The 55,083-nt window shown below is 74.3% G+C and carries 55 protein-coding genes and 1 other RNA gene (1 of these 56 only partly in view); 21 read left to right on the top strand and 35 right to left on the bottom strand.

Annotated features, from left to right (window positions below; genetic code table 11):
• Positions 1 to 151 carry the beginning of a peptidoglycan-binding protein gene (locus ACFZB9_RS02245; protein WP_391442998.1) on the bottom strand. 863 nt of this gene lie to the left of the window's left edge, so the window shows 151 of its 1,014 coding nt (coding positions 1-151); the start codon lies at positions 149 to 151; its stop codon lies off the left edge, out of view.
• Positions 152 to 344: 193 nt separating this feature from the next.
• Between ACFZB9_RS02245 and ACFZB9_RS02240 the strand changes: the two genes are divergently transcribed.
• The gene (locus ACFZB9_RS02240; protein ID WP_391442997.1) at positions 345 to 2,408 is read left to right on the top strand and encodes an MFS transporter; all 2,064 of its coding nucleotides are present in this window, start codon (positions 345 to 347) and stop codon (positions 2,406 to 2,408) included.
• A 180-nt stretch (positions 2,409 to 2,588) separates the two neighbouring features.
• Here the strand turns inward: ACFZB9_RS02240 and ACFZB9_RS02235 are convergent, their stop codons facing one another.
• From ACFZB9_RS02235 to ACFZB9_RS02210, 6 genes are all read right to left on the bottom strand, one after another.
• On the bottom strand, positions 2,589 to 2,741 hold the full coding sequence (locus ACFZB9_RS02235) for a hypothetical protein (RefSeq protein WP_391442996.1): 153 nt from the start codon (positions 2,739 to 2,741) through the stop codon (positions 2,589 to 2,591).
• Between the two features lie 36 nt (positions 2,742 to 2,777).
• Positions 2,778 to 3,308 (bottom strand): glycine-rich domain-containing protein, encoded by a 531-nt coding sequence (locus tag ACFZB9_RS02230; RefSeq protein ID WP_391442995.1) that lies wholly within the window; start codon positions 3,306 to 3,308, stop codon positions 2,778 to 2,780.
• Positions 3,309 to 3,426: 118 nt separating this feature from the next.
• A complete protein-coding gene (locus ACFZB9_RS02225) occupies positions 3,427 to 3,558 on the bottom strand; it encodes a hypothetical protein (protein WP_391442993.1) in 132 nt (43 codons plus the stop codon).
• 19 nt (positions 3,559 to 3,577) lie between these two features.
• Positions 3,578 to 3,748 (bottom strand): hypothetical protein, encoded by a 171-nt coding sequence (locus ACFZB9_RS02220; protein WP_391442992.1) that lies wholly within the window; start codon positions 3,746 to 3,748, stop codon positions 3,578 to 3,580.
• A 188-nt stretch (positions 3,749 to 3,936) separates the two neighbouring features.
• Positions 3,937 to 5,151, bottom strand: a complete 1,215-nt coding sequence (locus ACFZB9_RS02215; RefSeq protein ID WP_391442991.1) for a helix-turn-helix domain-containing protein — start codon at positions 5,149 to 5,151, stop codon at positions 3,937 to 3,939.
• Positions 5,152 to 5,255: 104 nt separating this feature from the next.
• On the bottom strand, positions 5,256 to 5,591 hold the full coding sequence (locus ACFZB9_RS02210; protein WP_391442989.1) for a recombinase family protein: 336 nt from the start codon (positions 5,589 to 5,591) through the stop codon (positions 5,256 to 5,258).
• Positions 5,592 to 5,642: 51 nt separating this feature from the next.
• On the opposite strand from ACFZB9_RS02210, the gene ACFZB9_RS02205 reads away from it, so the two are divergent.
• Entirely contained in the window at positions 5,643 to 5,969 is a 327-nt protein-coding gene (locus ACFZB9_RS02205) for an antibiotic biosynthesis monooxygenase family protein (RefSeq protein WP_391442987.1), read from the top strand.
• A gap of 11 nt (positions 5,970 to 5,980) precedes the next feature.
• Here ACFZB9_RS02205 and ACFZB9_RS02200 read toward each other — a convergent pair whose 3' ends face one another.
• From ACFZB9_RS02200 to ACFZB9_RS02175, 6 genes are read right to left on the bottom strand one after another with little or no spacing between them, the layout of a single operon-like run.
• The gene (locus tag ACFZB9_RS02200) at positions 5,981 to 7,204 is read right to left on the bottom strand and encodes a sensor histidine kinase (protein ID WP_391442985.1); all 1,224 of its coding nucleotides are present in this window, start codon (positions 7,202 to 7,204) and stop codon (positions 5,981 to 5,983) included.
• Between the two features lie 34 nt (positions 7,205 to 7,238).
• Entirely contained in the window at positions 7,239 to 8,087 is an 849-nt protein-coding gene (locus ACFZB9_RS02195) for an ECF transporter S component (RefSeq protein ID WP_391442984.1), read from the bottom strand.
• On the bottom strand, positions 8,084 to 9,733 hold the full coding sequence (locus tag ACFZB9_RS02190) for an ABC transporter ATP-binding protein (RefSeq protein ID WP_391442982.1): 1,650 nt from the start codon (positions 9,731 to 9,733) through the stop codon (positions 8,084 to 8,086). The genes ACFZB9_RS02195 and ACFZB9_RS02190 overlap by 4 nt, the downstream gene beginning before the upstream one ends.
• Positions 9,730 to 10,866: a CbiQ family ECF transporter T component gene (locus ACFZB9_RS02185; RefSeq protein WP_391442981.1), complete on the bottom strand. Its 1,137-nt coding sequence runs from the start codon at positions 10,864 to 10,866 to the stop codon at positions 9,730 to 9,732. Before ACFZB9_RS02185 ends, ACFZB9_RS02190 begins: the two co-directional genes overlap by 4 nt.
• Before the next feature lie 5 nt (positions 10,867 to 10,871).
• Entirely contained in the window at positions 10,872 to 11,555 is a 684-nt protein-coding gene (locus tag ACFZB9_RS02180; RefSeq protein WP_391442979.1) for an SCO2322 family protein, read from the bottom strand.
• Positions 11,552 to 12,820 carry a prenyltransferase/squalene oxidase repeat-containing protein gene (locus ACFZB9_RS02175; RefSeq protein ID WP_391442977.1) on the bottom strand — a complete coding sequence of 423 codons (1,269 nt, stop codon included), beginning with the start codon at positions 12,818 to 12,820 and terminating at the stop codon, positions 11,552 to 11,554. Before ACFZB9_RS02175 ends, ACFZB9_RS02180 begins: the two co-directional genes overlap by 4 nt.
• Positions 12,821 to 13,111: 291 nt before the next feature.
• Here ACFZB9_RS02175 and ACFZB9_RS02170 point away from each other — a divergent pair, with 291 nt between their 5' ends.
• The 3 genes from ACFZB9_RS02170 (at position 13,112) to ACFZB9_RS02160 (ending at position 16,330) form a co-directional block, all read left to right on the top strand.
• The gene (locus tag ACFZB9_RS02170) at positions 13,112 to 14,443 is read left to right on the top strand and encodes a glycosyltransferase family 4 protein (protein ID WP_391442975.1); all 1,332 of its coding nucleotides are present in this window, start codon (positions 13,112 to 13,114) and stop codon (positions 14,441 to 14,443) included.
• 76 nt (positions 14,444 to 14,519) lie between these two features.
• On the top strand, positions 14,520 to 15,254 hold the full coding sequence (locus ACFZB9_RS02165) for a class I SAM-dependent methyltransferase (protein WP_391442973.1): 735 nt from the start codon (positions 14,520 to 14,522) through the stop codon (positions 15,252 to 15,254).
• Positions 15,251 to 16,330, top strand: coding sequence for a prenyltransferase/squalene oxidase repeat-containing protein (locus ACFZB9_RS02160; protein WP_391442971.1), 1,080 nt, complete (start codon positions 15,251 to 15,253; stop codon positions 16,328 to 16,330). The genes ACFZB9_RS02165 and ACFZB9_RS02160 overlap by 4 nt, the downstream gene beginning before the upstream one ends.
• 74 nt (positions 16,331 to 16,404) lie before the next feature.
• On the opposite strand, the gene ACFZB9_RS02155 is transcribed toward ACFZB9_RS02160, so the two are convergent.
• The 7 genes from ACFZB9_RS02155 to ACFZB9_RS02125 form a co-directional block, all read right to left on the bottom strand.
• Positions 16,405 to 17,481, bottom strand: coding sequence for a hypothetical protein (locus ACFZB9_RS02155; RefSeq protein WP_391442969.1), 1,077 nt, complete (start codon positions 17,479 to 17,481; stop codon positions 16,405 to 16,407).
• Between the two features lie 156 nt (positions 17,482 to 17,637).
• A complete protein-coding gene (locus tag ACFZB9_RS02150; RefSeq protein WP_391442968.1) occupies positions 17,638 to 18,582 on the bottom strand; it encodes an N-acetylmuramoyl-L-alanine amidase in 945 nt (314 codons plus the stop codon).
• Between the two features lie 6 nt (positions 18,583 to 18,588).
• On the bottom strand, positions 18,589 to 20,037 hold the full coding sequence (locus ACFZB9_RS02145; RefSeq protein ID WP_391442966.1) for a hypothetical protein: 1,449 nt from the start codon (positions 20,035 to 20,037) through the stop codon (positions 18,589 to 18,591).
• A 319-nt stretch (positions 20,038 to 20,356) separates the two neighbouring features.
• Complete coding sequence (locus tag ACFZB9_RS02140; protein WP_391442964.1) at positions 20,357 to 21,010, bottom strand: class I SAM-dependent methyltransferase; 654 nt, start codon at positions 21,008 to 21,010, stop codon at positions 20,357 to 20,359.
• Positions 21,011 to 21,233: 223 nt separating this feature from the next.
• A complete protein-coding gene (locus ACFZB9_RS02135; protein ID WP_391442962.1) occupies positions 21,234 to 21,389 on the bottom strand; it encodes a hypothetical protein in 156 nt (51 codons plus the stop codon).
• 333 nt (positions 21,390 to 21,722) lie between these two features.
• Complete coding sequence (locus tag ACFZB9_RS02130; RefSeq protein WP_391442961.1) at positions 21,723 to 23,819, bottom strand: alpha/beta fold hydrolase; 2,097 nt, start codon at positions 23,817 to 23,819, stop codon at positions 21,723 to 21,725.
• Complete coding sequence (locus ACFZB9_RS02125) at positions 23,816 to 26,200, bottom strand: lanthionine synthetase LanC family protein (RefSeq protein WP_391442960.1); 2,385 nt, start codon at positions 26,198 to 26,200, stop codon at positions 23,816 to 23,818. The genes ACFZB9_RS02130 and ACFZB9_RS02125 overlap by 4 nt, the downstream gene beginning before the upstream one ends.
• Positions 26,201 to 26,577: 377 nt before the next feature.
• Here ACFZB9_RS02125 and ACFZB9_RS02120 point away from each other — a divergent pair, with 377 nt between their 5' ends.
• From ACFZB9_RS02120 to ACFZB9_RS02110, 3 genes are all read left to right on the top strand, one after another.
• Positions 26,578 to 27,429: a Nif3-like dinuclear metal center hexameric protein gene (locus tag ACFZB9_RS02120; RefSeq protein ID WP_391442958.1), complete on the top strand. Its 852-nt coding sequence runs from the start codon at positions 26,578 to 26,580 to the stop codon at positions 27,427 to 27,429.
• A gap of 73 nt (positions 27,430 to 27,502) precedes the next feature.
• On the top strand, positions 27,503 to 28,246 hold the full coding sequence (locus tag ACFZB9_RS02115; protein WP_391442957.1) for a zinc ribbon domain-containing protein: 744 nt from the start codon (positions 27,503 to 27,505) through the stop codon (positions 28,244 to 28,246).
• Between the two features lie 4 nt (positions 28,247 to 28,250).
• Positions 28,251 to 29,411 carry a bifunctional RNase H/acid phosphatase gene (locus ACFZB9_RS02110; RefSeq protein WP_391442955.1) on the top strand — a complete coding sequence of 387 codons (1,161 nt, stop codon included), beginning with the start codon at positions 28,251 to 28,253 and terminating at the stop codon, positions 29,409 to 29,411.
• A gap of 60 nt (positions 29,412 to 29,471) precedes the next feature.
• On the opposite strand, the gene yaaA is transcribed toward ACFZB9_RS02110, so the two are convergent.
• Positions 29,472 to 30,263, bottom strand: a complete 792-nt coding sequence (yaaA, locus tag ACFZB9_RS02105) for a peroxide stress protein YaaA (protein WP_391442953.1) — start codon at positions 30,261 to 30,263, stop codon at positions 29,472 to 29,474.
• 100 nt (positions 30,264 to 30,363) lie between these two features.
• On the opposite strand from yaaA, the gene ACFZB9_RS02100 reads away from it, so the two are divergent.
• The 4 genes from ACFZB9_RS02100 (at position 30,364) to ACFZB9_RS02085 (ending at position 33,906) form a co-directional block, all read left to right on the top strand.
• Positions 30,364 to 30,840 (top strand): SRPBCC family protein, encoded by a 477-nt coding sequence (locus ACFZB9_RS02100; protein ID WP_391442952.1) that lies wholly within the window; start codon positions 30,364 to 30,366, stop codon positions 30,838 to 30,840.
• A gap of 77 nt (positions 30,841 to 30,917) precedes the next feature.
• Entirely contained in the window at positions 30,918 to 32,417 is a 1,500-nt protein-coding gene (locus tag ACFZB9_RS02095) for a DHA2 family efflux MFS transporter permease subunit (protein WP_391443317.1), read from the top strand.
• A 13-nt stretch (positions 32,418 to 32,430) separates the two neighbouring features.
• Positions 32,431 to 32,836, top strand: an RNA gene (rnpB, locus tag ACFZB9_RS02090) — RNase P RNA component class A.
• A 233-nt stretch (positions 32,837 to 33,069) separates the two neighbouring features.
• A complete protein-coding gene (locus ACFZB9_RS02085; RefSeq protein WP_391442951.1) occupies positions 33,070 to 33,906 on the top strand; it encodes a GH25 family lysozyme in 837 nt (278 codons plus the stop codon).
• 151 nt (positions 33,907 to 34,057) lie between these two features.
• On the opposite strand, the gene ACFZB9_RS02080 is transcribed toward ACFZB9_RS02085, so the two are convergent.
• The 5 genes from ACFZB9_RS02080 to ACFZB9_RS02060 form a co-directional block, all read right to left on the bottom strand.
• Positions 34,058 to 35,509 (bottom strand): hypothetical protein, encoded by a 1,452-nt coding sequence (locus ACFZB9_RS02080; protein ID WP_391442949.1) that lies wholly within the window; start codon positions 35,507 to 35,509, stop codon positions 34,058 to 34,060.
• A complete protein-coding gene (locus ACFZB9_RS02075; protein WP_391442948.1) occupies positions 35,509 to 35,931 on the bottom strand; it encodes a hypothetical protein in 423 nt (140 codons plus the stop codon). The genes ACFZB9_RS02080 and ACFZB9_RS02075 overlap by 1 nt, the downstream gene beginning before the upstream one ends.
• Before the next feature lie 135 nt (positions 35,932 to 36,066).
• Positions 36,067 to 37,095, bottom strand: a complete 1,029-nt coding sequence (locus tag ACFZB9_RS02070) for an NAD(P)-dependent oxidoreductase (protein WP_391442947.1) — start codon at positions 37,093 to 37,095, stop codon at positions 36,067 to 36,069.
• Positions 37,096 to 37,149: 54 nt separating this feature from the next.
• A complete protein-coding gene (locus ACFZB9_RS02065; RefSeq protein ID WP_391442946.1) occupies positions 37,150 to 37,680 on the bottom strand; it encodes a hypothetical protein in 531 nt (176 codons plus the stop codon).
• On the bottom strand, positions 37,677 to 37,883 hold the full coding sequence (locus ACFZB9_RS02060) for a hypothetical protein (RefSeq protein WP_391442945.1): 207 nt from the start codon (positions 37,881 to 37,883) through the stop codon (positions 37,677 to 37,679). Before ACFZB9_RS02060 ends, ACFZB9_RS02065 begins: the two co-directional genes overlap by 4 nt.
• Positions 37,884 to 38,081: 198 nt before the next feature.
• Here ACFZB9_RS02060 and ACFZB9_RS02055 point away from each other — a divergent pair, with 198 nt between their 5' ends.
• Positions 38,082 to 38,204 (top strand): hypothetical protein, encoded by a 123-nt coding sequence (locus tag ACFZB9_RS02055; protein ID WP_391442944.1) that lies wholly within the window; start codon positions 38,082 to 38,084, stop codon positions 38,202 to 38,204.
• A gap of 119 nt (positions 38,205 to 38,323) precedes the next feature.
• Positions 38,324 to 38,857, top strand: coding sequence for a DUF3761 domain-containing protein (locus ACFZB9_RS02050; RefSeq protein WP_391442943.1), 534 nt, complete (start codon positions 38,324 to 38,326; stop codon positions 38,855 to 38,857).
• Positions 38,858 to 38,949: 92 nt separating this feature from the next.
• On the opposite strand, the gene hemC is transcribed toward ACFZB9_RS02050, so the two are convergent.
• Entirely contained in the window at positions 38,950 to 39,894 is a 945-nt protein-coding gene (gene hemC, locus ACFZB9_RS02045; protein ID WP_391442942.1) for a hydroxymethylbilane synthase, read from the bottom strand.
• Positions 39,895 to 40,068: 174 nt separating this feature from the next.
• On the opposite strand from hemC, the gene ACFZB9_RS02040 reads away from it, so the two are divergent.
• The gene (locus tag ACFZB9_RS02040) at positions 40,069 to 41,541 is read left to right on the top strand and encodes a DUF2079 domain-containing protein (RefSeq protein WP_391442941.1); all 1,473 of its coding nucleotides are present in this window, start codon (positions 40,069 to 40,071) and stop codon (positions 41,539 to 41,541) included.
• Positions 41,542 to 41,602: 61 nt separating this feature from the next.
• Here ACFZB9_RS02040 and ACFZB9_RS02035 read toward each other — a convergent pair whose 3' ends face one another.
• Positions 41,603 to 42,019: an ACT domain-containing protein gene (locus ACFZB9_RS02035; RefSeq protein WP_391442940.1), complete on the bottom strand. Its 417-nt coding sequence runs from the start codon at positions 42,017 to 42,019 to the stop codon at positions 41,603 to 41,605.
• A gap of 200 nt (positions 42,020 to 42,219) precedes the next feature.
• Here ACFZB9_RS02035 and ACFZB9_RS02030 point away from each other — a divergent pair, with 200 nt between their 5' ends.
• Entirely contained in the window at positions 42,220 to 42,864 is a 645-nt protein-coding gene (locus ACFZB9_RS02030; RefSeq protein WP_391443316.1) for a PadR family transcriptional regulator, read from the top strand.
• A 24-nt stretch (positions 42,865 to 42,888) separates the two neighbouring features.
• On the opposite strand, the gene ACFZB9_RS02025 is transcribed toward ACFZB9_RS02030, so the two are convergent.
• A complete protein-coding gene (locus tag ACFZB9_RS02025; RefSeq protein ID WP_391442938.1) occupies positions 42,889 to 43,191 on the bottom strand; it encodes a hypothetical protein in 303 nt (100 codons plus the stop codon).
• A gap of 270 nt (positions 43,192 to 43,461) precedes the next feature.
• On the opposite strand from ACFZB9_RS02025, the gene ACFZB9_RS02020 reads away from it, so the two are divergent.
• A complete protein-coding gene (locus ACFZB9_RS02020; RefSeq protein ID WP_391442937.1) occupies positions 43,462 to 44,169 on the top strand; it encodes a bifunctional DNA primase/polymerase in 708 nt (235 codons plus the stop codon).
• 32 nt (positions 44,170 to 44,201) lie between these two features.
• Here the strand turns inward: ACFZB9_RS02020 and map are convergent, their stop codons facing one another.
• Entirely contained in the window at positions 44,202 to 45,050 is an 849-nt protein-coding gene (gene map / locus ACFZB9_RS02015; RefSeq protein ID WP_391442935.1) for a type I methionyl aminopeptidase, read from the bottom strand.
• A gap of 153 nt (positions 45,051 to 45,203) precedes the next feature.
• Here map and ACFZB9_RS02010 point away from each other — a divergent pair, with 153 nt between their 5' ends.
• The gene (locus tag ACFZB9_RS02010) at positions 45,204 to 45,428 is read left to right on the top strand and encodes a hypothetical protein (protein ID WP_391443315.1); all 225 of its coding nucleotides are present in this window, start codon (positions 45,204 to 45,206) and stop codon (positions 45,426 to 45,428) included.
• A 7-nt stretch (positions 45,429 to 45,435) separates the two neighbouring features.
• On the opposite strand, the gene ACFZB9_RS02005 is transcribed toward ACFZB9_RS02010, so the two are convergent.
• Both ACFZB9_RS02005 and ACFZB9_RS02000 read right to left on the bottom strand, forming a co-directional pair.
• Positions 45,436 to 46,758: an MFS transporter gene (locus ACFZB9_RS02005; RefSeq protein ID WP_391442934.1), complete on the bottom strand. Its 1,323-nt coding sequence runs from the start codon at positions 46,756 to 46,758 to the stop codon at positions 45,436 to 45,438.
• A 91-nt stretch (positions 46,759 to 46,849) separates the two neighbouring features.
• Positions 46,850 to 47,449, bottom strand: coding sequence for a hypothetical protein (locus ACFZB9_RS02000; RefSeq protein ID WP_391442932.1), 600 nt, complete (start codon positions 47,447 to 47,449; stop codon positions 46,850 to 46,852).
• A 45-nt stretch (positions 47,450 to 47,494) separates the two neighbouring features.
• Between ACFZB9_RS02000 and npdG the strand changes: the two genes are divergently transcribed.
• A complete protein-coding gene (gene npdG / locus ACFZB9_RS01995; protein WP_391442931.1) occupies positions 47,495 to 48,232 on the top strand; it encodes an NADPH-dependent F420 reductase in 738 nt (245 codons plus the stop codon).
• A gap of 111 nt (positions 48,233 to 48,343) precedes the next feature.
• Positions 48,344 to 48,523, top strand: coding sequence for a hypothetical protein (locus ACFZB9_RS01990; protein WP_327069475.1), 180 nt, complete (start codon positions 48,344 to 48,346; stop codon positions 48,521 to 48,523).
• Between the two features lie 59 nt (positions 48,524 to 48,582).
• On the opposite strand, the gene ACFZB9_RS01985 is transcribed toward ACFZB9_RS01990, so the two are convergent.
• A complete protein-coding gene (locus ACFZB9_RS01985; protein ID WP_391442929.1) occupies positions 48,583 to 49,392 on the bottom strand; it encodes a site-2 protease family protein in 810 nt (269 codons plus the stop codon).
• Positions 49,393 to 49,625: 233 nt separating this feature from the next.
• On the opposite strand from ACFZB9_RS01985, the gene ACFZB9_RS01980 reads away from it, so the two are divergent.
• Complete coding sequence (locus tag ACFZB9_RS01980) at positions 49,626 to 53,036, top strand: BTAD domain-containing putative transcriptional regulator (protein ID WP_391442927.1); 3,411 nt, start codon at positions 49,626 to 49,628, stop codon at positions 53,034 to 53,036.
• A 19-nt stretch (positions 53,037 to 53,055) separates the two neighbouring features.
• On the opposite strand, the gene ACFZB9_RS01975 is transcribed toward ACFZB9_RS01980, so the two are convergent.
• Together ACFZB9_RS01975 and ACFZB9_RS01970 are read right to left on the bottom strand one after the other, a co-directional pair.
• Complete coding sequence (locus ACFZB9_RS01975) at positions 53,056 to 53,880, bottom strand: ABC transporter permease (protein ID WP_391442926.1); 825 nt, start codon at positions 53,878 to 53,880, stop codon at positions 53,056 to 53,058.
• Entirely contained in the window at positions 53,877 to 54,836 is a 960-nt protein-coding gene (locus ACFZB9_RS01970) for an ATP-binding cassette domain-containing protein (RefSeq protein WP_391443314.1), read from the bottom strand. The genes ACFZB9_RS01975 and ACFZB9_RS01970 overlap by 4 nt, the downstream gene beginning before the upstream one ends.
• Between the last annotated feature and the right edge of the window lie 247 nt (positions 54,837 to 55,083).

Genomic DNA, 55,083 nt, shown 5'->3' with positions numbered 1-55,083 from the left:
TCACCGCGACCGGCGGGACGTACGGGCGGACCAGCGGCGGGCCCTCCAACTGCGGCAGCACCGCGGTCTCGGTGACGTCGGGGTACTGGGTGGCGTCCGGATACCGGCCGTCAGCGTCCGGGCCGGGGCCGTAAGGGGCGAATCCCGGCATGGCCCGGTCCTCCTGGAGCGTCGACGGCGTGGATTGCGCCCGATTATGCAGGACCCGCCTCGCGCCCAACAGGGGCGCCCGGCTTACGAATGGCGCAATCGGTCCCGGTAAAACGGGGCAAATCTGACACGATGAAGGCGAGAAGTCGGACGGATCATCATATAAGTGGCAATTAGGACCCAGGAGGACCGCCATGGCGGCACCGGCCACCGAGCCCGAACCGCTGATCTCGCAGGACGCGCCCGTCCACAACCTCTGGGTCCCCATCAGCGCCCTGCTGCTGGCCCTGCTGCTCGCCGCCCTCGACCAGACCATCGTCTCCACCGCACTGCCCACCATCGTCAGCGACCTGGGCGGCCTGGAACACCTCTCCTGGGTGGTCACCGCCTATCTGCTGGCCTCCACCGCCGCCACCCCGCTCTGGGGCAAGCTCGGCGACATGTACGGCCGGAAGCGGTTCTTCCAGGCCTCCATCGTCATCTTCCTGATCGGCTCGGCGCTGTGCGGCGTGGCCCAGAACATGGGCGAGCTGATCGCCTTCCGCGCGCTGCAGGGCCTGGGCGGCGGCGGTCTGATCGTGCTGACCCAGGCGATCGTCGGCGACCTGGTGCCGCCGCGCGACCGGGGCAAGTACCAGGGCCTGTTCGGCGCGGTCTTCGGAGCCACCAGCGTGCTCGGCCCGCTGCTCGGCGGTTTCTTCGTCGACCAGCTCTCCTGGCGCTGGGTCTTCTACATCAACCTGCCGATCGGTGTGGTCGCGCTGGCGGTGATCGCGGCCGTGCTGCACAGCGTGGAGGCCAAGCGGCAGCACCGGATCGACTACCTCGGCATCGTGCTGATCGCCTCGGTCGCCACCTGCCTGGTGCTGATGACCTCGCTCGGCGGGGTGAGCTACCCGTGGGGCTCCTGGCAGATCATCGGCCTGGGCGTGCTCGGGGTGGTGCTGCTGGCCGCCTTCGTCCAGGTGGAGCGCGCCGCCCCCGAGGCCGTGCTGCCGCCCCGGCTCTTCGCCTCGCGCACCTTCAGCCTGGTCGCGGTGATCTCCTTCGTGGTCGGCTTCGCCATGTTCGGGGCGCTCACCTACCTGCCGACCTTCCTGCAGGTGGTGCAGGGCGTCTCGCCCACCATGTCGGGCGTGCACATGCTGCCGATGGTGCTCGGCATGCTGGTCACCTCGATCGGCTCGGGGCAGTACGTCGCCCGGACCGGGCACTACCGGATCTTCCCGATCGCCGGCACGGCGGTGGTGACGGTGGGTCTGATCCTGCTCTCGCGGCTCACCGAATCCAGCTCGACCACCGTGATGAGCCTGTACTTCCTGGTCTTCGGCCTGGGGCTCGGCCTGGTGCTCCAGGTGCTGGTGCTGATCGTGCAGAACTCCGTCGGCTACCAGGACCTGGGCGCGGCCACCGCCGCCGCGACCTTCTTCCGCTCGATCGGCGCCTCCTTCGGCGTCTCGATCTTCGGCACCATCTTCACCACCCAGCTGACCCACAAGCTCACCGACGCGCTGCGCGGGGTGCACCTGCCGGCCGGTTTCGCGCTGAGCTCGATCACCGCCGACCCGCACGTGATCAAGTCCCTGCCGGCGGCCGTCGCACACAGCGTGCTGCACGCCTACGCCAGCTCCATCGCCGAGGTCTTCCTCTACGCCGCGCCGGTGGCGTTCGTCGCCTTCCTCTTCTCGCTCTTCATCCGGGAGGAGCCGCTGCGCGCCTCGGTCACCGCGCCCGACCTCGGCGAGTCGATCGGGATGAACCCGGTGGAGCGCTCCTCGGTGGACGAGATCGCCCGCGCGCTGACCGTGCTGAACACCCGCGAGGCCGGCCGCGACCTGTACCAGCGGATCACCGAGCGGGCGGGCCTGGACCTGCGGCCGGCGTCCAGCTGGCTGCTGCTCCAGATGCACCATCAGGGCTCGGTGGAGCCGGCCGAGCTGGCGGAGCGGCGGATCCTGCCGCCCGGCGTGGTGGAGGCGGCCGCGCGCGAGGTCGAGGGCCGGGGCCTGGCTCTGCGCAACGGGCTGCCGCTGCGGCTGACCGAGGCGGGCGAGGAGGCCGCGCTCAAGCTGGTGGCCGCCCGCCGTACCCAGCTGGCCGAACTGCTCGGCGACTGGGACGAGAAGCAGTTCGCCGACCTGGCCGAGTTGCTCACCCGGCTGAGCAACTCACTCTGCGGCGACCAGCGCGACCGCCCGGACCGCGCCGACCGCACGACGGGCGAGCACGTCCCCCACAGCGAGGGGCGGTCGTTCTGAGCGGGCCGCGGGGGTGCGACGATGGGGACATGTCTGTCGTGAAGATCAATGAGTGTGTCAAGCCACTCACATAGTCGGTCTGATGCGGTGGCGTGAGACCACGCCCGTGTGCCACGGGAAATGGCACACGGACGGGGCCAAGCCCGCACCAGGAGCCTCTGCTACGGCTCAGGGCGGGGATCACACGTCGGACGGCCTCATGATGAATCCCCGGACCGCCCGTACCGGAACGGTGTCCGGGGCCAGACCGAGCACGGGCACGTCCGTGTCGTCATCCTGCTGCCGGAACGCGGCAACCAACTCCGCGTACTCGGGATTGATCCACTCATCCATGGCTACTCCCTCGGTTGGTGGCAGCAGGCTACGGTGTCAGGCCGCCTGCGAGGGCTTGTTGCAGGGCGGTTGCGGGGTCGGCATGGGCCGGATCGCGCATTCCTTCGAGTGCTGGCAGTTCGCCGCGACGGTGAAGGTGCGGTCATCGGGACCCACCCACAGTTCCCTGTCCGACTCGAATCCGGCCGCGCGGATCAGCTCCTGCGACCGGTCGAGAATCGTCGGGTCGTAGAACGTGGGGTCGTAGCCCGGGGTGTGGTGCACGAAGCCGCCGAACCGCTCGCACAACTCGGCGTACGTGGCGGTGTGCAGGATGAGGGCGTGCCAGCCCTCGTCCACCACCCGGGACGGGGCCATGGCCTGGTCCCGGAAGATGGCCGCAGCCACCGTGAACTTGATGCCCTCACAGGCGATCCGGGTGGCGACCTCCTTCGTCATTCCCGGGTTGTTGTCCGCGATGGTGGAGACCACGCCGTCGAAGTGGCGCGGCTCCAGGAGCGTTCGCGGGTCACTCGTGACCTGCGGGTCCGGCATGGGGCCGGGCGGGCGGTCGGTGGGAACGGTCATACTGGCTTCTCCTCACGCTGAGGCGAACCGGCCGACTGTTGACGGTCGGGACGTTCGGTGTTGCGGACCCGCTCCGGTCGCTGAGCTCTGCCAAGACAACGGCGATCGGGGCGGGGGTCTAATGGGGCCAGCGCTGGCTCTCCCGGTTGAGCTGCCGGACTGCCTCCCGCAGGCGCTCGGTAGTTCCCGACTCGGCGGGCTCCAGGCGGGCCGTCTCGCGCTCGTCCTGGTCCTGGTCGTGGGTGGGCACGGCCGGCTCAATGGGGGACCTACGCGGCATCCTGCGCCTCCCGCAGCGCCCGAGCCCGGCCCAGCATCAGCCCGATCTCCTCAGGGGTCATGTGGTCGCCGTCGGGGCACTGCGCGCTGCCACACCGGCAGAACGGCCAGTCGGGCGGAGTACCCCGCCTGGAGACCAGCCAGGTGGCGATCTGTGGCACGTAGTCGTCCAGGGGACGCCAACCCCTGGGCGGGAGCACCTGTTTCCGACGCTCAGCCTTGTACTCCTCGTACGTCTGAGTTGTCCGTCCGCTTCCCGTCACTGGCGTGACTCCTCTCCGTGTCGACACGAAGAGGTTCCCGTCACGGGGGTGCTACCGACAGGGATGGAACGTCCTACTTGTGCGCGCTAATCGGTGACGCCCAGAAGACGCGCCAGCTTCCGCAAACCTGGTGGCCTCGCCGAGCCCGCCCACAGATCGGAAACGATCGCCACAGCCAGCGTATGGTGACGCATCCATCCGGGTGCCTCGCGCTGGAGTCGTTCAAGGGTGGCCACAGCGCCTGTTGCGTCGCCCATGTCGGTGTATGCCCGCGCCACGTCCAGAAGGAGCCACGTACGCCATGATGGCGGCGTATCGGCGCTCAGCCGAAGGCCTCGGGCAAGGGTGAGGGCTTCCTCCGGCCGGCCGTGCTGGACGGCCAGCCGCACGCGCTCGATCCGAACGGATGACCGGCTGAACACACTCACCATCCGGCCGTCGGCAGCGACAGGCAGGCGGGCCAGCCGAGCCGTCGCCTTCTCGGCGGTCATCATCATGTCTGCGGCACCCGTGTAGTCCCCGCTGCGTGCTGTGCTGGTCGCCGCTGACATCACCAGGCCACCCCAGACCCGCAACCCCTCGGCGTCGGTCACGTGCTCTCGCTCCACCCCGTCCGCAGCGCGCACCGCCAAGGCTTCCGCGTCGTCCAACCGGTTCTGGCGCTGGTAGGCCCAGGCCACTGAGTTGCAGATCATCGCGGGCAACAGCGGGTCCTCGGACGAGTCTGCGGCAGCTATGGCACGCTCCAGGCTGGACAGCCCCAGGTCAGTCTTGCCCAGCCGGATGGCCAGGTGCCCGCCAAGTTGCAGCGCCTTGCCCAGGGCGTGCTGCCCGGCCAGTCGGTCACGACCCTTCCCGACGGCAGCCGTCAGTCGGGCATCCGCGATGATCCCGGGCAGTAGCGTCATGACCCTGCCGAAGTCGGCAGCGTGGTACAGCGTCCACGCATCGGCGATCTCAGCACGGAGCAACGGCAGCGACAGTGTGTCGGCCCCGTCAGCAACTGGTGGTGGAGCGAACAGCGGCGGCATGATCGCCCGGCGTACCGCCACCAGCTCCGGCGGCTCGGCGTCACCCGTGGACGGCACGGCCGGAGGGTCACCCAAAAGCGAAGTGACCTCTACGCCAAGCCCTTTGGCGAGTGCGTGCAGCGTCGGAAGTCGGGCGGAATGTTTCCGCTTCTGCTCCAACTTCCTTACCACGTCGGCAGATACACCAGACTTCTCCGCCAGGGCTTCCTGTGTCAGGCCAGCCAGGCGGCGCAGTCGTGCCAGTCGATCCCCAAGGTGCTCGCTCACCATGGTGCAGACAGTACGCCCGGTGTGGGTTGCCGGGGAGCGGTTCATGCGGCCTGAGCTGCCAAGCACTATGCAGGGCCTGTTGGTACCCCCGCTGCCCGTACCCCCTACCCCGAATTTCGCGGCGGCGTGCGCGCGCATGGGGCCAGGGTCCCGAACGTCCGTGCGCCCAGAGATGGACCCACCCCCCGGCGCCCCACTGACCAGCAAAAAAACGGCACCACACCTAGCGTGCGTGCGGCGAGCTGGGGCCGGGTCTCGTCGAAGCCGGGGCGGTTCACGTTGGGATCCCAGCCGGACTTGCCGATGTCCTCGAAGTGGCCGGAGTTCTCCCACCCCTTCGCGGTGATCAGCGCCTCGGTCTTGGTGCGCTGCGCTGCCGGTGAAGCCTGCGAGTCGTCTTCGCGCTTCTTGGACTGTCGTATGTAGGAGACTGCTCGCACGTGGTCAAGGTTAGGTGCCCAGGTCGGGCCCCTTTTGATGAGAGGTGTCATGTGCCCAGCGTGGTAAAGATCAATGTGCTGACCGTTCCCGCCGAGCAGCGGGAGGTGCTGGAGCAGCGGTTCGCCTCGCGGGCCGGGGCCGTCGAGGGGCAGGACGGCTTCGAGTGGTTCGAGCTGCTGCGGCCGATGGAGGGGACCGACCAGTACCTCGTCTACACCCGCTGGGCCACCGAGGAGGCGTTCCAGGCGTGGATGACCGGGCCGATGCAGGCCGCGCACCGGCCGGCCGGCAGTGAGGGGGCGCAGCGCCCGGCGGCCTCCGGCTCCACGCTGTGGTCCTTCGAGGTCGTGCAGTCGGCGGGCCCCAAGCAGGCCTGAGGGCGGGCCGGTCAGGCGGGCGGTGCTAGGGGGAGCGTGAAGAGCACCTCGTAGCCGCCCGCCGGCCGGGGCCCGGCGGTCAGCCGGCCGCCGTAGAGCTGGACCCGTTCGCGCATGCCGATCAGGCCGTGGCCGCCGGACACCGTGGCGACCGGTACCGCGCCCGGGCCGCCGGTGCCGCCGTCGTCGGCGGCCCGGGCGGTCAGTGTGTGGGTGTCGAAGTGCAGCTCGATCTCGGCGCGGGCGGTGGGGCCCGCGTGCTTGAGGGTGTTGGTGAGCGACTCCTGGAGCACCCGGAAGGCGGCCAGGTCCAGGCCCGGGGGCAGCTCGCGCCGCCGGCCGGTGACGGTCAGTTCGATCCCCAGGCCCGCGACGCGCAGCCGTTCCACCAGCTCGGGCAGCTGGGCCAGCCCGGGAGCGGGCAGGTAGGCACCGGGTTCGTCGCCGGGGGATCCGCCGTCGGGGGCGACGCGCAGCAGCGCGAGCAGGCCGCGCATCTCGTCCAGGGCCAGCCGGGCCGTCCCGGCGATGGTGTCCAGGGCGCCGCTGGCGGTGGGGGGATCGGCGGTGAAGACGTAGCGGGCCAGCCCGGCCTGCAGGGCGACCACCGAGAGGTGGTGCGCCAGCACGTCGTGCAGCTCGCGGGCGATCCGCACCCGCTCCTCGGTGACCGCGTGCTGCGCGCGGGCGGCCTGCTCCGCGTTCAGCTGGGCGGTCAGCCGGGCGAGTTGGGCGTTGCGCAGGCCCAGGTTGCGCATCCCCTCGGCGAAGTACCAGACGATGCCGACGCCCACCGCCGTCTGGCCGACGGCGAACAGCACCGAGACCCCGACCTCCAGCGCGTTCCAGCACCACAGCCCGGCGGTCAGCGCGACCGCCGCCTTGGTGGCCCGGCGCTCGGGGCGGCTGATCACCGTGTAGAAGGCGAACAGCGGGGCCCAGAGGTTCTCCGAGGACTCGTTCCCGGCGGCCGTGTAGACGGCCAGGGCCGCGCCGGAGACCAGCAGGGTCGTCCACGGCCGGCGGCGGCGCAGCGCCAGCGGGAGGTTGACCGCCAGGGTCAGCAGGATCGCCGAGGTGCCGAACAGCGGGTAGTGGTCCTGGACGTGCAGCTGGTGCCGGGTCTGCAGGGCGAACGCCAGGGTGAGGCCGCCCATGACGAACGCGAGGGCGGTGTCCACCGTCCCGGGGTGCCGGCGGAGCAGCTCCCACCCCCGTGCCATGCCGCTGTGCATTGCGGCAGCCTAGGGCGGCCGGGCCGGATCTTCGTCATCCCTGCGCGGTATCCCGGGCTGCCACCGGGGACGGAGCGGGCGCCTCGAAGCGCACCGGGGCGTCGAAGGCGGCCCGTCGGGTGGCGCGGCGCAGGGCGCGCAGCACCGGGGTGCCGACGGTCAGGCACAGGGTGGCGGTCAGTGCGGCGCGCGGCAGGTCCCAGCCCATCGAGGTGGTCAGGCAGTAGACCGCGAACTTGGGGAGGTTGGTGGTCAGCGGGGCGCCGGGGACGAAGGCGATCGAGCTGCCCAGGCCGCCGATGTAGGGCCAGCCCTGCAGGTTCATCACGGTGCCGTAGAGCACGGCCGCCACGGCGCCGTAGCCGGCCAGCAGCACCAGCTCGCCGCGCCCGCGCAGGGTGGCCGGGCCGGGGAGCAGTCCCGCGCCCAGGCAGACCCAGCCCATGCTGAGCATCTGGAACGGCAGCCAGGGGCCGACCCCGCCGGTGAGCAGGGCGGAGGCCAGCATGGTGACCGCACCCAGCACGAAGCCGCTGCCCGGGCCGAGTACCCGCCCGGCCAGCACCATCAGGAAGAACATCGGTTCCAGGCCCGCCGTGCCCGCGCCCAGCGGGCGCAGCGCGGCGCCGACGGCGGCGAGCACGCCGAGCAGCGCCACGGTCTTGGGGTCCAGCCCGTGCTCGGAGAGCTGGGCGACCAGGACGGCCAGCAGCAGCGGCAGCAGGAGCGCGAACAGCCAGGGCGCATCCGCGGCGTGGCCCACCAGGGTGGAGGACGGCGCAGCCAGCAGTGGCCAGCCGAAGGCGGCCAGGCCCACCAGCGAGGTGAGGGCGAGCACGGCGACCGAGCGCGGGCCGAGCGGGACGGGACGGGCGAGGTTCACCGGTCGGCCACCCGCTGCGGCTCGTCGGGGGTCTCCTGCAGTGCGGCGGCCACCTGGCGGACCGTCAGCCACGGCTCGGGGGCCAGCACCTTGGCGACCTGGGGCGCGTAGACGGGGGAGGCCAGCACCACCTCGGCTGCCGGGCCGTCGGCGACCAGTTCGCCGTCGGCCAGCACCAGGGTGCGGTGGGCGAGTTCGGCCGCCAGCTCGACGTCGTGGGTGGCCAGCAGGATGGCGTGGCCGTCGGCGGCGAGCGCGCCGAGGATCGTCACCAGGCGGGCCTTGGCCGCGTAGTCCAGGCCCCGGGTGGGCTCGTCGAGCAGCAGCAGGGCGGGGCGGGCGGTGAGCACCACGGCCAGCGCCAGGGTCAGCCGCTGGCCCTCGGAGAGGTCGCGCGGGTGGGTGTCGTCGGCCAGGCCCGGCAGCAGGCGCTCCAGCAGTGCGCGGCAGCTGCCGGGCGCGGTGTCGGCGTCCTGGTCGGCGGCGGCGCACTCGGCGGCCACGGTGGCGGTGTAGAGCAGGTCGCGCGGGTCCTGCGGGACCAGGCCGACCTGGCGGACCAGCTCCTTGGGGCGCGTCCGGTGCGGGGTGAGCGGGCCGATCCGGACCGTGCCGCCGGTGGGGGCGTGCAGGCCGGCGAGTGCGCCGAGCAGGGTGGACTTGCCCGCGCCGTTGCGGCCCATGAGGGCGGTGATCTCGGCGCGGCGCAGGGTCAGCGAGACCTCGCGCAGGGCGGGCACCGGGCCGCGCCGCACGGTCAGCCGGGCGGTCTCGGCGACCGCGGTGGCCGCCGGCCGCTCGGCCGTGCGCTCGGCCACCGGCGGCCGCACCTCGGCCAGGCGGGCGCGCAGCGGGGCGGCCCGGCGGCGGGCGTCGCGCACCGAGAGCGGCAGCGGGGACCAGCCGGCCAGCCGGCCCAGGCCCACCACCGGCGGGTAGACGGGGGAGTGGGTGAGGATCTCGGCCGGTTCGCCGAGCACCGCGGGGCGATCGCCGCCCGGCAGCAGCAGCACCTGGTCCGCGTACTGGACCACCCGCTCCAGGCGGTGCTCGGCCATCAGCACCGTGGTCCCGAGGTCGTGCACCAGCCGCTGCACCACCGCCAGCACCTCCTCGGCCGCCCCGGGGTCGAGCGCGGAGGTCGGCTCGTCCAGCACCAGCACCCGGGGATGCACCGTCAGCACCGAGCCGATCGCCACCCGCTGGCGCTGGCCGCCGGAGAGGGTGGCGAGCGGGCGGCCGCGCAGCTCGGCCAGGCCCAGCAGGTCGAGCGTCTCCTCCACCCGGCGCCGCATCACGGCCGGGGCCAGGCCCAGCGACTCCATGCCGTAGGCGAGTTCGTCCTCGACCGTGTCGGTGACGAAGTGCGCGCCCGGGTCCTGGCCCACGGTGCCGACCAGGTCGGCCAGTTCGCGCGGCCGGTGGTCGCGGGTGTCGCGGCCCGCCACGGTCACCCGGCCGTGCAGCACGCCGCCGGTGAAGTGCGGGACCAGCCCGTTGACGGTGCCGAGCAGGGTGGACTTGCCGGCCCCCGAGGGACCGACCAGCAGGCAGAGTTCACCCTCGGGCACGGTCAGGTCGAGGCCGGCCAGGGCGGGCGCGGCGGCGTCCGGGTAGTGCACCGAGACCTGTTCGAAGGTGATCACGGGCGGTCGGCCTTCCGGGAGTCGGTGCTGGCGGGGCGTGCGGGTGTCAGCGGGGGCGGGGCGGGCGCGGCGACAGCGGGCAGCAGGCCGAGCAGTACGGCCAGCGCTGCCGCCAGCGGGAGTTCGGGCACGGTGGGTGGCACCACCGTGGGGGCGAAGGGCGCCGGGGTGCGGGTGGCCAGCCAGATCATGATCGCCGCCACCGCCACCCCGGAGCCGGCGACCAGCCACTCCGGCAGCCCCCACCGGTCGGGGCGGTAGCGGGTCCGTACGGTGCGCCGCCCGCCCAGCGCCAGACCGGCCGCGCTCGCGGCCACCGCGGCCAGCAGCACCGGCAGCGCCCAGCCGGCGTCGCCGCCGGCGAGCAGCCCGTAGGCCGCCGCGCACAGGCCGAGCAGGCCGAGCAGGGTGAGCGCGGCGGTGGCCCGGGCCAGTGCGCGCGGCACCGGCGCGGTGCGGCCGAAGCCGCGGCTGTCCATCGCGGCGGCCAGCGCCACCGAGCGCTCCAGCGCGCTCTCCAGCACCGGCAGTCCGACGCTGAGCACGGAGCGCAGACCGCGGTCCGGACGGCCGCGCAGCCGCCGGGCGGCCCGCAGCCGCTGGACGTCGGCCACCAGGTTCGGCGCGAAGGACATCGCCACCACCACGGCCACGCCCACCTCGTAGAGCGCGCCGGGCAGCAGTCGCAGCAGCCGGGCGGGGGAGGCGAGCGCGTTCGCCGCGCCCACGCAGATCAGCAGGGTGGCCAGCCGCAGCCCGTCGTAGAGCGTGGCGAGCAGGCCCTCCAGGGTCACCTGGCCGCCGATCCGCACGCCCTGCGCCCAGCCGGGCAGCGGGAGCTGCGGGAGCGTCAGCAGCACGTGGGTGCCGGGGACCGGCGAGCCGAGCAGGACGGTGAAGCCCAGCCGCAGCACCAGGACCGCCAGCCCCAGCCGCAGGAAGGTGCCGTAGGAGCGGGCCCACGGCGCCTCGGTGCGGCGCACCGCGACCACGTAGCCGGCGACGGCGACGATCAGGAGCAGCAGCAGCGGGTTGGTGGTCCGGGAGGCGGCGGTGGCCAGGCCCAGCGCCCACAGCCACCAGGCGGCGGGGTGCAGCGGGCGCGGGGCGCGGCGCAGTGCGGTGACGGCCATCGGGGTCAGCTCCGGCGCCGGCGCCGGACCTGCCAGACGGCGCCCGCACCGAGCAGCACGATCAGCGCGCCGCCGGCGGCCAGGCCGAGGTTCGGGCCGCTGCTCCTGGCGGCACCGGTGGCCCCACTGCTCGTGGTGCCGGTGCCGGAGACCGCCTCGCCGCAGCCGGCGCCGGGGTAGCCGGCGATGGCGCAGAGCATGCCGTTGGTGTCGTAGCGCAGCGGTGGCGCGAGTGCGGCCAGCACCTCGGCCGAGCTGGCCTGCGGCCGCACCTGGGCGCAGCCGGTACGGGCCGCCGGTGGCACGGAGCCTGACGGTGCGTCAGTGCGGGTGCCGAAGTCCAGCACCACACCGACCCGCTTGAGGCCCGGCTGGGCCGGGGTGCCGGCGCAGAGCGCGGCGAAGGCCGCGGCGGACCCGCCGGTGGGGCGGGCGGCGTCCTGGCCGCCGTCGGGGCTCAGCGCGAAGCGCCAGCCGTCGACCGAGCCGTCGGCGGGGACGTAGGTGGCCGGGCCCTGCTGCTGGTAGGTCCAGCTGCCGTCGCCGCCGCGCCAGAACGACCAGTACCGGTAGCCGGCCGCCTCGGCCGGGCCGGCCAGCGCGGTGAGCGTGCCGAGTGCGGCCACCAGCGTCAGCAGCACCAGCAGGGCGGCGCGGTGGCCCGCGCCGCTTCGCCGGGCCGGGGTCACTGGCCGCGCTTGCGGCTCAGGCTGATCGCCAGGCCACCGCCGACACCGATCAGCACGCCCACGCCCAGCAGCCAGGGCGAGAAGCCGCTCTTCTTCTTGCTCTCCTTGGCGGCGCTCTGCACCGCGGGCCCGGTGTCGGTGAGCTGCTTGACCAGGTCGGTGCCGCCGAAGTCGTGCGGGTCGCGGCCGGCGGCCTGGGCGGCCAGGATCAGCGCCGCGGTGGCGCCGGCGTCCGGGCCCGCCTGGCCCTTGGTCCAGCTGCCCCCGTTGGCGGCCAGCCAGTCCACGGCCCCGGCGGCCTGCTGCGGGTGGCCGGACCGGACCAGGCTCAGCACCGCCCAGCTGGTGCCGCTGTAGTCGGGGCTCGGCGCGGCGGCACCCGGCGTGCTGAGCGTCAGGTGCTGCCCGCCCGCGGTCAGCGTCGTGGCGAGGTAGCTCGCGGCGCTCTCGGCCGAGGCGGCGCCGCCCGTGGCGTCGGTGCCGCTCGCGCAGTCCGGCGCCTTGGGGGCCGGGCCGGTCGGGCTGCCGGCGGCCACCGGCAGCCAGCCGCCGGCGATCGCCAGCGCGGCCTGCGCGGTGGCCAGCGCGTTGGCGCTCGCCGGCTGCCCGGCGGCGGGGGCCTGGAAGGCGAGGGCGCCGCGCTGCTCGGCGGGCGCGGCGCAGCCCAGCTGCAGGGCGCCGAGCGCGGTCAGGCCGGTCTTTCCGTCCTTGGCCACCTGGGTCGGGTCGGCGCCGGCGGCACGCAGCGCGCTGACGGCGAGGCCGGTGGAGTCGGCGTCACCCGGGTTGCCGGGGTTGTAGGACCAGCTGCCGTCGCTGTTCTGGTTCGTCTTCAGCCACTGCACGCCCTTGTCCACCGTCGCCTGGTGGCCGCCGAGCGCGGCCAGCGCCTGCATGGCCAGCGCGGTGGCGTTGCTGTCCTCGGTGGCGGCCACGCACGCGGCCTTGGTGTCCGCGCGGAACGAGGGCCAGCCGCCGTCCGCGCACTGCTGGCCGGTCAGCCAGTCCACGGCCTCGGCGCCGGGCGTCACCTTCGCGCTGTTCAGCGCGGTCAGCGCCATCGCCTGGCGCCACACGCCGTCGTAGGTCGGGTCGCTCTTGCCGTACAGCGCGGCCGGCGGGGTCACCGGCGAGGGCGAGGCGGCCGCGGCCGGGGCGGCGGGGCTGGGCGAGGAACTGGCGTCGGCCAGCGCGGGCCCGGCGGTCAGGCCCGCCAGCAGGGTGGCGGTCAGGACGGCGGCGCCGGTACGGGCGGGCGTGAACATGGTGCGGCGGGGGCCTTTCGCTGGACGGCGGGTGGTCCGCGGTCCCCGCCGACGGCTCGGGTCAGCGCCGGTTGCGGCCACCGACCACTTTAACCGGACCCCCCGTGGGCACTTCCGGCCGTCGCCGGACCGTCCGTGTGCCAAGGAACCCCCAAGGCGGGGCCAAGGAACCGCCGGGGAGCCTTGGGAAAAGGGAGCGTGGCGTGAATCACCTTCCCCGCCCGGGATGCCGAAGCTACGGGCCGGTATCTTCGAGGTCTCGCACTGTTCACATGTTCAAGGGGCCGATCCATGACGGGGCAGCCACCCTCCACGGCCGACCAGCGGCCGCTGCGGATCGCGCTGCTCTCCTACCGCGGTGACCCGTTCTGCGGCGGCCAGGGCGTCTACGTCCGCCACCTGTCCCGGGAGCTCGCCCGGCTCGGCCACCACGTCGACGTGATCGGCGCCCAGCCCTTCCCGGTGCTCGACGAGGTCGAGGGGCCCGGCTCGGTGCGCCTGGTCGAGCTGCCCAGCCTGGACCTCTACCGCGCCGACGACCCGTTCCGCACCCCCGCGGCCGCCGAACTGCGCGGCCCGGTGGACCTGCTGGAGGTCGCCACCATGTGGACCGGCGGCTTCCCCGAGCCGCTCACCTTCTCGCTGCGGGCCCGCCGGTACCTGGCCGCTCACCGCGGCCGCTACGACGTGGTGCACGACAACCAGACCCTCGGCTACGGCCTGCTGGGCCTGGCCCGGCACGGCTTCCCGCTGGTCACCACGATCCACCACCCGGTCACCGAGGACCGCCGCCTGGAGCTGACCGCGGCCGCCACCCGGCTGCGCCGGCTCTCGCTGCGCCGCTGGTACGCCTTCACCCGGATGCAGCGCCGGGTCGCCGCCCGCCTCGACCACATCATCACCGTCTCCGGCAGCTCCAAGGCCGGGATCGTCGAGCAGCTGGGCGCCGCCCCGCGCGCCGTCTCGGTGGTGCCGATCGGCGCGGACACCGGGCTCTGGTCGCCCTGCGAGGAGGTCGCGGTGGTGCCGGGGCGGATCGTGACCACCTCCAGTGCGGACGTGCCGCTCAAGGGCCTGGTGTACCTGGTCGAGGCGCTCGCCAAGGTCCGCACCGAGCGGGAGGCCCACCTGGTGGTGGTCTGCAAGAAGCAGGGCGAGGGCCCGGTGGCCGACGCGGTGCGCCGGTTCGGCCTGGAGGAGCACATCGAGTTCCGCACCGGCCTGAGCGACGAGGAGATGGTCGACCTCTACCGCTCGGCCGAGGTGGCCTGCGTCCCCTCGCTCTACGAGGGCTTCTCGCTGCCGGCGGCCGAGGCGATGGCCACCGGCACGCCGCTGGTGGCCACCACCGGTGGGGCGATCCCCGAGGTGGCCGGCCCCGACGGGGAGAGCTGCCTGGCTGTGCCGCCGGGCGACGCGGGCGCGCTGGCGGGCGCGCTGGGCCGGCTGCTGGACGATCCCGGGCTGCGCGCCCGGCTCGGCGCGGCGGGCCGCGAGCGGGTGCTGGCCCGCTTCACCTGGGAGCGCGCCGCCGAACTCACCGCCGAGCGCTACCGTGCGGCCATCGCCACCGGCGTCGGGCAGCGGGCCCGCTCGGGCGCGGGCTGGCGCTACGTCGTCTGACGGTCCGTGGCCCGCGGGTGCGAGGCCTGAAAGTGCGTTACCCGACCCTCCGTGTACCGAATGGGAGCTCCACACCGTGCTGACCGTCGATTTCTCGCGCTTCCCACTCGCCCCCGGTGATCGGGTGCTCGACCTGGGCTGCGGCGGCGGCCGGCACGCGTTCGAGTGCTACCGCCGCGGCGCCAACGTGGTCGCGCTGGACCAGAACGCCGAGGAGATCGCCGAGGTCAAGCGCTGGTTCGACGCGATGGATGCGGCCGGGGAGGCGCCCGCGGGGGCGAGCGCGGTGGCCATGGAGGGCAACGCGCTGGCGCTGCCGTTCGAGGACGAGTCCTTCGACAAGATCATCATTTCCGAGGTGATGGAGCACATCCCCGACGACAAGGGCGTGCTCAACGAGATGTTCCGGGTGCTCAAGCCCGGCGGGCTGCTCGCGGTGACCGTGCCGCGCTGGCTGCCGGAGAAGATCTGCTGGGCGCTCTCCGACGAGTACCACGAGGTCGAGGGCGGCCACATCCGGATCTACCGCGGCGACGAGCTGCTCGACCGGATCCGTGAGGCCGGTCTCACCCCGTACGGCACCCACCACGCCCACGCGCTGCACGCGCCCTACTGGTGGATCAAGTGCGCGGTCGGCGTCAACAACGACAAGGCGCTGCCGGTCAAGGCCTACCACCAGCTGCTGGTCTGGGACATCGTCGGCACCCCGGTGATCAGCAAGCTCACCAAGGCCGCCGAGGCCGCGCTCAACCCGGTGATCGGCAAGAGCTTCGTCGCCTACGCCAGCAAGCCCAACCGGGCCGGCGCGTGACGGCCCACGAGGGGGTGGCCACCCCCGGGCCGCTGCTGCTGCCCGGTGTGCTGGACGGGCCGCAGGCGGCCGCCACGGTGCGCAGCATCCTGGCCGAGCAGCGGCCCGACGGCGCCATCCCCTGGTTCACCGGCGGGCACCTCGACCCCTGGGACCACACCGAGGCCGCGATGGCGCTGGACGCGGCCGGCGAGCACGCCGCCGCCGAACGCGCCTACCGCTGGCTGGCGCGCTGCCAGAACCCGGACGGCTCCTGGTACGCGGGCTACTTCGAGCACGGCGCGGACGGCGTCAGCAACCGCGCCGTGGAGACCAACTTCTGCGCCTACGTGGCGGTCGGGGTCTGGCACCACCACCTGACCTGCGGCGACGACGCCTTCCTGGACCGGATGTGGCCGGTGGTCCGCCGCGCCCTGGACTTCACCGTCGGCGCCCAGCTGCCCGGCGGCCCGATCGCCTGGCGGCTGGCCGAGGACGGCACCCCCGCCGACGAGGCGCTGCTCACCGGCTCGGCCAGCATCCTGCACGCGCTGCGCTGCGGGCTCGCCATCGCCGACTACCGCCAGGAGCCGCAGCCGGACTGGGAGTTGGCCACCGGCCGGCTCCAGCACGCGGTGGCCGCGCACCCCGAGCGGTTCCTGGACAAGGACCGCTACTCGATGGACTGGTACTACCCGGTCCTGGGCAGTGCGCTGCGCGGGCCCGCCGCGCTGCGCCGCATCGAGGCCGACTGGGACCGCTTCGTGGTGCCCGGGCTCGGGGTGCGCTGTGTCAGCGACCGGCCCTGGGTGACCGGCGGCGAGAGCGCCGAACTCGCGCTCGCGCTCTGGGCGGTGGGCGATGCCGAGCGGGCGGTCGAGATCCTGCGCTGGATCCAGCACCTGCGCCACGAGGACGGCTCCTACTGGACCGGCTACGTCTTCGAGGACGACGCCATCTGGCCCGAGGAGCGCACCACCTGGACGGCCGGCGCCCTGCTGCTCGCCGTCGCGGCGCTGCGCGGTGACCCGGCGACGGTGGCCGTCTTCGGAGCCGACCGGCTGCCGAACGGGCTGGCGGTCCAGGGCTGCTGCTGAGCCGCGCGGTGTGCGTGCAACGCGAAGGGCCGACGGGAGGCCTCCCGTCGGCCCTTCGCGTTCGTGTCGCGGGTTCAGCCGCGCTGGATGCCCGAGACGTCGGCCAGCACGCCCTGGGTGCCGTCCTGGAGCTGGGCGACGAGCGCGGTGCCGCGCTGATCCACCGCCAGGTACCAGGTGCCGGGCAGCAGTTCGCCGACCGGTGCACCGGCCGGGCCGTCCTTCTGGGTGAGCCGGCGCGGCTCCGGCACGGCGAACCAGAACGGCGCGAACTCGGCGGCGGGGGCCGGGGCCTGCTGGGCGGCCGGGGCGGGCTCGGCGGCGGCCGGAGCGGGCTGTGCGACCGCCGCGGCGGCGGGGGCCTGGGCGGCGGTCTGGGCGAAGGCGGCGTCCTGCGGCTGCCCCTGCGCGGCGGCACCGGGCACCGGCTGGGCGCCGAGGCCGGCGGCCGGCTGGCCGTAGCCGAACTCCTGGCCGGGCTGGCCGACGCTCGGCTGAACGACGCCCGGCTGACCGGTGGCGGGCTGGCCCAGGCCCTGCTGGCCCGCGTCCGGGGCCGGGAAGCCGTAGCCGCCCGGCTGCTGCGGCTGGCCGCCGAACTGCTGGCCGCCGAAGCTCTGGCCGGGCACCTGCTGGCCCGCGCCCGGGGCCGGGAACCCGTAGCCACCGGGCTGCTGGTAGCCCTGCCCGGCGCCCGGGTAGCCGCCCACCGGCTGCTGGTAGCCCTGCGGAACGGCGGGCTTGTCGGTCAGCAGCGGGGCCTGCAGCGCGGGCACCAGCGGTCCGGCAGCGGCGGCGCCGGCCAGCACGAGCACCGCGAGGACGCCGAGGTAGGCGCCCCAGGAGTGGTCCGAGCCGGCACCCAGCGACCACAGCGCCGTCCACAGCGCGACGACCGAGAACGAGACGCCCCACTGGTCCAGGCGCAGGCCCAGGATCTGCCGGTTCTTGGCGGCCTCGCCCTGGAAGCGCTGCAGCAGCACCAGCGCGGCGGCCGCGATGCCCAGCAGGTAGACCGAGGGCAGGATCGGGAACAGGTTGCTGGTCCAGACGCTGGTCGACAGGTCGCTCCCGCAGCCGCCCAGCCGCTGCAGCTCCGGCGAGCAGTCGACCGAGATGTAGGGGAGGAACGACGAAATGAGCAGGAGCACGGCCGCACCTGCGACGGCGGCATCTCCCCTGGTGAGAGCGCGCAGATTCACTGATCGGTCCCCTCGCTGGTGTGGCCTTACGGCGTGACGGGGAGTGATTCTAGTCAACCGTGCCCAGCCCCGCGGGACTGGGCTTGCGGGCGTGGCCCGGTCGGGTCAGCCCGAGGGCGCGAGGAACCGGGTGAAACCGTCGGCCAGGCCCTGGGCCGCACGCTGGCGCCACTGGGGATCCGTCATCTTCTCGGCGTCGCCGGCGTTGCGCATGTTGCCGCACTCGATGAAGACCTTGGGGACGGTCGACAGGTTGAGGCCGCCGAGGTCGCTGCGGGTGTCCAGGCCCTGGTCGGCGACGTAGTCGGCGTACGGCTCGCCGGTGGCGGCGTGGAAGCTGTCGCGGATCGCCAGGCCGAGCTGGTGGGAGGGGTCGACGATGGCGCTGTTGTCGGCCTTTCCGGCCACCACCTTGGCGGGCATGATCACGTGGAAGCCGCTGCCGGAGGCCGGGCCGCCGTCGCCGTGCACGGAGATCGCGGCATCCGCGTGCGCGTTGTTGCCGATCGCCGCGCGCTCGTCCACGCAGGGGCCGAAGGGGCGGTCGCCGTCCTGGGTGAGCAGCACGGTGGCGCCCAGGCCCTGCAGCAGGTCGCGCAGCCGGTGGACCACGTCGAGGGTGTACTGGGCCTCGGTGTAACCCGCGTCGGTCTCGGTGCCGGTGGTGTCGCACTCCTTGTGGCCGTTGCCCACGTCCACCTGGCGGTTGATCTCGGTGGTGTGGTTCACGTTGCCCGGGTTGTGGCCGGGGTCGAGCACGATGGTCCGGCCGGCCAGCGGCTTTCCGGTGCTGGAGGCGGGGGCGGAAGCGGAGATGGACGGGCTCGGGCCGGTGCCGGGGCTCGCGGAGGGCGTGGTCGCGGTGCCGGTGGGCACGCTGGTGGACGCACCCGCGGTACTGGACGCGCTGGGCGGCGGCGCACCGGCCGCGAGCGCCGCGCCGGCGCCGGCCCTGGCGGAGGTGCCGCAGCCGGCCAGCGCGAGCAGGGTGAGCAGGCCGAGCGGCGCGGCCAGCAGACGGGTCATGGTGGTGCGGGTGGTGCGCTTCACGGGGTGTCAGATCCTGTCCCAGGTGGGGGCGGTCAGGCCGTAGGTGCCGGCCAGCGCGCTCCATTTCGTCACAAAGTCCTTCTTGGCCTGCGTGGCCTGGGGGTTCAGCTGGTCGGCGCGCTGCTTGTCGGGGGTGTCCGGGGCGGTGTTGCCGCCGCCACAGCCCTGGGCGCCGACCGTCTTGGCCCAGGCCGCGTAGGCGCGGTCGATGTCGCCGGACTCCTGCCAGGCCGTCTTCAGGCTGGCGACCGCGTCCGCGCCGCCGGGGACGTCGGCCATGTTGAGCTTGGCCAGCGCGGCGACGAGCTGGTCGCGCTGCTGGGCACCGGTGTTCAGGGTCTGCGCCGCGCTGTCGATGTCGGACTTGGCCGGGCAGCTGCCGACCAGGGCCACCGCGCTGCTGATCGGGGCCCGGGCCGACTCGCCCTGGGTCAGCAGTGCGTCCAGTGCCTGCGCCTCGGCCTGCGCGTTCGGCGACACCGAGGAGCCGGCGCTGGCACTCGCGCTCGCACTCGCGGAGGAGCCGGCACTGGCCGCGCCTGACGGGGCGCCAGTGGCCGTGCCGCCCGGGGCCGGTGAGCCTGTCGGGGCGGTGGCGACGGGTGGGGCGGCCTTCGCGGTGGGGCCGGTGGAGCCGGAGTTCTGCAGCGCCAGCACGGTGCCGCCGCCGATCGCCAGCAGGAGCACCAGGCCGGCGCCGACCAGCAGCGGGCCGCGGCGGCGCGGGCGCCCGTCCGGGTCGGGTCCGGCGGGCTCCAACTCCTCGTAGCGGCCGGGCAGGTTGATGCCGCCCGGGGCCTGCGGGGGGTAGCCGGCCTGGGCGAAAGGCTGGCCGTAGGAAGGCTGGGGGTGGGGCTGGGCGAAGGGCGGGGGGGCCTGCGCCGGGGTGCGCGGGATCGCCGCGGTGGCGTCGAAGCCGAGGCCACCGGGTGGGCCCGGCGGCGCCGACGGCATCGGCGGGGGAGCGGTGGCGCGGCCGCCACCCTGGGCGGTGGCATGGTCGGGGAAGCCTCCCGCGGCGGCCGGCCGGGGGGTCTCCCACGGCGGCGTGGCGGCGCCCCCGGCCGGGGGCGGCGGCGATCCGGCCGGGGTGCCGGGCGGTGCCGTGGGCGGGGCGCTCGGGGCACCCGGGGTCAGGTAGGGCCGGGCGACCAGCGGCGGGCCCTGATCGCCGACCGCGCCCGGGGCGGGCGGCGGGGCCATCGGCGGGCCGAACCGGCCGGAGACCGGCGGGAGTGCCGTCGCACCGGGGCCCGGCGCGCCGGGACCGGTCGCACCGGGACCGGCCGCGCCGGGGCCCGTCGCCCCCTGGCCCGGGTACGGCCCGGCCGCGGGCACCGGGGCTGCCGGGCCGGTGGGCCGCGTGCCCGGCGCCGGGCGCCGCACCCAGCCGCCTTCGCCACCGCGCGCGGTCGGATCCCAGACCGCCGGTGTCATGTCGCCCTGGTCCGTCATGCTGTGGCCCCCGCCTTCAGGTCTCGCCCTGTGGCTGCTCGGTGCTCGGTCGTGGTCAGTGTGCCCGGTCCGCGCCCGGCGCCGGGCCGGTGTCCGGCCCCCGGTCCGTACCCGACCCATGACCGGGCGTCGGTCCGGTCCGGCCACGGCGCGGTCGCGACCCGGCGGTGCGCGGTGCGGTGACGCCCGGTGCGTGCGGCCCTGCCCGGGCCCGGGTGTCGGTCGTCACGGTACCGGCCGGTCACCCGCGGCGGGGCGCTGGTGCCCGAAAAACGGCGTGGCGGAGCGGGCCCGGCGACCGGGCCGTCAGCGCCCGCGGTCAGCCGGCCGTGCGGCGCAGTACCCGCAGCGAACCGGTGACCGAAACCTCCTCGAAGCCCTCGGCCAGCGCCCGCAGGTAGACCCGGTAGGGGGCCTGGCCGCCGTCGGCCGGGTCGGGGAAGACGTCGTGCACCACCAGCAGCCCGTCCGCGGCCAGCTGCGGGACCCAGCCCTGGTAGTCGCCGCTCGCGTGCTCGTCGGTGTGGCCGCCGTCGATGAAGACCAGCGCGAGCTTGCCGCCCCAGACGGCCGCGACCTGCGGCGAGCGCCCGACCAGCGCGATCACGTGCTGCTCCAGGCCGGCCGCGTGCAGGGTGCGGCGGAACCGGGGCAGCGTGTCCATCAGGCCGACCTCGGGGTCGACCAGCGTCGCGTCGTGGTACTCCCAGCCGGGCTGCTGCTCCTCGGAGCCGCGGTGGTGGTCCACGGTCAGCGCCACGGTGCCGGCGCGCCGGGCGGCGTCGGCCAGCAGGATCGCCGAGCGGCCGCAGTAGGTGCCGATCTCCAGCACCGGCAGCCCGGTGCGCTCGGCGGCCTCGACGGCGGCGGCGTAGAGCGCCAGGCCCTCGTCCACGGGCATGAAGCCGTCCGCCGCGGTGAAGGCCGCGAGTACCTCGGGTGCGGGGACGGACTGCTCCCGGGTCTCGGTCATGGCTGCTGCTCCCTGTTCGTGGCCCCGGGCCGATCGCACCTGGTCGGGTTTCCGGCCGTCGCGGGGTTCTGGATCCTGGTCCCCGGGACCCTACTCGATGGCGGCGCCGCGCCGGTTACCGCCCGGTAGGGGCCGGGTACGCCCGAGGGCCCGGCACGCGGGTGGCGTGTCGGGCCCTCGGGTGAGGCCGGGGCCTGGACCGGCCGGCGGGCCGGTCAGGAGGTCAGCGGGCGCCCATGTTCAGGCGGTGCTTGCCGTGTGCGTCGGCCTCGGGGTTGTCGTCGGCAGCGGTGCCGCCGCGGTGGCGCCCGTGGATCGAGTCCTCGGAGGTGGCCTCGTCGGCGCCGTGGTCGGTGGTGTCGGTGAGGGTTTCGGACATCAGCTCTGTCTTCTCCGTGCGTGGGTGCATGGTCTGTGGTGCCGCACGGCACCGCCGGCCGTGACCGGGCCGGGCACGGGGAACCGACACCTGGCGGGCCGCGGTGGGCCGCGACACGCCGAGGCGATCACCCCGTTGGTTAGCCACCCTAACGGCAGGGTGGGACAAGAGCCTATCGAGTTGCGCTGTGCCGCCCGAGGCGAGGCGCCGACCCGCCGGTGGGGCGGGCTGTGCCGGCCGGGGCCGATGGGGCACACGTCGGCGTGTCCGGCGAGCGATCACGGTTCGGACGGGACGTGTTCGAACCTTTTCGGTGGCTCACCCGGACAGGCCTCAGGCGGTCCGATCGCCGCGCAGGAAGCCGGCCAGCAGCTCGTGCAGGAGGGCCGAGCCCTCCTCGGCGAGCACCTCGTGGCCGGCGCCGGCCACCTCCAGGTAGCGGAAGTCGGCGCCCTCCACCCGGCCCAGGCGCAGCAGCGCGTGCCGCAGCGCGCGGGACTGGCCGACCGGGACGGCCTCGTCCCGGTCGCCGTGGACGATCAGCAGCGGGGCGGTCAGCCGGTCGGCCAGCGGCAGCACGTCACGCGGGCCGTAGGCGTCCTCGGCCGGCTCGTCGCCACCGAGCCGGCCGGTCAGCGCCCGCACCGGCGCGGTGGCCTCGGCCAGCAGCCGCGCGCCGGACAGGAACGGGGCCACCACCGCGCAGCGCGCCACCTGCTCGCGCGGCGCGTGGGCGCAGGCCAGCAGGGCCAGGAAAGCGCCGTAGCTGACCCCGAACAGGGCGGGCGGCGCCAGGCCCAGGGCAGCGCGGCGGGTGGCGACGCCCGCCAGCAGGGTGAGCACGTCGGCCAGGTCCGGCCCGCCCCAGGCGCCACGGATCGCCATCGCGTGCTCGGTGCCGTAGCCGGTGCTGCCGCGCTGGTTGGGCGCCAGCACCGCCAGGCCGGCCGCGGCCATCCGCTGCAGCGCGGGGTCGAACTCCAGCCGCCAGGCGTCGGCCGGCCCGCCGTGCAGGGCGAGCACCAGCTGCGGGCTGCTCAGCCAGCCCTCGCCGCCGTACACCACGGCCTCCAACGGTCCGGCGGGGCCCGCCAGTTCCAGCGTGCGCGCGCCGTGCCAGCCGCCGCCCCGGGCGGGGGCGGTGCTGCCGTCCAGCCGCCAGCCGGCCCGCGGCGCCGTCGGGGTACCGGTCGACCACGGCGAGGCGGTCGACCACGCCGAGGCGGTCGACCACGGCGAGGCGGACGACCACCGCTGCCCGCCGCCCGGCGCTCCGCAGAGCCCGGTGGCCGGCCCGGTCGCCAGGCCGCTGGCCACCGGTGTCAGCGGCGGCGCCGCGTGGTCGCGCAGCAGGTCGACGCGGAGCGTGGCGAGGGCGGCCGGGTGGTCGGGCGCGGAGTACGGCATCCGCAGCCCGGCCGGTGACCAGTGCCCGATGGCGCCGAGCCGCCCCGGCGGCACGGCCAGCGGCTCCAGCTGCCCGGCGGCCGGCCGCCACAGGGCCAGCGCCGAGCCGGCGCCGTGGTCGAGCTGGACGGCCACCCGGCTGTGCGCCGCCCGCGCCGCCCCGGGCTCCAGCGCCACCGGCCGCAGCAGCCGCCCGGGGGCGTGCAGGCAGTCGGGGAAGCGCACCGGGTCGGCGCTGCCCAGGACGCCCCAGCCGAGCCGGTCCTCGCCGGGGGCGTCGCTGCGCAGCAGCAGGAGGCCGGTGGCGGGGTCGCAGAGCAGCAGCCGGTCGTTGCTGCGCTCGGCGATCTCCAGCAGCGGGGTCACCGTGCCGAGCCGCAGATCGAGCGCGACGGTCTTGACCACCTTGGCGCGCACCCCGTCCAGCGCGAGCAGCCGGCCGCCGTGGTCCAGCCAGACACCGCCGCCGTGCAGCCCGGGGAGTTCGGCGACCCGGCACGGCGCGCGGCCGTCGGCGTACACCAGCCAGGCGGTGGTGGTCGCGAGCAGGCCGCCGCCGCTGCCGCGGGGGAGTGTGTCGGTGCCGAGTGCCACGGCCACCGGGGCGCCGTCCGCCGGGGCGCCGTCCGGCGGCGCGCCGTCCGGCGGCGCGCCGTCCGCGGGCATCGCGAGCAGGCGCAGGCCCGGCATCCGCAGGGTGGCCAGCGGCTGCTCCACCGCGGGCCCGCCGGGCTGCGCGGCGGCGGACAGCAGCACCAGGTCGTGGCGCTCGCCGTCGTGCCGGCAGACCAGCACCCGTCCGTCCGGCAGCGACACCAGCTGCGAGCGCACCTGCTCGGCGCGGCCGCCGGGCAGCGGCAGGGCGGTCGGCACGGCCGGCGCGTCGGCGGCCAGCCGCCAGCTCTCGGCGTACCAGCCGCCCGTGGCGCCGGCCGCCAGGCAGGCGGCGTGCGAGCCGTCGGCGGCGAAGGTGAAGCTCAGCCGGCGCAGGGCCGACGCCGTCGTGTGCAGGGTGGCGGTCACGGGGACACCTCTTCGAAGCTGCTGGTGGGCCGGTTCGGCTCGGCCGGCTCGGCGTCCGGGACCACCGCCGGGTCCAGCCAGAGCCGCGGGCCGCCGTGGCGCAGTCGCAGCAGGAAGGCGAGTTGGCCGGCCGTGCCGGTGCCGTAGCCGGCCGCGCAGCCCGTCCCGGTCCCGTCCGGCAGTACCAGCAGGCCGTCCTGCAGGGTCGCGCGGGCCGCGATCAGCTCGGCCAGCTCGCGCGCCCCGGCCGAGAACCGCGGCTCGCCGGTGGCCCGGGCCAGATCCAGCAGGTAATCGCCGTTGCCGGCCAGGCCGGGGCAGGCGCCGGTAGCGCTGTGCCGGCGGCCGTCGAGCACCGCGAGGCCGGCCGCCACCGTCAGCTCGCGCAGGGCCGGGTCGCCGGTCTGCTGCCAGAGCCGGACCAGGAAGCTGCCCACGCCCAAGGAGCCGCTGCACCCGTGCGCGAGGCGGACGCCGGGCGGCTCGCCGGCGCTCCGCTGCCACCGGGCGGCCGTGCCGCCCCGGCGCGCGGTGGCCGCCAGGGCGTGGGCGGCGCGCTCGGCGCCGGCCAGCGAAGCGCGGTCGCCGGTGGCCTGGTGCACGGCGAGCAGGAAGGCGCCGACGCTCGCCACACCGTGCGCGTGGCCGAGGTGGGTGCGGCCGGTCAGACTGGAGTCGACGTCCTCGGGCACCGTCCGGACGGTGCCGTAGGCCTCCTCCTCGGCCACCGCCAGCAGCCCCCGGGCGATGGTCAGCGCGGCCTCCGCTTCGCCCAGCCGCAGCCGCAGGAACCCGGCGCCGGCCGCGCCGTGGCAGATCGCGGGGTCGGGCCGGTGTGAGGGGCCGGGCCAGTGCGGGGGGACGGGCGCGGCCAGCCGGCGGGCCCGCTCGGCGAGCGCCGGGTCGCCGAGCGCTTCGGCGGCGTCCAGCAGCGCCCAGGCCGCGCCGGAGCGTCCGAAGTGCCGCCCCGGCAGTGCCAACGGCTCGGCGGCGCAGCGCCGTTCGATCCACTGCGCGGCCCGGCGGGCGGTCAGTTCGACGGCGGAGCGCGGTTCGGCGGGCAGCAGGCCGGGCTGCCGCAGGGCGCGGGCCAGCAGCGCGAGCACGCCGGCCGCGCCGTGCTGGACGGTGCACGGGTCGGTGTGCTGCCCGGCGGGGACGCTGGGCCAGAGCCGGTCGGAGCGCCGCCAAGTGGCGCTCGCGGCCAGTTGCCGCAGCCCGTCGAGCAGGACCCGGTCGAGGACGCGATCGACCTGCTCCGGTGGCGGCCCGGCCGGCGCGCCCGCCGGTGCCGCTGCCCGCACCCCGGCCAGCAGCTCCCGTAGCCGGTCCAAGGTCCAGCGCCCGCCGGGCTGTTCGGCCCGCAGGCCGAGCACCGCCGGGGCCAGCCGCCGTGCCGTGTCGCCCTCGCGGGCGGCCAGCGCGAGCCAGCGGCCGAGCCGTTCGGGCACCGGCCGGCCCGGGGCCTCGGGCAGCAGCGGGTCGTGCCCGGTGGCGAGCAGGAAGAGGAGGCCGCCGAGTGCGAACAGGTCGGCCGCCGGCGCCGCCGGCCGGCTGCCGCGGGCGGCCGGCGGCCAGCCGCCCGCCGCCGTCTGCTCCGGCGCCCGGTAGCCCGGGGTGCCCGCGGCGCCGGCCACGGTGCCCGCCGCGCAGGCGAGTTCGAGGTCGATCAGGTGCAGCCGCGGCCCCTGGGCCTGCGGGGTGACCAGCACGTTTTCGGGGGACAGGTCGCGCAGCACCAGCCCGTGGGCGTGCACCCGGGCCAGCAGGCCGACCAGCGCCAGCGCCATCGGCCCGGCCTGCTCCCACGGCACGCCCGGCGCGCCGCCCGGGGTCAGCCGGGCCGCCACCCAGCTGCCCAGTGGCTGGCCGGGGAGGTGCTCCCGGACGAGCAGCAGCGAGTCCGCCTGCTCGATCAGCCCCAGTGGCCGTGCGGTGAGCCCGAGCCCGGCCAGCTCGCCCAGCAGCCGGGCCTCGTGGCGCAGCGCGGTGCGGGCCTCGGTGCCGGCCCGGTCCACCTCGATGTGGGCCAGGGCCTGCTTGATCACCACCGGATCGCCGGTGCGGGTGTCGGTGCCCAGGAACACCCCGCCGTTGCTGCCGTGTCGCACCGCCGTCGTCAGCGCGTACCGGTCACCGATCAGCACGGCGCCCCCCTCCCGCCGCCGGCCGCACCGTGCACCCGTCGGCCGCACCGTGCACCAGAAGTCGTCGAAGGCGGCCCCCCAGCCGCCCGCGACACCCCCACCCGGCGTCCCGACGCCGGCCACGGCCGCCCGGGCCACCTGCACCAGCGTGTCGTCGGCGGGCGTCCCGGTCCGCCAGGTGCTCCCCACCGGCTCCGGCCCCCCGGCCGGGCGCAGCGCTATGCCCACCCCCATCCGCTTCCCACCCCAATCTCTCTGCGCCGACTCTGCGCCGACTCGCCGCCGGTGCTCCCGGTCTCCTGCTGGGCAGGCAACTCCCGTTCACCCCACAGAAGTTACTTTTGGGACCGGAGGCACTCATCCGCGGGCCGGGTCACTTCACTCGTTAGGGTGATCCGCAGGCGCGTTCCGCTGCGGACGCCCGTCCCGCTCTGCCAAGGCGGCGCCGGGCGCGGTGAGCCGGGCCGGGGTGCGGGTGCCGCCGCACCCCGGTTGACGCCCGGCCCGGGAGCCGGGCCACGAGCCCCGCACCCGCTCCCCGAGAGCTCCGCGCCCGTTCCCCGCCCGGCCCGCGGCCCCGGCGGCGCCCCGGCGCGCGGTAGTCTCAACGGGTGCCGAAACTGTCCGACGTCATCAACGCGCTCGACGAGCTCTACCCGCCCCAGTGGGCGGAGTCCTGGGATGCCGTCGGCCTGGTCTGCGGCGATCCGGACGACGAGGTGCGCCGGGTGCTGTTCGCCGTCGACCCCGTGCAGCCGGTGGTCGACGAGGCGGTGGCCTGGGGCGCCGACCTGCTGGTCACCCACCACCCCCTCTATCTGCGCGGCACCACCAGTGTGGCCGCGAGCAGCTTCAAGGGCCGGGTGGTGCACACCCTGATCCGGGCCGGCATCGCCCTGCAGGTGGCGCACACCAACGCCGACCACGCCGACCCGGGCGTCTCCGACGCGCTGGCCGAAGCCGTCGGCCTGCGGATCACCGGACCGCTGATCCCGGACCCGAGCGACCCGGCCGGCCGCCGGGGCACCGGACGGATCGGCGAGCTGCCCGAGCCGCTGGCCCTGGCCGACTTCGCCGCCCAGGTGGCGGCCGGTCTGCCCGCGACCGCCGCCGGTGTGCGGGTGGCCGGCGACCCGCGGCGCCCGATCCGCCGGGTCGCGGTCTGCGGCGGTTCCGGCGACAGCTTCTTCGCCGAGGTCCGGGCCGCGGGCGTGGACGCCTACCTGACCGCCGACCTGCGCCACCACCCGGCCTCCGAGGCCGCCGAGGCAGGCCCGGAGATCGCGCTGCTCGACGCGGCGCACTGGGCCACCGAGTGGCCCTGGCTGAGGCTGGCCGCCCGCGACCTCGGCGCGGCCGCCGCCAAGGCCGGCTGGGACCTCACGACCCGCGTCTCCACCCTGGTCACCGACCCGTGGACGGCGCACGCGCCGATGCCGTTCGAACCGCCGTCGGCCCGCTAGCTCCGCCCCCGGCGCCCCGCGCGCCCCCGATACCTTCCATCCGCTCGACCCCGTCATCACAGGAGCCCCCCGCTTGAACGCCGCGCCCGCCGACCAGATCCGCCTCCTCGACCTGCAGGCCATCGACTCCAAGCTCGACCAGCTGGCCCACCGGCGCCGCACCCTGCCCGAGCACGCGGAGATCGACAAGGCCAACGCCGACCACACCGCGCTCAAGGACCTCGTCATCGCCGCCCAGGCCCAGCAGGGCGACACCGCCCGCGAGCTGACCAAGGCCGAGCAGGACGTGGACCAGGTGCGCAGCCGCGCCACCCGCAACCAGCAGCGGATGGACTCCGGTTCCGTCACCTCCGCCAAGGACCTGGAGAACCTCCAGCACGAGATCGGCTCGCTGGCCAAGCGCCAGGCCGACCTGGAGGACGTGGTGCTGGAGGTGATGGAGCGCCTGGAGTCGGCCCAGACCCGGGTCACCGAGCTGACGGCCCGGCTGGAGCACGCCGAGGTCGTGCTGGGCGAGGCCGTCACCCGTCGCGATGCGGCCTTCGCCGAGATCGACGCCGAGGCCGCCAAGGTGAGCCGGGACCGCGAGACCGTGGCCCAGGTGGTCCCCGCCGACCTGATCAAGCTCTACACCCGGCTGCGCGAGCAGCAGGGCGGCGTCGGCGCGGCCCGGCTCTACCAGCGCCGCTGCGAGGGCTGCCGGGTCGAGTTCGCGGTCTCCGACCTGAACGCGATCAAGGCCGAGCCCAAGGACGCGGTCGTGCGCTGCGAGAACTGCGGCCGGATCCTGGTGCGCACCGCAGAGTCGGGCATCTGATCCGGTGACCGCCCGCAGGTTGACCGTCGAGGCCGACGGCGGTTCCCGGGGCAACCCGGGCCCGGCCGGCTACGGCGCGGTGGTCCGCGACGGTGACACCGGCCGGATCATCGCCGAGGCCGCCGAGTACATCGGCCGGGCCACCAACAACGTGGCCGAGTACCGGGGTCTGATCGCCGGCCTGCGGGCGGCACACGAGATCGACCCGGCCGCGAGCGTGGACGTCAAGATGGACTCCAAGCTCGTGGTCGAGCAGATGTCCGGGCGCTGGAAGATCAAGCACCCGGACATGCAGCCGCTGGCCGCCGAGGCGCGCACGGTCTTCCCGCACGGGCAGGTCGCCTACTCCTGGATCCCGCGCGAGCGGAACAAGGACGCGGACCGGCTGGCCAACGAGGCGATGGACGCGGGCCAGGCGGGCCGGCCGTGGCAGCCCAAGGGCGAGCCGCAGCCCCACCCCGTCGCCCCTGCCGCGGCCGTTGAGGAGCCGGCGCTGGAGGCTCCCGCGCCGCACTCGGGCTGGGCCATGGCCGGCGAGCAGGTGGTCGCCACCACGCTGGTGCTGCTGCGGCACGGTGAGACGGCACTGACCCCGCAGAAGCGGTTCTCCGGCAGCACCGGCAGCGACCCGGAACTCTCCGAGAAGGGCCGCTGGCAGGCCGAGCGGGCCGCCGAGGCGCTGGCCGCGCGCGGCACCGTGGAGGCCGTGGTCAGCTCGCCGATGCTGCGCGCCCGGCAGACCGCCGAGGCCGTCGCGGTGCGGCTGGGCCTGCCGGTGCGGATCGAGGAGGGGCTGCGCGAGCTGGACTTCGGCGCCTGGGAGGGGCTGACCTTCGCCGAGGTGCAGGAGCGCCACCCCGAGGACCTGAACGCCTGGCTCGCCTCCACCAAGGCCAGGCCGACCGGCAGCAGCGAGAGCTTCGCCGCGCTGACCCAGCGGGTGGGCGTGGCCCGGGACAAGATCCTGGCCCGGTACGCGGGCCGGACGGTGCTGGTGGTCTCGCACGTCAGCCCGATCAAGACGCTGGCCCGGCTCGCACTCGGCGCCCCGCCGGACGCGGTCTACCGGATGGAGCTGTCGGCCGCCTCGCTCTGCGCGGTGCAGTACTACAGCGACGGCAACGCCTCGCTGCGGCTGCTCAACGACACCGGCCACCTGCGCTGATCGTCGCTCAGCGCTGATCTTCACTCAGGGGCCTTGCGCGGCAAGGCCCCTGAGGCACGCTCAGTGGATCTCGGTGACCACCACGTCCAGCTGCCACGGCTTGCGCGCCGTGCCGGCCGCCGCGACCTCCACGGTGTAGCCGAGGTCGCGCAGCACCTCCAGCAGCGCGCCCGGGGTGGCCGGCTCCGCGCCCGAGTTCAGCAGGTCGCGCACCAGCCGCCCCTTGGTGGCCTTGTTGAAGTGGCTCACCACGCTGCGCTTGCCGTCCCGCTCCTGGAGCACCCGCACGGTGGCGGTGCGGGTGATGATCTCGCCGGCCGGCTTCCAGGAGGCCGCGTACGCCGAGCTGCGCAGGTCCAGCACCAGCCCGTCCGCCTCGCCCGGCAGGACCTCGGCCAGCTCGCCGCGCCAGAAGGCCCCGAGCGCGCCCAGCGGGGGCAGCTTCACCCCGCCCGAGCAGCGGTAGGCCGGGATCCGGTCGCCGAGCCGGACGGCGCCCCACAGGCCGGAGAAGATCAGCAGCGAGCGCTCGGCCCGCGCGTAGGCGGCCTCGTCCAGCTTGCCGAGGCCGAGCGCGTCGTAGAGCACGCCGGTGTACAGCTCGCCGGCCGGCAGCGTGCCCGCGGTGCGCAGGGCGGCGTTGCGGGCGATCTCGCCGCGCAGGCCCTTGCTGAGCCCGAGCACCTCGGCGGCGGTGTCCTCCTCGCCGCGGCACAGCTCGACCAGCGCGTCCAGGACCCGCCCGCGAGCCCCGGTCAGCGCGGGCAGCGAGAGCCCGGGCAGCGCGAGCGGCGGGCCGTCGGGCGCCTCGGCCTTGCCCTCGGACGGCGGCAGCAGGACCTGGAACGCCATGCGCGGCCTCCTCTTTCGTGCTCCAGCGGTTCGGACGGTGCCGTGCAAATCTACCGGGCCCGCCGGCGGGCTCCCTACCATGGAGGCGAGGGGGTACACGATGCCGAGATACATCGAGCAGGTCGAGATCCTCGCCTCGCCACAGGCGGTCTGGGCGGTGCTGTCCGAGGTCCAGAGCTGGCGCAAGTGGACGCCGACGGTGGAGCTGATCCGGATCCTGCCCCGCCCCGGCGGGTCGGCCGCGGCGGGTTCGCCGTTCGGGGTCGGGTCCGAGGCCTGGGTCAAGCAGCCCCGGCTGCCGGGTGCCCGGTGGCAGGTGACCGTCTTCGAGCCGGCGAGCTCGTTCACCTGGCAGAGCAAGGCGCCCGGGGTGCGCACGGTGGCGGCGCACCTGCTGTACCCGTACCCGCGGGGAGCCGCCGAGCCGCAGGGCACCGAGGTGACGCTGGAGCTGCGGCAGAACGGTCCGCTCGGCTGGCTCGCCGGGCTGCTGCTGGGCCGCCTGACCCGGCGCTACCTCGCCCTGGAGGCGGCCGGCCTGAAGGCGTACTGCGAGGCGCTGGCCGGCTCGCGCTGACGGATCCGATGAATACCTCTGCCTGAGAGGCATTCCGAAATCATCCTACGAATGCATAGGATGGCTGAGTGAATGACGTGACCGAGCCGACCGCCCTCACCCGGCGGCGGCGCCTGTTGATCCTGGCGATCTGCTGCCTGAGCCTGCTGATAGTCGGACTCGACAACACCATCGTCAACGTCGCGCTCCCCGCCATCCAGCGGGACCTGCACGCACCCGCCTCCGGACTGCAGTGGGTGATCGCCGCCTACACCCTGGTGCTGGCCTCGCTGCTGATCCTCTCCGGCTCCGTCGCCGACCGGATCGGGCGCCGTCGGATCTTCCAGATCGGCCTGCTGCTCTTCGTGCTCGGTTCGCTGCTGTGCAGCATCGCGCCGAGCCTCGGCTGGCTGATCGCCTTCCGCGCCGTCCAGGCGATCGGCGGCTCGATGCTCAACCCGGTCGCGATGTCGATCATCACCAACGTCTTCACCGATCCGCGGGAGCGGGCCCAGGCCATCGGCGTCTGGGGCGGCGTGGTCGGCATCAGCATGGCGCTCGGCCCGGTGGTCGGCGGCCTGCTGGTGGACAGCTACGGCTGGCCCTCGATCTTCCTGATCAACATCCCGATCGGCCTGCTGGCGATCGTGCTGGCGGCCCGCTTCGTCCCCGAGTCCCGGGCGCCGAAGCCGCGCCGGCTCGACCCCGTCGGCCAGCTGCTGGCGATCGTCGCGCTCGGCGCCGGCACCGCCACCATCATCGAGGGCCCCGGGCAGGGCTGGACCTCGCCGGGCATCCTGACGCTGGCCGTGATCGCGCTGGCCGCGCTGACCGCCTTCCCGCTCTGGGAGCGCAGCCGTCGTGAGCCCCTGCTCGACCTGCGGTTCTTCCGCAGTGCGCCGTTCAGCGGGGCGACCGTGATCGCGGTCTGCGCCTTCGCCTCGCTCGGCGGGTTCCTCTTCCTCAACACCCTCTACCTGCAGGACGTGCGCCACTACAGCCCGGTTACGGCCGGCCTGTGGACGCTGCCGATCGCCGCCTTCACGCTGGTCTGCGCCCCGATCTCCGGGCGGATCGTCGGCTCGCGCGGCCCGCGGCTGCCACTGCTGATCGCCGGCCCCGCGCTGGCCGCCAGCGGAGCGCTGCTCACCCGGCTGACCGACACCTCCCCGGCCGCCTTGCTGCTGGTCGCCTACAGCCTGTTCGGGCTCGGCTTCGGTCTGGTCAACGCCCCGATCACGAACGCGGCGGTCAGCGGCATGCCCCGCGCGCAGGCCGGGGTCGCGGCGGCGGTCGCCTCCACCAGCCGCCAGGTCGGCCAGTCGCTGGGCGTCGCGGTGATCGGCACCGTGGTCACCGCCGCGGTGGTGGGCCCGCTGGCCACCGGCCTGGCCCCGGCCAGCCACGCCGGCTGGTGGATCATCACCGCACTCGGCCTGGTGATCGCCCTGCTCGGTGTGCTCACCACCACCGGCTGGGCCCGCGGCACCGCCGACCGGGTCGCCGCCCGCCTCGACCCCACCGACCCCACCGACCCCGCCGCCTCGCCGCCCGTGCGGCCCGCTGTCCGGCCGGTGCGCTCCGACCGGCTACGATAGCCAGCACGGCGGTTGAGCCGGCCGGGCGGTCGCGACGGATCCTCACGGATCCGCCGAGGAACGTCCGGGCTCCACAGAGCAGGGTGGTGGGTAACGCCCACCCGGGGTGACCCGCGGGACAGTGCCACAGAAAACAGACCGCCCGTGGCCGCGCAAGCGGCGGCGGGTAAGGGTGAAACGGTGGTGTAAGAGACCACCAGCGACCGAGGTGACTCGGCCGGCTCGGTAAACCCCACTCGGAGCAAGGTCAAGATCGGTGCCTTCGGGCGCCGTGCGCGGGTGTTCGAGGGCTGCTCGCCCGAGCTCGCGGGTAGACCGCACGAGGCTGTCGGCAACGGCAGCCCTAGATGGATGACCGCCTCCCCGGGCCGCGCAAGCACCCCGGGAGACAGAACCCGGCGTACAGGCCGACTCAACCGCCCCTCACTCCGCCGCCCGGCGGGGGAGGGGTGTTCGCCGTTCGGGGCGTCGCCGGTGAGCCGGGTGCCGGATGGACGTTGGCGAAGCAGCTGCCGTCGCCCGCGCGTGGCGTGCCGACAGGTGGGCATACAGACCACGTCAGCAGCCGGACCGACACCGCGAACCGCACGGTGCGAGTGCGCCGCGGACGGGGTGCCGGGCGGCCCAGGGTCGCCGAAGACGGAGGAGTCCGTTGGGGATCTACGGTCAGGACTGGGCGAGTTACCAGTCGGCCACGCCGGACACGACCGGCCTGAGCTTCGCGTTCATCAAGGTCAGCCAGGGCACCACCTACACCAATCCCGAGTGGGCCGCGCAGCGCGACCACGCCCGCGCGGCGGGGCTCGTGGTGGGGTACTACCACTACCCCGACATGGCCAACTCAGCGCAGACGGAGGCCGATTACTTCCTCTCGCTGGTGCGGCCGCAGCAGGGCGAGCTGCTCTGTCTGGACTGGGAGGGCTACGACGCGACCAACAGAAGCGTCGCGCCGAGCGCGCAAGCGGGCTACAAGGACGCCTGGTTGCGGTACGTCAAGGGCCGGATGCCGAACAGCCCGGTCGGCCTGTACTGCAACCTGGACTACTGGCGCAACATCGACACCACCGGGTTCTTCCAGGACTTCCTGTGGATCGCCACCGCCGGTGCCCCGGCCGGTCAGCCGGGGATCACGGCGGACTGGCTCTTCCACCAGTACGACGACACCGGCGACGCGGACAAGGACTACTGCCACCTCGACAGCACGGCCCAACTGCACTCCTGGGCACAGTCGTTCGCGCCAGTGGCCGGCGCGCCGGCCTGGCCGGGGGAGTACTTCCGGCTGCAGAACCCGCTGCTGCACGACGGCAACGTCCGGCTCTGGCAGCAGCAGATGGCGGACCGCGGCTGGTCGATCGGCGTGGACGGCTGGTACGGCGAGCAGAGCGTCTCGATCTGCCGTCAGTTCCAGCAGGAGAAGGGCCTCCAGGTCGACGGCATCGTCGGCCCCCAGACCTGGTCGACGGCCTGGACCGCGCCCGTCACGGCGTGACGGCCCGCTGATCGCGAGCGGCTCTGCGAGCGGCTCCGCGATCAGTCCTACGAGCGCCGCACCGGCGCGAACTCGCGCTGGTGCGGCGCCGGTCAGGTGTGCTCGGAGACCAGGGGCGGCCTGCCGGCCTGACGCCGACTCAGGGGCTCTCCTACGTACTGGGGCTGAGCGCGGACAGGATGGAGTCCGAGACGGTGTGCGGATGCGGACTCGGCGGTGGTGTCGGATCGAACAGGTGCGTCGGCAGATCCGGCCCGAAGTCCGGGAACGGCAGCACGGGAGGGCCACCGGTCGTCGGCGGGGCGTGCTGGGGCGGTGGCGGTGGGGCGTCCTCGGTTGCCGATGGGCCGGCTGACGTCGTTGGCGGATAGTTCGGCCGGGTGCCCCTGGGGACCGGTGGCGGGTCGGCCGGCGGTGGTGGCGGATAGTTCGGCCGGGTGCCCCTGGGGACCGGTGGTGGGTCGACCACCGTCATCGGCGGATTCTGCGACGCCGGTGGCCTGGTCGCGTTGGGGACCGGCGGTGGCGGGAGCGGCTTGTCGAGATCCGGCGGCGGGAGCGACGGAAGCGGCTTGAGCTCGATGTCCGGTCCGCCGTGGCTGCCACCGCCGGGCGGCCGCGGCCCCTCCAGCTTGCCGTTCAGCCAGCCCTCGAAGTGGTCCGCCGGCGAGAGGGAGAACTTGTTCCCGGGGTTCATCGCCGAGTGCCGCGAACCCCACGCCCCGCCGAACGCGCCGTTGGCCGCGCCGGAGACGTAGTCGCCCGACAGGTTCCACCTCGCGTCCTGCGCAGCACCTTCGGCCATCCCGGTCAGCGCGCCGTAGCCGGTGTTCCAGGCCAGGTCGGCCGCGCCCTTGGCGAACTTGCCGGCCTCCTTGCCGGTCAGCGAGGTGAAGCCCTTCCCGAGGCCCTTGCCCAGGCCCTTCGCGAGACCCTTGCCGAGCCACCCGGCGCCGACGCCGACCGCGCCGCCGATCGCGCCGTTGATGGCCGCCATGTTCAGCTCGCTGCCGTCGATCGACTTGCGGTGCCCCTGGGCCAGCTCGATCACCTGGGCCAGCAGGTCGAAGCCGACCTGGGCCAGCACCGACTCGGCGATCCGGGCCAGCGCACTGATCAGCGCCTTGCGCAGGAACGCCAGCACGGTGGCCCGGGTGATCGCGATCTCCACGGGCGCCGCCGCCGCGCCACCGAAGATCCACATCGCGATATCGATCGCCAACTGGATGGCGAGGACCACCGCCGCGCCGATGATCTCGATCCGCAGGGTCTCGATCTCGTTCGCCAGATTGTTCAGCGCCTCGGCGGCGGCGTCGCAGCACTGGGCGATGAGCGGCATCGCGGCGTCGTCGGCGACGACGAGCTTGGTCAGATAGGCGTCGAAAGCGTCCTTGGTGGCGCCGGTCAGTCCTCGGTCGAGCTGGGCCTTGGCGTCTGTCAGGTCCTGGATGCAGGTGCGGACGGAGGCCCCCGCCGCGGCCCAGGCGGCCGCCTCGGTCCGCAGCGAACTCTCGTCCCCGGTGGGCCACTGGTTGCCTACGAGGAGCATGATGATGTTCTGAACGTCCTGCGACAGGTGGGCGTGCGGAGCATCGACTGCCATCACGCGCCTCCGGTGCCGGGGGGCGAGAACGACTGGACGAGATCCTTGCTCTTCTCGTCGCCGTTCTTGAGAGTGGCGTGGGAGCCACCGAGGGCGTCGGCGAGGTGCTTCAGGGCGTCGGGCAGTGCCTGTATCGCCTTCAGCAGATCGTCCCGTGGCTGCGCGAACTCCTGGTCGAAGCCCTGGCCGAGGGCCGCGTCGTCGCCCCAGGGGTCCGCGCCGAACAGGGCGGCGGAGCTCAGGGCGGTCCAGGCGCTGGCCATGGTGTCGGCCGCGTTGCTCGCGTCGGTCCCGGCCTTGCCGACCAGGCTGAAGTCGACCACCAGGGTGCCGTCGAGGCTCGGCAGCGTCGGAAGGCCCGGCCCGTTGTACGGCGGGTCCCCGGTGGGGGCGTTGCGGTAGCCGCCGGTGGGGGACGGCACATCGGGGAGTGGGGGAGTTGGCACCCGTCCAGCTGACCGGAGTTCAACCCGGGTTCATCCGCTCTTGACGAGATCCCAACGATCATGGCCCCGCTCCTGATGCCTTACTGACGCCTGCTCAGCGGTCGCTCCGGCTCAGTTCACCACCGGCACGCCCGCGCGGGCGCCGGCCAGCAGCGCCGCCAGCTGGTCCGCGCAGCGCAGTGCGGCGGTGGCCATCGCGCTGCGGGTCATCCCCGCCACATGCGGGGTGAGCAGCGCGTTCGGCAGCCCGAAGAGCGGCGAGTCGAAGGCGGCGTGCTCGTGCTCGAAGGTGTCGACGGCGGCGGCCGCCAGCGGGTGCGCCGGGTCGCGCAGCGCCTCGGCCAGCGCCCGCTCGTCGACGATGCCGCCGCGCGCGGTGTTCAGCAGGATCGCCCCGGGCGGCAGCAGGGCCAGCTCGGCCCGGCCGATCAGGCCGCGGGTCCGCTCGGTGAGCGGCAGGTGCAGGGAGACCACCTGGCTGCCGGCCAGCAGCGCCGCCAGGTCGCCGTCCCGCCCCAGCGTCCGCACGGTCATCCCGAGCGCGGCGGCCCGCCCGGCGAGCGCCTGTCCGATCCGGCCGGCGCCGACGATTCCCAGCGCCAGTTCCGAGAGTTCGGCGACCGGGGCCACCGTGGCCGGCCAACGCCCTTGGTGTGCGTCCTGGTTGTGCTCCTGCAGCCGGCGGGTCAGGGTGAGCAGCTGGGCCAGCGCGAACTCGGCCACCGCGGCGGCATTGGCACCGGGCGTGTGGGTCACGGTGATGCCGTGCGCGGTGGCGGCGGGCAGCTCGACGTGATCGGTGCCCGCGCCCGCCCGGCCGATCACCCGCAGCGGGTGGGTCAGCGCCGGATCGGCGGCCGCCGCCAGGAACGCCGCGCGCAGGGCCGGGCCCGAACGGGACTTGACGGCGTCGTGGCCGTGCCCGCCCTGGACCGTGGCGGCGATCAGCGCCTGCTGGTCGAAGGCGTCGAAGTCGGTGAACTCGACCCGGCCCTCCCAGGCGGCGAGCACCGCCGGGCGCTCGGCGGCCGGGACGCGGCGCAGGTTGAGCGTGACGGCGAGCCCGTGGTCGAGCAGCCGGGTCAGCTCCCGCCCGAGCAACTCGCCCGGTGCCGCGTCCAGCAGCAGTACCCGTGCCATCCGCTCCGCCCCCGGTCCGTTGGTTCCGTGCGGGGCGACCCTACCGCCCGGGGTTCAGGCCTCCGCCACCGCGATCCCGTACCCGGCCAGCCAGCCGAGCAGCTCCGCCCGCCCGGTGCGGACCAGCCGGCCGCCGGTGAAGCGCGCGTCCGCGGTCACCTCGGCGACGGCCCCGGCCGGCTGCCGGAACGCCTCGGCGGCCTCGTCACTGGTGAACTCGGCCTCAGCGAGCACCAACCCGTGCAGCGGCGGGTCGAAGACGTCGATGCCGAGCGGCGGCACGCTGAGCCGGGTCTTGCTCAGGACCGCCGCCGGGAGGGCGGCGAGCACCTGGTGCTCGGCGGCCGTCAGATAGGTGTTGGTGATCAACCCCTGTACTGGGCCCGGCCGTTCGGCGGGCAGCTTCTGGGTGAACTTGTACACCACCGTGCCGTCGTCCACCCGGGCCATCCGTCGCAGCCGCAGCCGGGTGCCGTCCAGGTAGCGGTCGGTGATCCGGCGGGTGGCGGTGACGGCCGCCGGGTCCGGTGGCGCGGCGAGCAGGAAGCGGCGCTCGCGTTCGACGTGGGCGTACTTGGAGGTCATGCGGACATGCTCGCGGATCCCTGGTCGACCCCCGCATCCGGGCCGGGCCCGGTCAGCCGCTCGCGCAGCCGCCGGTCGGTCAGCTCGGCGAGCGGGATCCAGCGGGCCGCCGTCACCTCCGACTCCTGGAGCCGGCAGTCGGGCAGCGGGTCGACGCTGTGCTGGATGTGCTGGACCATCGGCAGGTGCTGGGTGATCGGCATCGGCTGTTCCCAGGGGTTCCCAGAGTGTCGGATGCTCCTCGCGGGGCATGCTGGCGGTCAGTCTCGCGGATCGGCGTCGTGTACGGGGCTCGAACCCCCGAACGGGTGAGGCCGGCGTGCGCGGCGGACATCTGACGCTGTGTCATAGAGGGCATGGCACACCGACAGCACTGGTTGATCCGATTCTCTGACGAGCTGATGACACTCACCAGCGACCTGACGCAGGAACAGGCCGCCGACTTCGTGCGCCGGGTCTACGCGGCCGGGCACGAGGCGGGCGTGGCCGAGGCGGCGGAGGAGCACCGACGGGAGGGGGAGTAGCGGCTGATGCGCGGCGTGACCAATCGGTGACCGTGTGAAGGGTGGTGTCAGTACCCCTTAATAAAGTATGAAGATCGGACGCATTCATGTCCGAGAGACGTACGAGGGGTGGGGGACCAGTGGGGAACTGGACGAAGGGTTCGCGCGGGGCCGGTGGCTGGATCGTGGCGGGCGCGGTGGCGGCGGTGCTGCTGACGGCGGGGTGCGATCCGAACGCGACGGACTCCGCGAAGGCCCAGCCGGCGGCCACCTCGACGACCCAGGCGCCGGCGCCCGCCTCGTCCGCACCGGTACCCGCACCCGCGCCGACGAGTGCGAGCCCGGTGGCCCCGACCACCCACGCGCCGAGCCAGCAGCCGACGCACCCGCCCACCGCGAAGCCGACCACCGCGAAGCCGCCCACCCCGGCCGCGGAGCCGACGAAGCCCGCGGAGCCGACCCGGCCCGCCGCCGAGCCGACCTCACCGGCCCCGGCCCAGGCCCCCGCCGGCAGCTGCGCCTCGCACAGCGTCGGCGACTGCGGCTGGGACCTCGGCCTGACCCCGGCGCACTCGGGCGAGACCGCCGAGTGCGCCGACGGCAGCACCTCCGACTCCGCGCACTTCCAGGGCACCTGCTCGCAGCACCGCGGCGTCCGCCACTGGTTCAAGTAGCCGGGCCACCGGATCGTTCGGAGCGGCCGGGGCGTTCACTGCCGCCGGCCCTCCGAAGCGCCGGCCCCTGCGAAGCGGCCGGCCGCGCGCGGTCAGTGCGGAATGCTGTCGATCAGCTCCCGCGCGCCCTGCCGCAGCAGCGCCACCGCCACCGAGGTCCCCAGGGTGGCCGGGTCCAGCGGCCCGGCCCACTCGTGGGCGTCCAGCACGTCCTTGCCGTCCGGCGAGAAGACCCGCCCGCGCAGCGAGAGCCTGCCGTCCCGTTCGGCGCGCGCGTAGCCGGCGATCGGACTGTTGCAGTGGCCCTGCAGCACGTGCAGGAACATCCGCTCGGCGGTGGTCTCCCGCCAGGTGGCCTCGTCGTTCAGCGCGCGCACCGCCTCGATGGTGCTGGCGTCCTCCTCGCGGCACTGCAGCGCCAGCACCCCGGCGCCGATCGGCGGGCACATCGTCTCCAGGCTCAGCACCTCGCTGATCTGCCGCTCCTCGCCGATCCGGGCGAGTCCGCTGGCGGCCAGCAGCAGCGCGTCGGCCTCGCCGGCCGCCAGCTTCGCCAGCCGGCTGTTGGCGTTGCCGCGCATCGGCACGCAGCTCAGGTGGGGGTGGCTGACGGCCAGTTGGGCGACCCGGCGGACCGAGGAGGTGCCGATCCGGCTCCCGGGGGGCAGCTGATCGAGGGTCAGACCGTCGGGGTGCACCAGCGCGTCGCGCAGGTCGTCGCGGCGCAGCACGGCCGCGAAGACGGTGCCGGCCGGCAGCGGTCGGTCGGCGGGCACGTCCTTGACGCAGTGCACGGCCACGTCCGCCTCGCCCGCGAGCAGCGCGGCGTCCACCTCCTTGGTGAACGCGCCCTTGCCGCCGAGCGCGGACAGCGCGCCCGTCCAGCGGTCGCCGGCGGTGCTGACGGGGACCACTTCGGTGCGGATTCCCGGGTGCAGCACGGCCAGTTCAGTGCGGAACCGCTCCACCTGGGCGAGTGCCATGGGCGAGGAGCGGGAGACGATCCGGAGCACGTCGGGCAGCGATGTGGAAGACATGGCATCCACCCTAGGCCCGAGGGCCTGTCCGACGGGCCTTGCCGGGTCCGCCGGACAGGCCCCGGGGTGTGCCCCAAGGAGTGGAAGCGCTGTGCCTTTCCGGGCACGGTCGTGCCGTTCGATCCCGCTCGGGGTAGCGTGCCTCTTTCGTACATCCAATCGGAAGGCACCGGCATGGCCGAGACACGCGAGAGCGCGATCCCGATCCAGCGCGTCCCCAGTTGGGGCCGTGCGGTACGGGTGGCGCGTGCCGCGCGGGTCGGCGGCCTGACCCGGCTGAGCGGCTGCTGGCCGCACCTGGCGCTCGCGTTGGCCTTCCTGGCCGGGTACGGCCTGCTCGCGATGGTGCGCTACGAGCGCTTCGGCTCGCCCTCCTGGGACCTCGGCATCTTCACCGAAGTGGTCAAGGGCTACGCGCACTTGCACGCGCCGGTGGTCTCGATAAAGGGGCCGGGGTTCAACGCGCTGGGCGACCACTGGTCGCCGATCCTGGCGCTGCTCGCCCCCGCCTACTGGCTGGTCCCCTCGGCGGCCACCCTGCTGCTCGCGCAGGCGGCGCTGTTCGCCTGGTCGGTGGGGGTGGTCTCGGACACCGCCGCCCGGGTGCTCGGCGGCTCGACCAGCCGCGGGCTGCTGATCGGCACCGCCTACGGTCTCTCCTGGGGCCTGCAGCGCGCGCTCGACGCGGAGTTCCACGAGATCGCCTTCGCGGTCCCGCTGCTCGCCCTGGTGTGCCGTCAGATCCTGCTCGGCAACTGGGAGCGGGCCGCCTGGTGGGCGATGCCGCTGGTGCTGGTCAAGGAGGACCTCGGGCTGACGGCCGCGGCGGTCGGCGTGGTGCTGGTGCTGCGCGCGCGCCGTTGGTACGCCGGCGGGGTGCTGCTGGTCTTCGGCGTGGTCTTCACGGCGCTGACCATCCTGGTGCTGATCCCGCACTTCAACCCGAACCACCAGTTCGACTACTGGTCCAAGCTGCCGGGTGGCGAGCATCCGCAGCTGTGGCAGGTGCTGAGCGGTCCCTTCACCCGGCTGACGGTCTGGAAGACGGTCGGCTGGCTGCTGGGCATCGTCGGCTTCCTGGCGCTGCGCTCGCCGCTGATGCTGCTCGCGCTGCCCACCCTGGCCTGGCGGTTCGGCTCCGCCAACCCGATGTTCTGGGGCCCGGACTGGCACTACAACGCGACCCTGATGCCGATCCTCTTCCTGGCCCTGGTGGACGCCGTCGACCGGATCCGCCGCGCCGAGCACTCGGTGCTCAAGGGGTTCGCCGAGGGCATGGTGCCGGCCGCCCCGGGGATCGCGCTGGCCTGCACGGTGAGCCTGCCGGTCGGGCTCGGCGGGCTCGCCGACCCGGGGGCCTGGAGCGGCGGGGCGCACGCGGCGGCGCTGCGTGCGGCGATCGAGCAGATCCCGCCGAACGTGCGGGTCGAGGCGGGGATAGCGCCGCTGGCCCAGCTGGCGGCGCGCGACGACGCGTACTGGATCGGCGGCGCCAAGCAGCCGGCGCCGGACTACCTCTTCATCGATCTGGCCGGCTGGGCGGGCGGTCCGACCGACCTGCCCGGGTACGGTGCGGCCCTGCACCCCGGCTCGACCTTCAAGGTGGTCTTCGACCGCGACCAGGTGGTCGTGCTGCACCGCCAGTAGGCCCGGCCGTCACCGCCACCGCCCAGCCGCCGTCACCGCTGTAGGCCCGCGGTGGCGGCGCTCATGCGTACTCGGCCTGCGCCTGCGCCTGGGCGGCCAGCTGCGCCAGGGCGTGCAGCGCGCGCTCGGCGTCCGCGGCCGCGACGAAGAGATGGTCGTGGTGGAACCCGGCCACCACGTTGCAGCTGATCCCCTCCTCGGTCAGCCGTCCGGCGACCGCCGCCGTGAGGCCGACCGCCTCCAGCGCGGAGTTCACGCGCAGCGTGATCCAGGCCGCCAGGTAGTCGTACGGCAGGCCCAGCTCCTCGGCCTCCTGCTGCGCCACCACGGCCGTCACCCCCTCCTGCTCGGCCACCGTCACGACCGGCGCCAGCCCGGCCGGCACCCGCCCGGGGAAGGTGCAGTAGACGAACCGACCCGGGTTCAACTCCGGTCGCAGTTCCGCGAGCAGCTTCTGAAGATCCTTTTCACCGGCCATGCCGGTCACCGTAGCGGTCCGTGCCCGGCGCGCCGGGGAGCCGCTCGGTAACTGTTGACGAGCGATAGTTACCGATATATCGTCGAAGCATCGAGATCGTACGAGACCAGCTCGCGATCCGATCGCGACTCATCGTGAGCGGCATGACTCTTCGTGACCGCTCCGGGGTCGATCCACGAAAGGTGGTGCGCATCATGCGTATGCAGAGGACTTCAGGCGGCCGGGGCCGCCGAGACGGCGGTCGCCCGTTCGACCGCATCCCCGGTGAGTTCGCCGAGCAGCGCGGCGCCTACGGGCCGCCCGTCGGGCCCGGTGGGCCCTTCGGCGGTCCGTTCGGCGGTGGGCCCTTCGGCGGGTTCCGCGGTGGCCACGGCGGCCGCGGGCGCGGTGGCCACCGCGGCGGGCGGGCTCGGCGCGGCGATGTGCGCGCCTCGCTGCTGGCGCTGCTGACCGAACGGCCGATGCACGGCTACGAGATGATCACCGAGATCGGTGAGCGCACCTCGGGGGCCTGGCGTCCGAGCCCGGGCTCGGTCTACCCGACCCTCCAGCTGCTGGAGGAGGAGGGCCTGATCGAGGCCCAGGAGTCCGGCGGCAAGCGGCTGTTCACGCTGACCGAGGCCGGCCGCGCGGCGGCCGAGGCCGGAGCGCCGGAGCCCTGGCAGGAGGCCGGGCGCGGCGTCGACTGGGAGGCGGTGCAGGAGGTCGGCCAGGCGCTCTCCTCGGTGGAGCAGGCGATTCGCCAGGTGATGGCGACCGGCACCGAGGAGCAGCGGACCAAGGGGCTCGCCGTCCTGGTCGAGGCCCGCAAGAAGCTCTACCTGATCCTCGCCGAGGAGGGGTGAGCGGCAGTCCGGACCGGCCCGGAGCTACTCCGGCCGGTCCGGCAGCTCAGGGCCGTCCGGCAGTTTCGGGCCGTCCGGCTGGTCGGAGCCGTCCGGCGGCTGCGGCTGCCCGGACTGCTCCGGCGCGTACTCGTAGACCCAGCGCGGGCGCCCCTTGGCGCTGTACCGCTTGGCCCGCAGGTAGACCAGCGTCCGGGCCGGCTCCTCGCCGTGCGCGGGGACCGGCACCTTGTACACCTTGGGCACGGCGTTGAACGGGCTCAGGTAGATCGGCAGTACCCGGCCGTCCAGCGGCCCGCCGATGAATTCCGTATCCGCGCTCCTCATCCGGCCAGCTTCGCATCATCCTGGCTGCGGACCCAAACACCCCCGGGTCGGTGACACCCCCGAACTCCCTTATCCTGCTCTGTACGCCCTCGGGCCCGGCCTGGGCCAGCCGGCCCCCACGGGCCGCGAACGGTGCGCGTCGGCGTGGCCGGCGGTCGCCGGCCAGACGGTCTCCGGTGATCCCGGGAAGCCGCGAGCGGCGTCGGGCGTTGCGTCCGTAGGAGCGTCGACGCTGTGGCACACCAGTCACAGCCGTGCGAGAGGGGCCCGATGGAAGCCAGCAGCAGGTGGACGGCCTGGTGGCCGCGACGCGATCACCAGCGCGAGCGGTCGGCGGCGGGCGGCGCGACCTCCCCGGCGGCCCGGCTCGACCTGTTGCTCGGCGCCGTCCGGGCGGGTTTCCCGCTGGCGCCCGCCGCGCATCCGGCCGGCCACCGCTGCTCCTGTGACCGGGTCGGCTGTCCCGCCCCGGCCCAGCACCCGGTCTCCTTCGCCTGGCAGTCGCAGGCCACCACCGATCCCGAGCAGCTCTCCCGCTGGCTCGCCCGTGACCCGCAGACCAACTTCATCACCGCCACCGGCCGTGCCCACGACGTCCTGGACGTTCCCGCCGAGGCCGGGCGCCTGGCGCTGGAGCGGCTTGCCGCGCTGGGCGTGGAGGGGCCGGTGGCGGCCGTCGGCGAGGATCGCTACCTCTTCTTCACCACCACCCGGGGGACTCCCGAGGACGAGGACGAGTGGTGGTCGAGCGAGCTGGACACCCACCCGGACACCATGTCCGAGCACCCCGGTCTGCGCTGGCACTGCCGGGGCTCCTACACCCTGCTGCCGCCGGCCGCGCTGCCCGACGGCTCCGAGGTCCGCTGGCTGCGCGGGCCCGAGCAGCCGCTGCCGGACCCGCTGCGGGTGCTCGACGTGCTCACCGACGCCTGCACCGAGGTCGGCGCGGTCGCCGAGGAGCAGTGGCTGATCGGCTGATCGGCCACTGCTCCTCGGCGCTGGTTCGCCGGCTACGGCAGGGTGAGGATCTCCGCCCCGTCGGCGGTGACCAGCAGGGTGTGCTCGAACTGGGCGGTGCGCTTGCGGTCCTTGGTGACCACCGTCCAGCCGTCCGGCCAGATCTCGTAGTCGTAGGTGCCCAGCGTGAGCATCGGCTCGATGGTGAAGGTCATCCCGGGCTTGATCACCTCGGTCGCCCGGTCACTGTCGTAGTGCGGGATGATCAGGCCGGAGTGGAACGAGGTGTTGATCCCGTGGCCGGTGAAGTCGCGCACCACGCCGTAGCCGAAGCGCTTGGCGTAGGACTCGATCACCCGGCCGATCACGTTGATCTGACGTCCCGGCTTGACCGCCTTGATCGCCCGGTCGAGCGACTCCCGGGTCCGCTCGACCAGCAGCCGCGACTCCTCGTCGACCTCGCCGCACAGGTAGGTGGCGTTCAGGTCGCCGTGCACCCCGTGGATGTACGCGGTGGCGTCGATGTTGACGATGTCGCCGTCCTGCAGCACGGTCGAGTCCGGGATGCCGTGGCAGATCACCTCGTTGATCGAGGTGCAGACCGACTTCGGGAAGCCGCGGTAGCCGAGGTCGGACGGGTAGGCGCCGTGGTCGCACATGTAGGTGTGGGCGACCGCGTCCAGTTGATCGGTCGTCACCCCGGGTGCGATCAGTTCGGCGGCCGCCGCCATCGCCTGCGCGGCGATCCGGCCGGCGATCCGCATCTTCTCGACGGTCTCCGCGTCCTGCACCTCGGGCCCGGTGTACGGCGTCGGATAGGGCTTGCCGACATACTCGGGGCGGGCGATGTGCGCCGGGACCTTGCGAGTGGGGGACTGGGTACCGGGAACAAGGTGAGCCATGGCCGCGAGTCTATCGCCCGGTCCGGACGCGCCCGGGACTGAACCGGGTATACCGGACAGCAGGCCCGGGCGATGCGGACCGGGAGCCGACCAGGACGCCGGCCAGGACGCCGACCTGGACGTTGATCAGGACGTTGATCAGGAGGAGCGATGATGGCGCTGTTCAAGCGAGCCACGGCCGGCAAGCCGGGCGAGTGGTTCTACTGCCTCAAGCACCAGAAGGTCGAGGAGGGCCCGGAGTGCCCGGCCAAGGACCGCTTCGGCCCGTACGCCTCCCGCGACGAGGCCGCCCACGCGATGGAGACGGCCCGCGAGCGCAACACGGAGTGGGAGAACGACCCGCGCTGGCACGACCGCCCCAAGGACGACGAGGACTGACGCGGGCTCAGGACGCGGCGGCCGCCCCCGCCGGGTCCGCCTGCCGCTCGCGCGTCGCGCGGACCGCCGCGACGTGCGGGTCGGTCCGCGCGTCGTAGGCGAGCAGCTTGGGCAGCACCGCCGCCAGCGCGCCCACGCTCAGCACGCAGGCCAGCCCGCCCAGCCAGACCGAGCCGCGCACCCCGACCAGCGAGGCCGTCCCGCCGGCCCGGACCTGCCCCAGCTGCGGGCCGACCGAGTAGCTCAGCAGCTCCACCCCGGCCAGCCGCCCGCGCAACTCGTCGGGGATGGACTGGTTCCACATGGTGGAGCGGCCCATCCCGCTGACCATGTCGGCGCCGCCGGCCGCGGCCAGGCAGAGCAGCACCAGCCAGATGGAGCCGGTCAGCCCGGCCCCGGTCATCGCCACACCCCAGCCGAGCGCGGCCAGCACCACCATCCGGCCGTGCCGGTGCACCGAGCCGGCCCAGCCGCTGGTGGCCGAGACGACCAGCGAGCCGACCGCCGAGGCGCCGTACATCAGGCCCAGCGCCCAGTGCGCGTGCAGGTCGTCGGCGAGGAAGGGGAAGATCGCGTTGGGGAAGGCGAAGAGCATCGCGGCGATGTCCACCACGTAGGTGCCGAGCAGCTCGGGGCGGCTGCAGGCGTACCGGACGCCGGCCATGACCGCGGCCACCGAGGGCTTCACGGCGCCGGTGGGCGGCGGCACCGCGCGCATCCGGGCGAGCAGCAGCAGCGAGGCCGCGAAGCTGAGCACGTCCAGCGCGTACGCGGTGCCGGGGCCGCTGTAGGCGACGACGAAGCCGGCCAGCGCCGGACCGAGCACGGTGCTGGTGCTGCGATAGAGCGAGATCAGCGCGAAGGCCGAGGTCAGCTGCTCGTGCGCGACGATCCGCGGCACCAGGGTGTCCAGCGCCGGGCGCTGCAGGCCGTCCAGCGCCGCGACCAGCGCGGCGACCAGGTAGATCGGCCAGAGCATCGGGTGCGGCAGCAGCGCGTTGAGCAGCAGCAGCCCGCTCAGCAGGCCGAGCCCGGCCTCCGCGCCGAGCACCAGCTTGCGCCGGTCCAGCGCGTCGGCGAGCGCACCGCCCCACAGGCCGAAGACGATCAGCGGCAGCAGCTCGACCACGCCGATGGCGCCGACCGCCAGGTAGGAGCCGGTCAGCTGCTTGATCTGCAGCGGCACGGCGACATAGGTGAGGAAGCTGCCGAAGCTGGAGACGCAGCCCGAACCCCAGAGCAGCCGGAAGTCCCGCGAGGAGCGCCAGGGCGTCAGGTCCGGGCGCAGTCGGCTCAGCAGGGTCGGTCGGGCCGGATTCTCTTCACTCACGAGCTGCCATGCTCCGGCGTCCCCGGGGTCACCGCAACGCATTTATGAGGGTCCGCCGGCAGGGGGCCGGTGGTGGCCCGAACCGCCCGGCTCACCAGCGGTTGACCGGTTCCGTGGTGAACTGCCGTGCCAGCCTGGACAGTCCGGCCAGCGCCCCCAGGCGCGAGCGGGGCCGCTCGCCGGCGGCCGCGCTGACCAGGTGCTGCACCAGGTCGAATCCCGGCTCCTCGGGGCTGTCGACCGTCAGCCGCTCGTGCGCGAGGGCGGCCAGGTCGGCGTCACCGGCCTCCAGCGCGAGCACCGTCGCCCCGCCGCGGCGCGCGTCCCGCACCCGTTCCAGCAGCCCCGAGCCTGCCGCCTCGGGGCTGACCACCAGCACCGTCTCGCCGCGCCCGGCCGTGGCCAGGCGCCGCAGGTCGTGCCGCAGCTGGGCGGGGACGGCCGCGCCGGGCGCCACCTGGTGGCGGATCAACGTCGGTGCCAGCTGCGGGACCTGGGACCAGGCGGCCTCCTCGCCCAGGTGCGCCGTCAGGTGCCACGGCTCGTAGCCGGTGCTGCCGACCAGCAGCAGGCCGCGCGCGCTGCGTCTGGTCACCGCGGTGCGCAGCGAGCCGGCGAAATCCCTGGTCGCGTCCAGCAACGGGGAGCCGGACAGCACCTCGCGCAGCGCGCTCACTCTCGTCACGTCCATGGCGACAGGATGGAGCTGGGCCCGCGGCTTTGGCAGGATCCTCGTATGACTTCCCTCGATTCAGCGAACGGCCCCGCCGCGACGAGCGGCGCCGCCCCGGCCCCGGCCCCCACCCGTGAGCGTCCCGACATCGGTGAGCTGGTGGTCGGCGTCCTCGGCGGCACCGGTGACCAGGGCCGCGGCCTGGCCTACCGGCTGGCCAAGGCCGGCCAGCAGGTGGTGATCGGCTCGCGCAGCGCCGAGCGGGCCGAGCTGGCGGCCGCCGAGCTCGGGCTCGGGGTCCGCGGTGCGGACAACGCCCGAACCGCCCGGGAGAGCGACATCGTGATCATCGCGGTGCCCTGGGACGGGCACGGCGAACTGCTCAAGAACCTGGCCACCGAGCTGGCCGGCAAGATCGTGGTGGACTGCGTCAACCCGCTGGGCTTCGACAAGCAGGGCGCCTACGCGCTCACCCCCGAGGAGGGCAGCGCCGCCCAGCAGGCCGCCGCCCTGCTGCCCGACTCGCGGGTCACCGCCGCCTTCCACCACCTGTCCGCGGTGCTGCTCCAGGACCCGTCCATCGACAGCATCGACACCGACGTCCTGGTCCTGGGCGACGAGCGCGCCGCCACCGACCTCGTCCAGGCGCTGGCCGAGCGGATCCCGGGCATGCGCGGCATCTACGCGGGCCGGCTGCGCAACGCCCACCAGGTGGAGTCGCTGGTGGCCAACCTGATCTCGGTCAACCGCCGCTACAAGGCGCACGCCGGGCTGCGGATCACCGACGTCCGAGACGCCTGACGGCCGACTTCGCGTGACGACACGGAAGGCCCGGACCCACCCGGCTTGGGGTGGGTCCGGGCCTTCCGGGAGAATGGCCGCGACACCCGCCGACCGCTGGAGCCCGCCGCTATGCCCCGCAACGCCCTGTACGCCCTGATCGTCATCGTCCTCGCGCTGGCCGCCGCGGTGGTCTCGTTCCTCGAGGGCAACTGGCTCGGGGTGATCTGGGTCCTGCTGGCGGGCGTGGCCAGCAACATCGCCTGGTACCTGCTGCGCAAGGAGAAGCTCGCCCAGCGGGCCGGCCAGTAACGGCCCGGTCAGCAGCGGCCCGGCCAGTAGCGGCCCGGTCGGGAGCGGGCCCACCGGCCCTAGTGGGACCAGAACCGGAACAGGTACTGACCGAGGTCCGCGTAGCCGCCCTTGACGCCGAACAGGCTCATCACGTTGTAGACCAGGTTGAAGAACCAGACGTTCACCTGGGACTGCCAGAGCACGATGAAGACCGCCATCAGCCCGTAGGGCGCGAACGGCGCGACCGCGCGCCGGGTCTGCGGCGAGAGCCAGGGCTCGATGATCCCGTAGCCGTCCAGGCCCGGCACCGGCAGCAGGTTGAGCAGCGCGGCGCTCACCTGGAGCATGCCGAGGAAGGCCAGCGCGGCCGGGAAGACGCTCACCTCGTACGGGCCGACCTGCGTGGTGCCGGGCAGGTTGTCGAGCCAGCCGGCGCCCACCGGGGCCAGCAGCAGCACCGCGCAGACCAGGTTGACCAGCGGGCCGGCCGCCGAGATCAGGCTGTGCTTGAGCCGCCCGTGGATCCGGTGCCGCTCGATGAAGACCGCGCCGCCGGGCAGGCCGATCCCGCCCAGCACCACGAAGACCACCGGCAGCACGAAGCTCATCAGCGCGTTCGCGTACTTGAACGGGTTGAGCGTCAGATAGCCCTTGGCGCCCACTGTGATGTCCCCGCCGTGCAGCGCCGTCCTGGCGTGCGCGTACTCGTGCAGGCAGAGCGAGACCATCCAGCCGGCGACCACGAAGAGGAAGACGCCGAAGCCCGCCGAGCCGAACCCGGTCCAGACTGCCCAGCCCGAGGCGCCCAGGATCCCCAGCAACACCCAGAACACCGGGCTGATCCGGCGCTCCTCGCTGTTCGAGCGGCGTGTGTCGGCAAAGCTCATGAAAACGGGTCTCCGTCGGTGGGTCGCCAGGCCGTTCGGCGAATGGCTGGTGGGGCGGATCACTGGGCGGTTCGGCCCGGTCCCATCGATCATGCCGGTCGGCCCGGGCGATGGACAAGCGCCGCCAGGTGAACGCCTCACGGCCCGGGCCCGTTCCACCACGGCTCCCGGGGCGTGGCGCCGGACCCGGAAATCCGGCAGTGGAGCCGTCCGGCAGGCCGCAGAATGATCCCGTGTACTACGGAATCCTCGGTACCACGACCGCCCATCACGATGACGGCACCCCGGTCACACTCGGCGGCGCCCGGTTGCGCGCGCTGCTGGCCGCGCTGGTGCTGCGCCAGGGGCGCCCGGTACCGGCCGACGTCCTGGTCGCCGAGGTCTGGGACGGCGAACTCCCCCAGGACACGGGCGCCGCGCTGCAGACCCTGGTGGGCCGGCTGCGCCGCACCATCGGGCGCGCGGAGGTGGGCTCGGGGCCCGGCGGCTACTGGCTGACCGCGGCCCACAGCGACCTGGACCGGTTCCAGGAGCTGTCCGCACTCGGCCGGCGCGCGCTGGCCGCCGGCGACGCCGCGGCCGCGGCCGGGCAACTGCGCGCCGCGCTGGCGCTGTGGCGCGGCCCGGTGCTGGCCGACCTGCCGGACCGGGCGGGCCGCGCGGTGCGCCTGGAGGCCCAGTGGGCCGAGGCGCGCCGGGACCGGATCGGCGCGGACCTCGCGCTCGGGCACTCCGCGGAGGTGGCCGCCGAGCTGGCCGGGCTCTGCACCGACCATCCGCTGGACGAGCCGCTGCACGTGCTGTGGATCCGCGCGCTGCACCGGCTCGGGCGCACCGCCGAGGCCCTGGAGCGCTATGAGCGGCTGCGCCGGGCGCTGGTCGAGCAGCTGGGCGCCGATCCGGGGGCCGAGCTGCGGGCCGTCCACCAGGAGCTGCTCCGGCAGGCGCCCGCCGGGCCGTCGCTCCGGATACCGGCCGCGCCGCCCGTCCCCGCGCCGCCCACCGCGGCAGTGCCCACCCCGGCAGTGCCCGCCCCCGCAGCGTCCGTCCCCGCGGTGCCCGTCCCGACCCTGCCCGCCCCCGCCGCTCCGGCCACCGGCAACCTGCGCCTCGGGCTGACCAGCTTCGTCGGCCGGGAGCAGGACCTGGACGCGCTGGCCGAGCTGATCGGCTCGGCCCGGCTGATCACCCTCACCGGGCCCGGCGGTTCGGGCAAGACCCGGCTCTCCCTGGAGGCCGGCCGCCGCGCCCAGGCCGCCGCGCACTGGCCGGACGGCGTCTGGCAGGCCGAACTCGCGCCGCTGGAGAGCCCGGCCGCCGTCCCCGGCGCGGTGCTCTCCGCGCTCGGCCTGCGGGCCACCGTGCTGCACCAGAACCTCACCGAGGGCCGCCCGGAGGACCCGGTGCGCCGGATCGTCGAGCACTGCGGCCGGGCCCGGATGCTCCTGCTGCTCGACAACTGCGAGCACGTGATCCAGGCCGCCGCCGAACTCGCCGACCAACTGCTGGCCGAGTGCCCCCAGTTGAGCATCGTGGCGACCAGCCGCGAGCCGCTCGGGGTGCCCGGCGAGATGCTGCTGCCGGTGGAGCCGCTGCCCGACCCGATCGCGCTGCGGCTGCTCGGCGAGCGCGGCGCGGCCGCCCGGGCCGGCTTCGCGGTGGCCGAGGACGATGCGGCCTGCGCCGAGATCTGCCGCCGGCTGGACGGGCTTCCGCTGGCCATCGAGCTGGCCGCCGCCCGGCTGCGCGGGCTGACGCCACGCCAGTTGGCCGACCGGCTGGACAGCCGCTTCGCCCTGCTCACCGGTGGCAGCCGGGTGCTGCTGCCGCGTCAGCAGACGCTGCGCGCGGTGGTCGACTGGAGCTGGGAGCTGCTGGACGAGCGTGAGCGCGCGGTGCTGCGCCGGCTGTCGGTCTTCGCCGCCGGCGCCGCTCTTGAGGACGCCGAACGGGTCTGCGCGGACGGCGAGTTGGTGCGCTCCGGGCAGGTGGCCGAGCTGCTGCTCTCGCTGGTCGACAAATCGCTGCTGGTGGCCGGTCTCGACCCGCAGGGCCCGCCGCGCTACCGGATGCTGGAGACGATCCACGAGTACGCCGCCGAGAAGCTGGCCGAGTCCGGCGGCGACGCGGCCGCCGAGCGCCACCTGACCGTCTTCCGCGAACTGGTGTGCACCGCCTACTTCGACCTGCACGGTCGCCGGCAGGCCCGGGCGCTGCTCGTGCTGGAGCGGGAGCAGGACAACGTCAGGGCCGCGCTGCGCCACGCGGTGGACACCGGGGCCGAGCAGCAGGCGCTGAGCCTGGTGCTCGCCATGTCGTGGTTCTGGATGCTGCGCGACTTCCAGGCCGAGGCCGCGGACTGGCTGAACCAGGTCTGCCTGCTGGGGCCCGACCCGTTCACCGCCGACGCCACACTGCCCGAACCGCTCGAGCAGGGGCCGCTGGAGCACCCGCTGCCGTGGCCGGAGCCGGTGCTGGCCGAGGCCCGTCGCCAGGCCGGAATCTTCCAGACGGTCGCCCGCTTCAGGTTCGAGGAGAAGTTGGCCGACGAGATCGATGTGCTGGAGCGGGTGCGGCAGATCAACCGGCTCTACCACCCGGACCTGCCGCAGTCCTTCACCCACCCGCCGCTGCTGCGGATCTTCGCGAGTCTGCTGACGGAGCGGTTCGAGAGCATGCCGCGGCTGCTGGAGGGGGTGGTCGCGGGCTGTCGCCGGTACGGCCGGCAGAGCGAGCTGGCCTGGGTCCTGCAGGTGCGTGCCAGGTTCACCAACGACCTGGTCGGCGGACTGGAGCAGGCCCGGCTGGACGGCGAGGAGGCGATCGCGATCTACACCCGGCTCGGCGACGGCTGGGGGCTGTCCGAGAGCCTGGGGGTCCAGGCCGAGACGGCCGGCCACTACGGCGACACGGCCGGTGCGATCGACGCCTACCGGCGCGCGATCGAGCTGGCCGAGGAGACCGGCGCCCCGCAGGAGGTGCCGATGCTCCAGATCCGGCTCGGCGAGGCGCTGCTGGAGCTGGACGAGGCCGAGGGCGAGCGGATGATCCGCACCGGCGTGGCGGCCAGCGCGCACGGCGCACAGGAGGAGCGCGGCGCGCTGTTCTTCGGCCGTCTGCTGCTCGGTGCGCTGGCCATGCAGCGGGGGGACGAGCACGCCGCCCTGGCCGAGCTGCGCGAGCTGCGGCAGGGCCCGGCCGGCATCGCGCAGCTGGGCCTGATGGGCGGCGTGCTGGACTGCTTCGAGGCCGCGGCGGCGGCCCGGTGCGGTGAGGTGGAGGAGGGGATGCGGCTGTTGCGGGCGGGGCTGAGCACGCTGCGCCGCATGCGCTCGGACGCCTTCCTCTTCGCGCAGCACAGCATGCTGCAGGTGCTGCCGGTCGTGATCGGGGTCCAGCTGGCGCAGGCCGAGCGGGACGGTGACCAGGGCACCGCCGCGCGTGCCGCCGTGCTGTACGGGGTGCACAGCGGCTGGCGCAACGTCCGGGGATCCTTCGTGGACCGGGCCGAGCGCGAGCGCCAACAGCGGTACCTGACCGTGCTGTTGGGCGCAGCGGAGTTCGACCGGTGCGTCGAACAGGGCCGTGCGCTCTCCTGGGAGGCGATCACGGCCCTGGTGGACGGGTTGGCGCAGGAGGCCTGACGGCCCGTCGGCGGGCGTGTCAGACCCGCTTGCGGAACCGGGTCACCGCCAGCGGCGCGGTGAGCGCGGCCAGCCCCAGCGACCAGACCAGCACCAGGGTCACCGAGTGGGTCAGCGGACCGCCGTTGATCAGGCTGCGGTTGGCGTCGGCCAGGTTGGACAGCGGGTTGTAGTGGGTGAAGGCACGCAGCCAGCCGGGCATGGTGCCGGTCGGCGCGAAGATCGAGCTGCCGAACTGCAGCGGCATCATCACCAGCATGCCCAGGCCCTGGACGGCCTGCGGGCTGCGCGCGGTCAGGCCCAGCAGCATCGAGAGCCAGACCAGCGACATCGCGAAGACCATCGAGAGCGCGATCGACTCCAGCACGCCCGGCGCACCGGTCGGCAGGTGCAGTCCGAGGATCAGTGCGAAGCCGATCAGGATGCTGAAGGCGAGCAGTCCGCGCAGCGCCTCGGCCAGCATCTTGCCGACCAGCACGGAGGAGCGGGCGATCGGCAGGGTGCGGAACCGGTCCATCACCCCGGTCGCCAGGTCGCTGTTGAGGCCGGTGCCCACCGCCATGGCCAGGTTGAGCCCGGTGCTGCCCAGCAGCCCGGGGATCAGGTACTGCTTGTAGGCCTGCTGGTTGCCGGAGACCGCGCCGCCGAAGACGTAGACGAAGAGCAGCGTGAAGACGATCGGCATCAGGATCGCGTCGAACATCGACTCCGGGTCGGCCTTGATCCGCATCAGGTTGCGGCGGGTCAGCGCGCCGATGTGGCGCAGGTGGTCGCGCGGGGTGGCCCGGCTGTCGGCCGCCAGGTGGCCGGCGGGGCGGGGCAGGGTGGCGGTCGCGGCGGTCATCGCTGGGTCTCCTCGGTGGTGTCGGCGGACGGCTTGCCGGTGATCGCGAGGAAGACCTCGTCCAGGCTGGGCACCTCGGTGTCGATGCCCGCGATGCCGAAGCCGTGGCCGGCGAGCACGCCGATCACCGCGGTCAGTTGCGCGTCGTCGCCGATCGGCACGGTGAGCAGTTCGCGCTGCGGCTCGCCGACGGCACCGGCGATGCCGGCCCCGGTCAGGCTCCGGGCCATCTCGGCGAGGTCGCCGGGGTGGGCCGGGTGGATCCGCAGGGTCCGTCCGCCGACCTGCTCCTTGAGCCCGGCCACGGTGCCGTTGGCGATCACCCGGCCGCGGTCGATCACGGTCAGGTCGGTGGCCAACTGCTCGGCCTCCTCCATGTACTGGGTGGTGAGCAGCACGGTGGTGCCGTCCGTCACCATCCGCCGGACCTCCGCCCACACCTCGTTGCGGGTGCGCGGGTCCAGGCCGGTGGTGGGCTCGTCCAGGTAGAGCACCTGGGGGTGGCCGATCATGCTGGCGGCCAGGTCCAGCCGGCGGCGCATCCCGCCGGAGTAGGTCTTGGCCTCGCGCCGGGCCGCCTCGGTGAGCGAGAAGCGCTCCAGCAGCTCGTTGGCGCGGGCCTTGGCGTCCTTGCGGGAGAGGTCGAGCAGCCGGCCGATCAGGTAGAGGTTCTCGTAGCCGGAGAGCAGCTCGTCCACCGAGGCGTACTGTCCGGTGAGGCCGATGGTGCGGCGCAGCTGCTTGGGCTGGCGCAGCACGTCGAACCCGCCGACGGTGGCGGTGCCGGCGTCCGGCTTGATGAGCGTGGAGAGCACGCGGATCAGGGTGGTCTTGCCGGCGCCGTTGGGGCCGAGCACGCCGAGCACGGTGCCCTGGCGGACCGTCAGGTCCACGCCGTCCAGCGCGGTGGTCCCCGACGGGCCGCCGAAGCGCTTGACGATCCCGCGGGCTTCCACGGCGTTGGGCCGGCTGTCGCGGGGGAGTGCGGTGAGGTGCCCCCGGTCGTTCGGGGCGGTGGCGGTCGTTGTCATGGCTCAAGACTGTCCGCCGCCGCTGCCGCCCCCCGGTCGGTTCGCTGTCACCACGGTCGGGGCGCGGGGGGGGGGGGGGGGGGGGGGGGGCCCGGGGCCGGGGCGCCCGGGCGGGGGCGCCCGCGTGGGTGGTGGGTGGGGGGCCGGGCCGCCGCCCGCCGGCCCCGCCCCG

Source organism: Kitasatospora sp. NPDC008050, from assembly GCF_042957465.1.
Taxonomy (GTDB): domain Bacteria; phylum Actinomycetota; class Actinomycetes; order Streptomycetales; family Streptomycetaceae; genus Kitasatospora.
Note: the sequence above shows the minus strand (reverse complement) of the source record. Positions and strands in the feature narration are given on the sequence as shown.

Coding starts and splice junctions, on each gene's coding strand:
- ACFZB9_RS02240 (WP_391442997.1), top strand. CDS start 345: ATGGCGGCACCGGCCACCGAGCCCGAACCGCTGATCTCGCAGGACGCG.
- ACFZB9_RS02235 (WP_391442996.1), bottom strand. CDS start 2,741: ATGGATGAGTGGATCAATCCCGAGTACGCGGAGTTGGTTGCCGCGTTC.
- ACFZB9_RS02230 (WP_391442995.1), bottom strand. CDS start 3,308: ATGACCGTTCCCACCGACCGCCCGCCCGGCCCCATGCCGGACCCGCAG.
- ACFZB9_RS02215 (WP_391442991.1), bottom strand. CDS start 5,151: ATGGTGAGCGAGCACCTTGGGGATCGACTGGCACGACTGCGCCGCCTG.
- ACFZB9_RS02200 (WP_391442985.1), bottom strand. CDS start 7,204: ATGCACAGCGGCATGGCACGGGGGTGGGAGCTGCTCCGCCGGCACCCC.
- ACFZB9_RS02185 (WP_391442981.1), bottom strand. CDS start 10,866: ATGGCCGTCACCGCACTGCGCCGCGCCCCGCGCCCGCTGCACCCCGCC.
- ACFZB9_RS02175 (WP_391442977.1), bottom strand. CDS start 12,820: ATGTTCACGCCCGCCCGTACCGGCGCCGCCGTCCTGACCGCCACCCTG.
- ACFZB9_RS02170 (WP_391442975.1), top strand. CDS start 13,112: ATGACGGGGCAGCCACCCTCCACGGCCGACCAGCGGCCGCTGCGGATC.
- ACFZB9_RS02145 (WP_391442966.1), bottom strand. CDS start 20,037: ATGACGGACCAGGGCGACATGACACCGGCGGTCTGGGATCCGACCGCG.
- ACFZB9_RS02140 (WP_391442964.1), bottom strand. CDS start 21,010: ATGACCGAGACCCGGGAGCAGTCCGTCCCCGCACCCGAGGTACTCGCG.
- ACFZB9_RS02135 (WP_391442962.1), bottom strand. CDS start 21,389: ATGTCCGAAACCCTCACCGACACCACCGACCACGGCGCCGACGAGGCC.
- ACFZB9_RS02125 (WP_391442960.1), bottom strand. CDS start 26,200: ATGGGGGTGGGCATAGCGCTGCGCCCGGCCGGGGGGCCGGAGCCGGTG.
- yaaA (WP_391442953.1), bottom strand. CDS start 30,263: ATGGCGTTCCAGGTCCTGCTGCCGCCGTCCGAGGGCAAGGCCGAGGCG.
- ACFZB9_RS02100 (WP_391442952.1), top strand. CDS start 30,364: ATGCCGAGATACATCGAGCAGGTCGAGATCCTCGCCTCGCCACAGGCG.
- ACFZB9_RS02080 (WP_391442949.1), bottom strand. CDS start 35,509: ATGGCAGTCGATGCTCCGCACGCCCACCTGTCGCAGGACGTTCAGAAC.
- ACFZB9_RS02070 (WP_391442947.1), bottom strand. CDS start 37,095: ATGGCACGGGTACTGCTGCTGGACGCGGCACCGGGCGAGTTGCTCGGG.
- ACFZB9_RS02065 (WP_391442946.1), bottom strand. CDS start 37,680: ATGACCTCCAAGTACGCCCACGTCGAACGCGAGCGCCGCTTCCTGCTC.
- ACFZB9_RS02060 (WP_391442945.1), bottom strand. CDS start 37,883: ATGCCGATCACCCAGCACCTGCCGATGGTCCAGCACATCCAGCACAGC.
- ACFZB9_RS02055 (WP_391442944.1), top strand. CDS start 38,082: ATGACACTCACCAGCGACCTGACGCAGGAACAGGCCGCCGACTTCGTG.
- hemC (WP_391442942.1), bottom strand. CDS start 39,894: ATGTCTTCCACATCGCTGCCCGACGTGCTCCGGATCGTCTCCCGCTCC.
- ACFZB9_RS02040 (WP_391442941.1), top strand. CDS start 40,069: ATGGCCGAGACACGCGAGAGCGCGATCCCGATCCAGCGCGTCCCCAGT.
- ACFZB9_RS02035 (WP_391442940.1), bottom strand. CDS start 42,019: ATGGCCGGTGAAAAGGATCTTCAGAAGCTGCTCGCGGAACTGCGACCG.
- ACFZB9_RS02030 (WP_391443316.1), top strand. CDS start 42,220: ATGCAGAGGACTTCAGGCGGCCGGGGCCGCCGAGACGGCGGTCGCCCG.
- ACFZB9_RS02025 (WP_391442938.1), bottom strand. CDS start 43,191: ATGAGGAGCGCGGATACGGAATTCATCGGCGGGCCGCTGGACGGCCGG.
- ACFZB9_RS02020 (WP_391442937.1), top strand. CDS start 43,462: ATGGAAGCCAGCAGCAGGTGGACGGCCTGGTGGCCGCGACGCGATCAC.
- map (WP_391442935.1), bottom strand. CDS start 45,050: ATGGCTCACCTTGTTCCCGGTACCCAGTCCCCCACTCGCAAGGTCCCG.
- ACFZB9_RS02010 (WP_391443315.1), top strand. CDS start 45,204: ATGGCGCTGTTCAAGCGAGCCACGGCCGGCAAGCCGGGCGAGTGGTTC.
- ACFZB9_RS02000 (WP_391442932.1), bottom strand. CDS start 47,449: ATGGACGTGACGAGAGTGAGCGCGCTGCGCGAGGTGCTGTCCGGCTCC.
- npdG (WP_391442931.1), top strand. CDS start 47,495: ATGACTTCCCTCGATTCAGCGAACGGCCCCGCCGCGACGAGCGGCGCC.
- ACFZB9_RS01990 (WP_327069475.1), top strand. CDS start 48,344: ATGCCCCGCAACGCCCTGTACGCCCTGATCGTCATCGTCCTCGCGCTG.
- ACFZB9_RS01985 (WP_391442929.1), bottom strand. CDS start 49,392: ATGAGCTTTGCCGACACACGCCGCTCGAACAGCGAGGAGCGCCGGATC.
- ACFZB9_RS01975 (WP_391442926.1), bottom strand. CDS start 53,880: ATGACCGCCGCGACCGCCACCCTGCCCCGCCCCGCCGGCCACCTGGCG.